The sequence below is a fragment of the Lawsonibacter sp. OA9 genome (assembly GCF_022440585.1).
Window position 1 is genome coordinate 170874 of sequence record NZ_JAKNTI010000022.1, and the last position, 57671, is coordinate 228544.

At 58.1% G+C, this 57671-nt stretch carries 48 protein-coding genes and 1 other annotated feature (2 of these 49 cut by a window edge); of the genes, 22 read left to right on the forward strand and 26 right to left on the reverse strand.

What is annotated here, in order from left to right; genetic code table 11:
* Positions 1 to 55: the end of an S-layer homology domain-containing protein gene (locus MCG44_RS01790; protein ID WP_240286490.1), read on the forward strand. Its footprint begins 2918 nt before the window's first position; only the last 55 of its 2973 coding nucleotides appear in the window; its start codon lies beyond the left edge, outside the window; the stop codon is at positions 53 to 55.
* A gap of 78 nt (positions 56 to 133) precedes the next feature.
* Here MCG44_RS01790 and MCG44_RS01795 read toward each other — a convergent pair whose 3' ends face one another.
* On the reverse strand, positions 134 to 565 hold the full coding sequence (locus tag MCG44_RS01795) for a hypothetical protein (RefSeq protein WP_240286492.1): 432 nt from the start codon (positions 563 to 565) through the stop codon (positions 134 to 136).
* Positions 566 to 750: 185 nt separating this feature from the next.
* On the reverse strand, positions 751 to 1761 hold the full coding sequence (gene gap, locus MCG44_RS01800) for a type I glyceraldehyde-3-phosphate dehydrogenase (protein ID WP_147573480.1): 1011 nt from the start codon (positions 1759 to 1761) through the stop codon (positions 751 to 753).
* Positions 1762 to 2129: 368 nt separating this feature from the next.
* Here gap and MCG44_RS01805 point away from each other — a divergent pair, with 368 nt between their 5' ends.
* The 3 genes from MCG44_RS01805 (at position 2130) to MCG44_RS01815 (ending at position 6352) form a co-directional block, all read left to right on the forward strand.
* The gene (locus MCG44_RS01805) at positions 2130 to 3179 is read left to right on the forward strand and encodes a sensor histidine kinase (RefSeq protein ID WP_240286495.1); all 1050 of its coding nucleotides are present in this window, start codon (positions 2130 to 2132) and stop codon (positions 3177 to 3179) included.
* A 136-nt stretch (positions 3180 to 3315) separates the two neighbouring features.
* On the forward strand, positions 3316 to 4803 hold the full coding sequence (locus MCG44_RS01810; RefSeq protein WP_186853384.1) for a DUF1846 domain-containing protein: 1488 nt from the start codon (positions 3316 to 3318) through the stop codon (positions 4801 to 4803).
* Between the two features lie 19 nt (positions 4804 to 4822).
* The gene (locus MCG44_RS01815) at positions 4823 to 6352 is read left to right on the forward strand and encodes a DUF6056 family protein (protein WP_186853385.1); all 1530 of its coding nucleotides are present in this window, start codon (positions 4823 to 4825) and stop codon (positions 6350 to 6352) included.
* A gap of 41 nt (positions 6353 to 6393) precedes the next feature.
* Here the strand turns inward: MCG44_RS01815 and MCG44_RS01820 are convergent, their stop codons facing one another.
* Complete coding sequence (locus tag MCG44_RS01820) at positions 6394 to 8658, reverse strand: glycogen/starch/alpha-glucan phosphorylase (RefSeq protein WP_240286496.1); 2265 nt, start codon at positions 8656 to 8658, stop codon at positions 6394 to 6396.
* Positions 8659 to 9061: 403 nt separating this feature from the next.
* On the opposite strand from MCG44_RS01820, the gene MCG44_RS01825 reads away from it, so the two are divergent.
* Together MCG44_RS01825 and MCG44_RS01830 are read left to right on the forward strand one after the other, a co-directional pair.
* Positions 9062 to 10630 (forward strand): right-handed parallel beta-helix repeat-containing protein, encoded by a 1569-nt coding sequence (locus tag MCG44_RS01825; RefSeq protein ID WP_240286498.1) that lies wholly within the window; start codon positions 9062 to 9064, stop codon positions 10628 to 10630.
* 9 nt (positions 10631 to 10639) lie between these two features.
* The gene (locus MCG44_RS01830) at positions 10640 to 12103 is read left to right on the forward strand and encodes an S-layer homology domain-containing protein (RefSeq protein WP_240286500.1); all 1464 of its coding nucleotides are present in this window, start codon (positions 10640 to 10642) and stop codon (positions 12101 to 12103) included.
* Between the two features lie 55 nt (positions 12104 to 12158).
* Here MCG44_RS01830 and MCG44_RS01835 read toward each other — a convergent pair whose 3' ends face one another.
* The gene (locus tag MCG44_RS01835; protein WP_240286502.1) at positions 12159 to 12914 is read right to left on the reverse strand and encodes a peptidoglycan DD-metalloendopeptidase family protein; all 756 of its coding nucleotides are present in this window, start codon (positions 12912 to 12914) and stop codon (positions 12159 to 12161) included.
* A 147-nt stretch (positions 12915 to 13061) separates the two neighbouring features.
* Between MCG44_RS01835 and MCG44_RS01840 the strand changes: the two genes are divergently transcribed.
* From MCG44_RS01840 to MCG44_RS01855, 4 genes are all read left to right on the forward strand, one after another.
* Positions 13062 to 14312, forward strand: a complete 1251-nt coding sequence (locus MCG44_RS01840) for a M16 family metallopeptidase (RefSeq protein ID WP_240286504.1) — start codon at positions 13062 to 13064, stop codon at positions 14310 to 14312.
* Positions 14313 to 14401: 89 nt separating this feature from the next.
* Positions 14402 to 14887, forward strand: a complete 486-nt coding sequence (lspA, locus tag MCG44_RS01845) for a signal peptidase II (protein ID WP_147572314.1) — start codon at positions 14402 to 14404, stop codon at positions 14885 to 14887.
* On the forward strand, positions 14874 to 15782 hold the full coding sequence (locus MCG44_RS01850) for an RluA family pseudouridine synthase (protein WP_240286507.1): 909 nt from the start codon (positions 14874 to 14876) through the stop codon (positions 15780 to 15782). Before lspA ends, MCG44_RS01850 begins: the two co-directional genes overlap by 14 nt.
* A gap of 184 nt (positions 15783 to 15966) precedes the next feature.
* Complete coding sequence (locus tag MCG44_RS01855; protein WP_240286509.1) at positions 15967 to 16431, forward strand: helix-turn-helix domain-containing protein; 465 nt, start codon at positions 15967 to 15969, stop codon at positions 16429 to 16431.
* A gap of 238 nt (positions 16432 to 16669) precedes the next feature.
* Here MCG44_RS01855 and pta read toward each other — a convergent pair whose 3' ends face one another.
* A complete protein-coding gene (gene pta, locus MCG44_RS01860) occupies positions 16670 to 17644 on the reverse strand; it encodes a phosphate acetyltransferase (RefSeq protein ID WP_147572317.1) in 975 nt (324 codons plus the stop codon).
* A gap of 239 nt (positions 17645 to 17883) precedes the next feature.
* On the opposite strand from pta, the gene MCG44_RS01865 reads away from it, so the two are divergent.
* Together MCG44_RS01865 and lepA are read left to right on the forward strand one after the other, a co-directional pair.
* Entirely contained in the window at positions 17884 to 18579 is a 696-nt protein-coding gene (locus tag MCG44_RS01865; RefSeq protein ID WP_147572318.1) for a helix-turn-helix domain-containing protein, read from the forward strand.
* A 183-nt stretch (positions 18580 to 18762) separates the two neighbouring features.
* The gene (gene lepA / locus MCG44_RS01870) at positions 18763 to 20571 is read left to right on the forward strand and encodes a translation elongation factor 4 (protein WP_147572319.1); all 1809 of its coding nucleotides are present in this window, start codon (positions 18763 to 18765) and stop codon (positions 20569 to 20571) included.
* Between the two features lie 207 nt (positions 20572 to 20778).
* On the opposite strand, the gene MCG44_RS01875 is transcribed toward lepA, so the two are convergent.
* Positions 20779 to 21417: a recombinase family protein gene (locus tag MCG44_RS01875; protein ID WP_240286511.1), complete on the reverse strand. Its 639-nt coding sequence runs from the start codon at positions 21415 to 21417 to the stop codon at positions 20779 to 20781.
* A gap of 209 nt (positions 21418 to 21626) precedes the next feature.
* Between MCG44_RS01875 and MCG44_RS01880 the strand changes: the two genes are divergently transcribed.
* From MCG44_RS01880 to MCG44_RS01895, 4 genes are all read left to right on the forward strand, one after another.
* Positions 21627 to 22571, forward strand: coding sequence for an L-lactate dehydrogenase (locus MCG44_RS01880; RefSeq protein WP_147572321.1), 945 nt, complete (start codon positions 21627 to 21629; stop codon positions 22569 to 22571).
* A 65-nt stretch (positions 22572 to 22636) separates the two neighbouring features.
* On the forward strand, positions 22637 to 23689 hold the full coding sequence (gene spoIID, locus MCG44_RS01885) for a stage II sporulation protein D (protein ID WP_240286513.1): 1053 nt from the start codon (positions 22637 to 22639) through the stop codon (positions 23687 to 23689).
* A gap of 317 nt (positions 23690 to 24006) precedes the next feature.
* Positions 24007 to 24237: a hypothetical protein gene (locus tag MCG44_RS01890; protein ID WP_240286515.1), complete on the forward strand. Its 231-nt coding sequence runs from the start codon at positions 24007 to 24009 to the stop codon at positions 24235 to 24237.
* A 449-nt stretch (positions 24238 to 24686) separates the two neighbouring features.
* Positions 24687 to 24926, forward strand: coding sequence for a hypothetical protein (locus tag MCG44_RS01895; RefSeq protein ID WP_240286517.1), 240 nt, complete (start codon positions 24687 to 24689; stop codon positions 24924 to 24926).
* 56 nt (positions 24927 to 24982) lie between these two features.
* Here the strand turns inward: MCG44_RS01895 and ilvC are convergent, their stop codons facing one another.
* The 5 genes from ilvC to ilvB (MCG44_RS01920) all read right to left on the reverse strand — a co-directional run bounded on the left by ilvC (position 24983) and on the right by ilvB (MCG44_RS01920) (position 30548).
* Positions 24983 to 26002, reverse strand: a complete 1020-nt coding sequence (ilvC, locus tag MCG44_RS01900; RefSeq protein WP_147572325.1) for a ketol-acid reductoisomerase — start codon at positions 26000 to 26002, stop codon at positions 24983 to 24985.
* Positions 25983 to 26549, reverse strand: a complete 567-nt coding sequence (gene ilvN, locus MCG44_RS01905; RefSeq protein ID WP_147572326.1) for an acetolactate synthase small subunit — start codon at positions 26547 to 26549, stop codon at positions 25983 to 25985. The genes ilvC and ilvN (MCG44_RS01905) overlap by 20 nt, the downstream gene beginning before the upstream one ends.
* 15 nt (positions 26550 to 26564) lie before the next feature.
* A complete protein-coding gene (ilvB, locus tag MCG44_RS01910; RefSeq protein WP_240286519.1) occupies positions 26565 to 28268 on the reverse strand; it encodes a biosynthetic-type acetolactate synthase large subunit in 1704 nt (567 codons plus the stop codon).
* A 151-nt stretch (positions 28269 to 28419) separates the two neighbouring features.
* Positions 28420 to 28905, reverse strand: a complete 486-nt coding sequence (gene ilvN / locus MCG44_RS01915) for an acetolactate synthase small subunit (protein WP_147572328.1) — start codon at positions 28903 to 28905, stop codon at positions 28420 to 28422.
* 14 nt (positions 28906 to 28919) lie between these two features.
* Positions 28920 to 30548, reverse strand: coding sequence for a biosynthetic-type acetolactate synthase large subunit (gene ilvB / locus MCG44_RS01920; RefSeq protein ID WP_186852852.1), 1629 nt, complete (start codon positions 30546 to 30548; stop codon positions 28920 to 28922).
* Between the two features lie 65 nt (positions 30549 to 30613).
* Positions 30614 to 30848, reverse strand: a binding site (T-box leader).
* A gap of 359 nt (positions 30849 to 31207) precedes the next feature.
* Here ilvB (MCG44_RS01920) and MCG44_RS01925 point away from each other — a divergent pair.
* Positions 31208 to 33610, forward strand: coding sequence for an S-layer homology domain-containing protein (locus tag MCG44_RS01925; protein ID WP_240286521.1), 2403 nt, complete (start codon positions 31208 to 31210; stop codon positions 33608 to 33610).
* Positions 33611 to 33664: 54 nt separating this feature from the next.
* On the opposite strand, the gene MCG44_RS01930 is transcribed toward MCG44_RS01925, so the two are convergent.
* The 9 genes from MCG44_RS01930 to MCG44_RS01970 form a co-directional block, all read right to left on the reverse strand.
* Positions 33665 to 34153: a hypothetical protein gene (locus tag MCG44_RS01930; RefSeq protein ID WP_186852854.1), complete on the reverse strand. Its 489-nt coding sequence runs from the start codon at positions 34151 to 34153 to the stop codon at positions 33665 to 33667.
* A gap of 271 nt (positions 34154 to 34424) precedes the next feature.
* Positions 34425 to 34859: a ribose 5-phosphate isomerase B gene (rpiB, locus tag MCG44_RS01935; protein WP_147572373.1), complete on the reverse strand. Its 435-nt coding sequence runs from the start codon at positions 34857 to 34859 to the stop codon at positions 34425 to 34427.
* A 19-nt stretch (positions 34860 to 34878) separates the two neighbouring features.
* Positions 34879 to 35682 (reverse strand): histidinol-phosphatase HisJ family protein, encoded by an 804-nt coding sequence (locus tag MCG44_RS01940; protein WP_240286523.1) that lies wholly within the window; start codon positions 35680 to 35682, stop codon positions 34879 to 34881.
* A 93-nt stretch (positions 35683 to 35775) separates the two neighbouring features.
* Positions 35776 to 38211: a glycogen/starch/alpha-glucan phosphorylase gene (locus MCG44_RS01945; RefSeq protein ID WP_240286524.1), complete on the reverse strand. Its 2436-nt coding sequence runs from the start codon at positions 38209 to 38211 to the stop codon at positions 35776 to 35778.
* 243 nt (positions 38212 to 38454) lie between these two features.
* Complete coding sequence (gene glgA, locus MCG44_RS01950) at positions 38455 to 39891, reverse strand: glycogen synthase GlgA (protein ID WP_147572370.1); 1437 nt, start codon at positions 39889 to 39891, stop codon at positions 38455 to 38457.
* 51 nt (positions 39892 to 39942) lie between these two features.
* On the reverse strand, positions 39943 to 41058 hold the full coding sequence (gene glgD / locus MCG44_RS01955; protein WP_147572369.1) for a glucose-1-phosphate adenylyltransferase subunit GlgD: 1116 nt from the start codon (positions 41056 to 41058) through the stop codon (positions 39943 to 39945).
* On the reverse strand, positions 41055 to 42263 hold the full coding sequence (locus tag MCG44_RS01960) for a glucose-1-phosphate adenylyltransferase (RefSeq protein ID WP_147572368.1): 1209 nt from the start codon (positions 42261 to 42263) through the stop codon (positions 41055 to 41057). The genes glgD and MCG44_RS01960 overlap by 4 nt, the downstream gene beginning before the upstream one ends.
* A 77-nt stretch (positions 42264 to 42340) precedes the next feature.
* Positions 42341 to 44404, reverse strand: a complete 2064-nt coding sequence (glgB, locus tag MCG44_RS01965) for a 1,4-alpha-glucan branching protein GlgB (RefSeq protein ID WP_240286526.1) — start codon at positions 44402 to 44404, stop codon at positions 42341 to 42343.
* Positions 44405 to 44599: 195 nt separating this feature from the next.
* A complete protein-coding gene (locus MCG44_RS01970) occupies positions 44600 to 45745 on the reverse strand; it encodes a D-alanyl-D-alanine carboxypeptidase family protein (protein WP_186852857.1) in 1146 nt (381 codons plus the stop codon).
* 293 nt (positions 45746 to 46038) lie between these two features.
* Here MCG44_RS01970 and hemW point away from each other — a divergent pair, with 293 nt between their 5' ends.
* The 4 genes from hemW (at position 46039) to MCG44_RS01990 (ending at position 50234) form a co-directional block, all read left to right on the forward strand.
* Positions 46039 to 47286, forward strand: a complete 1248-nt coding sequence (gene hemW / locus MCG44_RS01975) for a radical SAM family heme chaperone HemW (protein WP_240286528.1) — start codon at positions 46039 to 46041, stop codon at positions 47284 to 47286.
* 260 nt (positions 47287 to 47546) lie between these two features.
* Positions 47547 to 48842, forward strand: a complete 1296-nt coding sequence (locus MCG44_RS01980; protein WP_147572364.1) for a UDP-N-acetylglucosamine 1-carboxyvinyltransferase — start codon at positions 47547 to 47549, stop codon at positions 48840 to 48842.
* 103 nt (positions 48843 to 48945) lie between these two features.
* The gene (locus MCG44_RS01985) at positions 48946 to 49758 is read left to right on the forward strand and encodes an MBL fold metallo-hydrolase (RefSeq protein ID WP_240286530.1); all 813 of its coding nucleotides are present in this window, start codon (positions 48946 to 48948) and stop codon (positions 49756 to 49758) included.
* On the forward strand, positions 49752 to 50234 hold the full coding sequence (locus tag MCG44_RS01990) for a 23S rRNA (pseudouridine(1915)-N(3))-methyltransferase RlmH (RefSeq protein ID WP_240286532.1): 483 nt from the start codon (positions 49752 to 49754) through the stop codon (positions 50232 to 50234). The genes MCG44_RS01985 and MCG44_RS01990 overlap by 7 nt, the downstream gene beginning before the upstream one ends.
* Before the next feature lie 154 nt (positions 50235 to 50388).
* On the opposite strand, the gene MCG44_RS01995 is transcribed toward MCG44_RS01990, so the two are convergent.
* From MCG44_RS01995 to recG, 6 genes are all read right to left on the reverse strand, one after another.
* Positions 50389 to 52230, reverse strand: a complete 1842-nt coding sequence (locus tag MCG44_RS01995) for a 5'-nucleotidase C-terminal domain-containing protein (protein WP_240286533.1) — start codon at positions 52228 to 52230, stop codon at positions 50389 to 50391.
* Between the two features lie 19 nt (positions 52231 to 52249).
* The gene (locus MCG44_RS02000; protein WP_147572361.1) at positions 52250 to 53128 is read right to left on the reverse strand and encodes a 4Fe-4S cluster-binding domain-containing protein; all 879 of its coding nucleotides are present in this window, start codon (positions 53126 to 53128) and stop codon (positions 52250 to 52252) included.
* Between the two features lie 46 nt (positions 53129 to 53174).
* Complete coding sequence (gene mutY, locus MCG44_RS02005; RefSeq protein ID WP_186852861.1) at positions 53175 to 54221, reverse strand: A/G-specific adenine glycosylase; 1047 nt, start codon at positions 54219 to 54221, stop codon at positions 53175 to 53177.
* A gap of 297 nt (positions 54222 to 54518) precedes the next feature.
* On the reverse strand, positions 54519 to 54908 hold the full coding sequence (locus MCG44_RS02010) for a C-GCAxxG-C-C family protein (protein WP_240286535.1): 390 nt from the start codon (positions 54906 to 54908) through the stop codon (positions 54519 to 54521).
* A 19-nt stretch (positions 54909 to 54927) separates the two neighbouring features.
* Positions 54928 to 55380, reverse strand: coding sequence for a GNAT family N-acetyltransferase (locus MCG44_RS02015; protein ID WP_240286537.1), 453 nt, complete (start codon positions 55378 to 55380; stop codon positions 54928 to 54930).
* Between the two features lie 10 nt (positions 55381 to 55390).
* Entirely contained in the window at positions 55391 to 57487 is a 2097-nt protein-coding gene (recG, locus tag MCG44_RS02020; protein ID WP_240286539.1) for an ATP-dependent DNA helicase RecG, read from the reverse strand.
* A 168-nt stretch (positions 57488 to 57655) separates the two neighbouring features.
* Between recG and MCG44_RS02025 the strand changes: the two genes are divergently transcribed.
* Positions 57656 to 57671 carry the beginning of a D-2-hydroxyacid dehydrogenase gene (locus MCG44_RS02025; RefSeq protein ID WP_240286541.1) on the forward strand. The gene runs 923 nt beyond the window's last position, so only the first 16 of its 939 coding nucleotides appear in the window; its start codon is at positions 57656 to 57658; the stop codon falls past the right edge of the window.

Below are 57671 nucleotides of genomic sequence, written 5' to 3' on the forward strand. Positions count from 1 at the left end.
CATGGACAACAACACCTATACTCTGACCGGTTCCAGCGCCATGATCTTCTCCTAAGCTTTTATTGGTCAGCAATCTAAGACAACCATAACGTGTCGCCCCTGGGCCAGTTGGCCTGGGGGCGATTCTTTCATATCAGGCTAGTGCAAGGTAATGGTATACCGTCCCATTTCGGTTGGTGGCAATATTGGCAGCCTTGCTCTGGTCCGAGAAAATTTTGACGGCAAACCCGGTGTCCGTGATTTCCGCGCAAATGATGTTGCAGCGGTCATTTTTTAACCGCAGAGGGTATCCGTCTAAGATCAAGCCGCCCTGACAGGTAAAATAGTTTGGTGGACAGTAGTAAAAGCAGGTCGTTCCATCTTCTGGAAACAAAAGCACCGCCTTGGGACGAAACCCCAGCTGGATTGTCCGGTCTGCCGCCCCGTCGCCGGTATAGGTCCCGGTGACGATTCTTGGAATTACTTTGTCTAACTTTGCGTTGTCAGCATTGAAGTCCTCCCGGAGGACGGGGTCTTCCGCCGCCCATTGATTGAGCTGGAAATGTTCCGTGTAACTGCTTGCCATAGTCCATCGTCCTTTCTGTGTTTGAAATCTTTGATTGGGGCGTGAGGCCTTTCCCTCTGTCTAACACAAAAAACCGCCCCAGAGTGGGACGGTTTCATACATTTTTTGGAAATTATAATACTTCTATATTCAAAAAAAGAAAAAGGGCGCCGCGGCTGCGGCGCCCTGATCGAATCAGAAAAATCTTACTTGTGATCCACAGAGTACATGTGCTTGATGAGCTCCAGGACCTTGTTGGAGTAGCCAATCTCGTTGTCGTACCAGGACACGACCTTCACAAAGGTGTCGGTCAGGGCGATGCCGGCGTCGGCATCGAAGATGGAGGTACGGGGATCGCCCAGGAAGTCGCTGGACACCACAGCCTCGTCGGTGTAGCCCAGGATCCCCTTCAGTTCACCCTCGGAGGCGGCCTTCATAGCGGCACAGATCTCCTCATACTTTGCGGGCTTGGCCAGGTTAACGGTCAGGTCCACCACGGACACGTCCAGGGTGGGAACACGCATGGACATACCAGTCAGCTTGCCATTCAGCTCGGGGATGACCTTACCCACGGCCTTGGCGGCGCCAGTGGAGGAGGGGATAATGTTGCCGGAGGCGGCGCGGCCGCCGCGCCAGTCTTTCAGAGAGGGGCCGTCCACGGTCTTCTGGGTGGCGGTGGTGGAGTGGACAGTGGTCATCAGACCGTCGGTGATGCCCCAGTTATCGTTCAGAACCTTGGCGATGGGGGCCAGACAGTTGGTGGTGCAGGAGGCGTTAGACACGAACTTCATGTCGGGGGTGTACTTATCCAGGTTGACGCCGCAGACAAACATGGGAGTGTCGTCCTTGGAGGGGGCGGACATAACGACCTTCTTGGCGCCTGCGTCCAGGTGGCCCTGGGCCTTCTCTTTGGTCAGGAACAGGCCGGTAGACTCCACCACATACTCGGCGCCCAGTTTAGCCCAGGGCAGGTCAGCGGGGTTGCGCTCGGCGGAGACAGGGATCTCCTTGCCATTGACGATGATGGCGCTCTCAGTGTAGCCGATCTCGGCCTGGCAGTGGCCATGCATCGTATCATACTTCAGCATATAAGCCAGGTAGTCGGCGGGACACAGGTCGTTGATGCCAACGATCTCGATCTCGGGGTGGTTCAGGCTGGCGCGGAACACCATACGGCCGATGCGGCCAAACCCATTGATGCCAACTTTGATGCTCATGTTGAAAACTCCTTTTTTTCAAAGAATCAATATCTATTGCTTCCACTGGTATTATACCCCGTTTCAATGCCTTTTGATAGTGACTTTTTTCATATATTTCGGGAGGATTTTCCAATACTTTTCCGATAAAATTGGCAATTCGACAAGTTAAGCGAGGACTAGGTAGGATTTTCGGAGGTTCTTTGGCGTTAAGGCGGGGCTTATCCGCCGCTTTCCCCAAAGAGGCTGTTTTTCGACTTTTCTCTTGTTGCCAGTGGAAATTTTTGATATACTGGAAATGCGTCATGATAGCGGCGCAGGCAGCACATCCTAACCGTGCGGCTATCTTCGGTACGCGCCTTAAGAAACCCTGACCGAAAGGATGCGACATGATCGAATTAAACCTGTCTATTTTAGAAAATCTGCCAGAGGCGGCGGTCTATGTCGTGCTGGGACGGATCACGGCCATCAATCCCATGGCGGCCCACTATCTGCCCCAGTTGGAGATCGACGGACCGGTGCCCGGTTATCTGGACCTGCCCCGGTATGGCCCTAAGGGGGTTGGCACGTTTACCGCCGGACGGACCACCTATGCCTTCAGCCGTACAGACACAGGAGAGGGACAGTTGTTTTTGTTCCACCCCGCCCCACAGACGTCGCTGACAGACCTGCAGCTGGAGGGGACTATCCGGCAGATGCGGCAGCTGATGGCGGAATTTCTGACCCAGATCGGACCCATGACAGAGGGGGGAGAGGGGAAGCTCTCTACTGCGGCCCGGGAGAATTTCAGCAAGAGCTACCACCGGATGTTCCGACTGCTGAACAACCTAGATTTTGTCACTTCGGCTGCCGGGCCGGACGGCATCCCCTTCCGACCGTCCGTATTAGACCTGGCTGGGCTGTGCCGCCAGATCGCCCGGGACGCGGGCCAACTGCTTCAGCAGGACACCCACCTGGAGTACCGCTCTGACCTGCCCTCTCTGCTCATCCAGGGAGATATCCCCCTCCTTCAGCGTATGCTGCTGGGGCTGATCTCCAACTCGGTACAGACGATGAGGGGTGGCGTGGTGCTCCTCTCTCTGCGCCGTCAGGGTGACCGCGCTGTACTCTCCCTCACAGACAGCGGGGAGCGGCCCTCTGACCGGCAGTTGGCGGCCCTGTTGCAGCAGGACACTGATCAAGCTATCCCCCAGCCCGGCCAGGGGGCCGGACTGGGCCTGTCGGTAGTTCGGCACATCGCAGCCCTCCACAGGGGGACCATGCTGGTGGAGTGGGGTGAGAAGGCCCCGGTCATTCTCATCTCTCTGCCTGCTGGTGCCCAGGAGCGGCTTGCGGTGCGCACACCGGAGGTACAGCAGGATGGCGGCCTATCCCCACTGCTGGTAGAGTTGTCCGACGTGCTGCCCCCTCAGCTCTTTGGTCAGGAAGGGCTGGACTAAAATTCTTTTGCGGACGGCCCGGAATAAGAGTTCCGGGCCCCTTTTATGCCCGATAATTCTCGAAACCCCTTGACGGTCCCCGCCGCCCAGGGGTAAAATATCTTGTTTGTATTAGGAAAGAACGGGGGAGTCTTTTGTGAGCAAGACAGGCTTTGACAACCAGCGGTATCTGCAGCTCCAGTCCCAGCATATCCAGGACCGAATCGATCAATTCGGGGGCAAGCTGTATCTGGAATTCGGGGGCAAGCTCTTCGACGACTACCATGCGTCCCGCGTCCTGCCCGGCTTCGCACCGGACAGCAAGGTCCGGATGCTGGAGAAGCTGAAGGACAAGGCGGAGATTCTCATTGCCATCAAGGCCGGCGATATCGAAAAGAACAAGGTCCGTGGGGACCTGGGTATCACCTATGACAGCGAGGTACTGCGCCTCATCGATATTTTCCGGGGCAGGGGCCTGTTCGTGGGCAGCGTGGTGGTGACCCAGTATACCGGCCAGCCTGCCGCCGACGCCTTCCAGTCCCGGCTGGAGCAGTTAGGCGTCAAAGTGTACCGCCACTACCCCATCGCCGGCTATCCCCATAATATCACAAAGATCGTCAGCGACGAGGGCTTTGGAAAAAATGACTATGTGGAGACCAGCCATCCCCTGGTGGTGGTCACCGCCCCCGGCCCGGGGAGCGGGAAGATGGCCACATGCCTCTCCCAGCTCTACCATGAGCACAAGCGGGGCATTGTGGCCGGCTATGCCAAATTTGAGACCTTCCCCGTCTGGAACCTTCCGCTGAAGCATCCGGTAAACCTGGCCTACGAGGCGGCGACCGCGGACCTGGACGACGTGAATATGATCGATCCCTTCCATCTTCAGGCCTATGGGCAGACCACCGTCAACTACAACCGGGACGTGGAGGTATTCCCCGTTCTGGCGGCCATGTTTGAAAAGATTACCGGAAGCTGCCCCTATAAGTCCCCCACTGATATGGGGGTGAATATGGCAGGCAACTGCATCACTGACGATCCGGTGTGCCGGGAGGCCGCCTGTCAGGAGATCGTCCGCCGCTACTATGAGGCCCTGTGCGATCAGCGCCAGGGCCGTGGCTCGGAGGACACGGTATACAAGCTGGAGCTTCTGATGCAGCAGGCCGGCGTCACCCCCGATATCCGCCCTGTGGTGGCAGCGGCCGCCCACATGGCCGAGGAGACCGGCGAGCCCGCCATGGCCATCCAGCTGGCAGACGGCACTATGGTCACCGGAAAGACCTCAGAGCTGATGGGCTGCTCCGCCGCCGCCCTGCTTAACGCCTTGAAATATCTGTCCGGCGCGGGAGGCCACGGAATCCATCTCATTGCCCAGTCCGCCATTGAGCCCATCCAGACCGTGAAGGTCAAGCATCTGGGTTCAGCCAACCCCCGTCTCCACAGTGACGAGGTGCTTATCGCCTTGGCCTCCTCGGCCAACGCCGATCCCAAGGCCGCCAGGGCCCTGGATCATCTGGAAGAATTAGGGGGATGTCAGGCCCACTGCACCGTCATCCTCTCCCCCGCCGACGCAGTGACCTATAAAAAGTTGGGCCTTCAGCTCACCTGTGAGCCCCAGTACCAGACCAACAAACTCTATCACCGGTAACATGAAGGGTGGCGTTGGCTTGTCCAAACGAAGTTCAGCAGAGACAGCGCTCCTTCTGGGGGCGCTGGTCTTCTATCTGTATATTGCCTGGTCGGTGCCATACAGTACCACGGACGATCTGCAGTGGGGCATGGACCAGGGGCTGCGCTGGTGGCTCCAGGGATCGCTGAACAGCCGGTATGTGGGTAATTTCTTTGCCGTTGCCATGTGCCATTCTCCACTGGTCAAAACTCTGATCATGGGGCTGACCATGTTCGCTATCCCTCTCCTAATGGCCCGACTGGCGGCTCGTGGGGAAGAGCGGTCCCTCCTGCCCATTTATCTGGCCTCCAGCGCGGGGCTGCTGCTCATGCCGCCCGTCATGTGGCAGGAGACCTACGCATGGGTGTCCGGATTTGGCAACTATGTAGTGCCCACCCTCTTATTTCTGGTATGGCTGCTTCTGGTACGCCGCATCGTGGATAGGGGCGGACATCGTCTGCTCTGGGCTGTTCTTTTCCTTGCCCTTGAGGTGGTTATGGGGCTGTTCGTGGAAAATTTGACCTTGCTGTTTTTGGGGGCCGCTCTGCTGACCGCCCTCTGCTCCTTGGGAAACAAATCCGCGCGTTTGCCCCTGTGGGCGGGATTCTTAGGCTCCGCCCTGGCAGCGGCCATCATCTTTGGCGGCGGTTCTTTTTCCCAGCTACTTTTGGAAGGCTCCGCCCTCAACGGTCTGCGTGACCTGACCTTCGACTGGTCTGGGGGCCTCCCAGCGGCTTTGACTGGTATCCTGGAACAGTATTTCGTCCGCCTGCTGCCTATCAGTTTCCTGCGGGGGCCCCATATCGCCCTGCCCTCGGCGGTCATCCTTGCCCTCGGCTTCTGGAACAGCCGGCTCCGTCCCCTGGCGCTTCTGGGGCTTCTGCCGCTGGGTTACCACGGGCTGCTCCTCCAGACTGAGGAATACGACACTCCCGTTCGAGTTGCCGTCAGCGCCCTGATCTGGGCCCTGGTCCTTTTGGCCCCGTTGGTTCAGCGGACAGAACCTAGTGTAAAGCTCGGCCGGTTCCTCCTCTGCTTGGCCGCCCCACTGTCCTTACTCCCCCTGGCCGCTACCACTACCCTGGGCCAGCGGCTGTATTTTTTCCCCATGGCCATGCTGATTCTGACCGCCGCCGATATGGCCGCCCCGCTGCTCGCCCGTTGGCCCGTCCAGCTCCTGACCAGTGGGGCGCTGGCGGCTCTGATGATCTGCTGGGGGTGGATGCACTGGACAGTGCTGGGCTGTACAACATTGCGGGAGGAACTCACCTCCCAGGCGGTGGAACAGGGAAACGACACCCTGATCCTGCCTACCGACCGGTACGAGAGGGTGGTCTGGCACACCCGAAACCCCTGGAATGTGGAGTACGCCGACTACTACCGCCAGTTTTATCACATCCCCGACCAGGTAACGCTGGTCATCCTGCCCGCCGGCTCCTATGAGTGCTGGCCGGATGTTGACCCGGAACAGTGGGAACGGAGGCTGGAATTTTTCCCCTCCAAGGACTACACCCCCTCCTTGCCCTAAGAGGAAGACCGCTCCCCCAGCAATGCCGGGGGAGCGGTCTTTCATTTCAGGCGCCAGATGTCCTGATCATATTCCTGGATGGTCCGGTCAGAGGAGAAGTAGCCCGACCTGGCGATGTTGACCAGCATCTTTTTGGCCCAGCCCTGCCGGTCGCCGTAGTCACCCACGCACTGGTCCCTGGCGGCGATGTAGTCCTCTGTGTCCAGCAGCGCCATGAACCAGTCCTTGCACTTCATATCATTCCACAGGGCCGACAGGCAGGCAGGGTCCCCGATGGATAGCAGCTCCGGGGACACCAGGAAGTCCACCAGCTCCTCGATGCTCGGACGGTGGTAGAGGTCCAGCGGCCGATAGCTTCCTTCATCGTACATTTGGATGACCTGGCCGCTCTGTACGCCGAAGGTGTAGATATTCTCTGGCCCCACCAGCTGGGCGATCTCTACATTAGCTCCATCCATTGTTCCTAGTGTGACCGCCCCGTTAGCCATGAACTTCATGTTCCCGGTGCCGCTGGCTTCCTTGGAGGCCAGGGAGATCTGCTCCGAGATATCACAGGCGGGGATCAGCCGCTCCGCCCAGGTCACATTGTAGTTCTCCACCATGGCCACCCGGAGCCATGGGCGGACCTGGGGGTCCCGCTCGATGAGCTGCTGGAGGCAGAGGATCAGATGGATGATGTGCTTTGCCATGGTATAGGCCGGGGCGGCCTTGGCCCCAAAGAGGACGCTCACCGGCCGCTGGGGCAGCCGGCCCGCCTTGATATCCAGATACTTCCGAATGATATACAGGGCGTTCATCTGCTGCCGCTTGTACTCATGGAGCCGCTTGATCTGGATGTCAAAGATAGACTGTGGGTCCAGGGCGATGGACTGCTCGGCCCACAACAGGCGGCAGAGCTGATTCTTGTTGTCCTGCTTGATAGCCAGCAGCCGCTCCAGCACCGCCGGATCGTCCCCGAAGTTCAACAGGTCCTCTAGCTGCCGGGGGTCCTTCCGCCAGCCGCCGCCGATGCACTGGTCGATAAGGCCCGCCAGGCTGGGATTACAGGCCTCCAGCCACCGGCGGAAGGTAATGCCGTTGGTCTTGTTGTTGAACTTCTGGGGGTAGAGGTCGTAAAAGGGCTTCAGCTCAGACTCTTTGAGGATCTGGGTGTGGAGAGCGGCCACCCCGTTGACGGAAAAGCCGTAGTGGATGTCCATGTGTGCCATGTGGACCAGCCCTTGGCTGTCCAGAATGGCCACACGGGGATCTGGATGGTCCTCCCGGACCCGGCGGTCCAGCTCTTGGATAATAGGGACCAGTTGAGGCGCCACATCCTGGAGAAAGGAAAGGGGCCACTTTTCCAGTGCCTCCGCCAAAATTGTGTGGTTGGTATAGGCACAGGTGCGGGACACCTGATCAATGGCCTCATCCATAGACAGTCCCCGGTCCGTAAGCAGGCGGATCAGCTCCGGGATGACCATAGAGGGGTGGGTGTCGTTGATTTGGATGACCACATGATCAGAGAGCTGACGGGGAGAAAAGCCCCGTTCCTCCAGTTCCGTCAGTATGAGCTGGGCGCCGGCGGATACCATGAAGTACTGCTGGTAGACCCGAAGCCGCCGGCCCGCCTCGTCGCTGTCATCGGGATAGAGGAAGGAGGTCAGGCGGTGGGCAATGTCCTCCTTGTCGAAGCTGATGCCTACCCAGGGCTGAGGAGCGGGCCGCTCCACGTCGAAGAGGTGGAGGCGGTTGGCGCACCCGCTGCCCGCGCCAGGAACGACGATATCATAGAGGACCGCAGTCAAATCAAAACCACCGAATGGGACAGAGAAGGTCCGGCCGGTGGCGATGAGCCAGCTGTCCGGCTGGATCCAGGGGTCCGGCTCCTCCGCCTGCTTGTTATGGACGAACTTCTGCCGGAACAGGCCATAGTGGTAGTTGAGTCCAACCCCGTCCCCAGGCAGCCCCAAGGCGGCGATAGAGTCCAGAAAGCAGGCAGCCAACCGGCCCAGGCCGCCGTTGCCCAGAGAGGGCTCCGGCTCCATAGACTCAATGATCCCCAGGTCACGGCCCAGGTCGGACAGTATCTTCTTCACCGGGTCATAGAGGCCCAGCGCCAGCAGATTGTTGGACAACAGCTTGCCCATCAAAAACTCGGCGGAAAAATAGTACAGCTTCCGGCCGCTGTCCGGAGCGGGGAGGCTTTGAGCCATCTGTTGGGTAAGGAGTAGCAGCCCCTCATAGAGCTGGCCGTCGTCACACTGGTCCGGGGCGCGGCCAAACCGCTCTTGTGTCAGCTGCCAAAACCTCTCTTTCAATTCCATGATAGGATCTCCTCTCTGGCCCCAAGGGGGGCCGGAAATGGGAACAAGTTCCAATTCGGCCAACAGTATATCAGTAAGAACCATGGCACGTCAAATCTTTTGAAAAGATTTTTCCCAAATTTTACATAGATATTAGAACTTTCTACCTATTTTTGAAAATCAACACCTTCCAGATGAAATTTTTTATGAGAAATCCATGGCGCTGGTCTTGTGGATATTTTAAGGAGTAGAACGCAAAAAATAAAAAAGTGTACTTTTTGGAATCGAAGATTATGATAAAATTTGTAGCTAAATAGTTGCTTTTTCCTTGCGTGAATGCTATATTTTTTATTGTAAAGGTGTGCTTTCTCAAATTTGGGAAAGTACACATTTTCAAATTGGATTAAGGGGGATCTTGAAAACAATGAAGAAGCAAATCATGGCAAAAATATTGGCTGTAATAATTGTGATGACTTTTGTTCCTTCGAATGTTTTTGCGACCGAACCGCAAGGGGATGCCGAATTCAATTATGTTTATGAAGACGGCGTAGTTTACAAGCAAAACGGTGAAGAAACAAAAACTGAGCTGACCGGCGACGAACTGGCTGAGTTTAGCGGTGTCAGTCTGCACGGCATCGCGGATTTTAATGGGAAGGTATTTCCTACAATGGAAGCCGCCGTTAGCGCGGTCAGCGCAAAGCTGGCAGAAACAGGCGGCTTAGGGCAAGATGGATTAACAGAGGAAGAATTTAACGCGTTGTACACCGATAAAGTGCCAGAAGATAGCGAGCACCAAGGTGTCAGCCTGACGTGGACTATATTTGGAGAGGTCCAGCTTCCCAGCACTTTGAATCAATATTATTTGTCTGGAGGCCGACAAGCCGCATGGTACGGCAGTGTTGATAGGAGTATCCGCGCCATCAATATCGTAGGTTATGATGACAATGCCTCCATCGACATTGAAAAGCCCCTGAAAATGCCCTATCTGTGGTGGGGAGAAACCGCGGATGACTTTATGGCTCTCTCAATTAAAAATTTGACCTTAGACTGCGCAAAGGTCAATGCGGCAGGATCTTTTGCCATTGAGGCTAATTACAAATCGGGGTTTGACACCACCCTAGATAACTGTAATATTCAGGGCTCCATACACTACTACTTTCATGGAAAAGGCAATGTGACCGTCAATGATTGTAATTTTGATGGGAACGGCAGTACAGCATCCTATGCATTCTTTGCGCAGGGGCACGAAACGGAACCCTTGGCGGTTCAGTTTACGAACAACACGGTATCTGGATATCCCAGGGGGATCAACATTGATCAGGCAACAGCGGACGCCGTCATTTCCGGAAATACCATTACTCCGGGTGTGGGATATTCCGCTGTTCAGATCTCTGGTTGTCAGACCATTTTAATTGAGAATAACACTATTTATGATCAAGGAAACGCGATTACTCTGCATGTGAATCTGGCAAACAATCAAATAGACAACCGGGAGATCACCGTTAAAAACAACAAGATATACAGCGTAGATGGTGTGCAGGGTTATTTGATTTATGACGACATTAGCGCAACGAATAAAGACGGGGAATATTTCACGCTTGTCTGGGAGGGCAACGCTGTTGACAGTGGGATAATCTCCGATCAGGGCATCAAAGGATCAGAGGTATACGACCTCTCCAGTTATGTGAGCAGTGTCCTTTCTCCCGTAGCCAAGATTGGAAATGTGGGATACAACTCCTTGCAGGCCGCCTTGGACGATGCTCAGAACGGAGACACGGTCCAGATCCTGCCTGGCACCCATTCGGAAGCTATCACTATGCCCTTAACAAACATTACAGTGCAGGGCCCGGAGGACCATACAGCCATTTTGACCGGCGGTATTTCCTTCGCCGGAGGGTCGGCCAGTGGACTGAATATGACCATCGAGGACCTGGTATTCGACGGCAAAGGAATCAGCCTGACGGCCTGGACCCAAACCACCGATCTGGACTAGGTAGGGGCTTTGGTTTTCCGTGACAATGAGTTCCGGAATATAACCGGCGACAATATCTATGCCATCCATATCAATAATGGCGACTCTCCTATCAGCGGGCTGACCATCACCCAAAATCAATTCAGCGGCGCCCAGGATAGCACTAAAAACGGCGGCGTGTATGCCACAGTCTGCGGCACAGCTACAATTACGAATAACATTTTTGCGAATATGGGATTCAATGGAATCACCCTATCAGGTTCTGACGGAATCAAAACTGTTGTTATCTCTGACAACAAATTTGACCAGTGGGCCACTCATGGCACTGGCGAGAAGGACGGCCGCGCGATGAGACTGTCCAATCTGTCCGACGCCACTACCTTGGATATTACCAAAAACAGTTTTATCTGCGATACCATGCAGGAGGAGATCATCAAGGTCACCGAGCTGGGCGCGGAGCAGGACATCGACCTGAGCTATTGCTATTGGAATGGCTTAAATCCTGATGAGATCATTGGCGAAGGCCAGGGAAAGATCCTGCTAGTACGAGATGACACGACAGAAGAAGGGACAAATGAAAACACACAACTAGGTCCTTACTACACCGCGCCTACTATGCGCCCTGAAGATCTGAACACTTATGTCCCCTCCTCCAGTGGTGGAGGCGGCGGCTCCAGCAGCTACTCCGTCAGCGTGGACAAGAACATTGACAACGGCAGTGTGACCGTGTCCCCCAAGAGCGCCTCCAGCGGCCGGACGGTGACCATCACCGTCAAGGCCGACGAGGGCTATGAGCTGGACGAGCTGACCGTCACCGACAAGAACGGGAACGAGATCGAGCTGACCGACAAGGGCGATGGCAAGTATACCTTCAAGATGCCCCGGTCCAAGGTGACCATTGAGGCCTCCTTCGTGGAGATCGACCACCAGGATACCTGCCCCGCCGCCGGCTTCCGGGATGTGGACGAGGACGCCTGGTACCATGAGGCGGTGGATTACGCCCTGGACAACGGCCTGATGTCCGGTGTGTCCGACCGGGAGTTCGCCCCCGGCAGCACCCTGACCCGCGCCATGGTGGCCCAGATGCTGTACAGCCTGGAGGGCAAGCCCGCGGCCGGCAGCGCTGACTTCGCTGACGTGGCGGAGGACGCCTGGTACGCCGACGCCATTTCCTGGGCGGCTGGTGAGGGCATCGTGTCCGGCTATGGCGACACCTTCGGCCCCAACGATCCCATTACACGGGAGCAGCTGGCGGCCATCCTGTACCGCTACGCCCAGAACGAGGGGTACAAGACCAGCCAGAGCGGCAAGGGGACAGAGGGCTATCTGGACGCCTCCTCCATCTCCAGCTATGCCGTGAAGGCCATGGACTGGGCGGTGAACGCCGGTCTGCTGTCCGGCAAGGGGAACAACACCCTGGCGCCTACCGCCGGGGCCACCCGTGCCGAGGTAGCACAGATCTTTATGAACTTCTGTGAGAACATTGCCAAGTAAGCGGACATTAAAATAAGAGGAAAGGGCCTCTGCCGAATGGCAGAGGCCCTTTTGTTCATCGCTGGGGCAGGTATTCGGCGGGGTCTACCACCACACCGTCCACCGCAGTCTCCAGATGGAGGTGGGAGCCCATGTTGCTCTCCGCGATGGCTGTGGCACCGACGGTGGCAATCGCGGTACCTGTTTCCACCGTATCTCCCTCCGCAACCAGGACCTGGTCTAGGTTACAGTAGGTTGAGGTCAGGTCGTTCCCATGGTCAATGACCACGGACGTACCCATCAGGCCATCTTCAAAGACCTGGACCACAGTGCCGTCGCCCATGGCTAGCACCTGGGTGCCCGCCTGGACAGAGAGATCCAACCCTCCATGGGTACGCCAGTCCCCAAGTGTGGGGTCCAGCAGCAGCGTCTCCACACTGAACTCCCGTAAGATTTCTCCCTTTACAGGCCAGGTGAAAACGGTGGTGGTAGGCTTGTCCTCTTGGGGCGTGGTTTCGGCGGGCTGCTTGACCGGCTCTGGGTCATCCGGCTGGGTCACCGGTTCCGGATTGCCGGTGGGCTGGTCATCCGGCTTTGATGAGACCGGCGGGGTAATGGTGCCCGCGGGATCGGGCCCGTTGGCCTCGGAGTCAGGCAGGACCACGGTGGGGTTTCCGGTCACCGGCGAGGTCCCACCCATATCACCGGCGATGGAGTTGAGGAGATAATAGCCCGAGATTCCTATGGTGGCGACGCACAGGAACAGGACTATGTAAAAGCCCTTTCCCAGCATGAAGTCGCCCAGACGTTGTATCAGGTTTCGATTCTTCACAAAATGCACCTCCGAAGCCTATTGTGGACAGCGGAAGGAGTGGTTATACATGGCAGGCAAAAATTTTCTGGCCGGGCCGGCCATGGACGAATCCTTCTTTTTATGGTATACTGCTTAAAAATCAATTACAGTTCTCGGGAGGTCCAGATGTATCAAGAACTAACACTGTCTAATGGAGCCCGGATTCTACTAGAGCGGGTGGCCGGCGTGCGGTCGGCGGCCTTGGGCTTTTTTGTCGGCGCTGGCTCCCGACACGAATCGGCTGTGGAGAATGGGGCCGCCCACTTCATTGAGCATATGCTGTTCAAAGGGACAGCCCGCCGGTCCGCTGCCCAGCTGGCCCGAGACATGGACGCCATTGGCGGTCAGGTCAACGCCTATACCACCAAGGAGCACACCTGCTTCTACGCCCGGAGCCTTGACCGTCACCTGGACCAGGCCCTGGATATTTTGAGCGACATGCTCTTTCACTCCAGATTCGCCCAGAAGGATGTGGAGATGGAGCGGAGCGTCATCCTAGAGGAGATCGGAATGTATGAGGACGCCCCGGACGACCTGGTATCCGAGCGGCTGGCCGCCGCCGTGTACAAGGGATCCCCCCTGGCCCGTCCCATCCTAGGCACCCAATCCACCCTGGCCCCCATGACCGGAGCGTGGCTAGACCAGTGGCGGCGGGAGCACTACCGACCAGGAGTCCTGGTTGCCGCCCTGGCAGGCAGCTTTACGGACAGCCAAGTGGACAAGCTGAAGGACTGCCTGTCCGCTCTGGAGCCGGGGGTCGCTCCTGTCCAGAAGCCAGCCGCCTACCGCCCGGCGGTCACCGCCCGGAAGAAGGCCATTGAGCAAAACCACCTGATCCTGGCCTTTCCCTCCCCGACCTATCTGGACCCCAGGCGGCGGCAGCTCCAGCTGCTCAACGCCCTGCTGGGGGGAGGGTGCTCCTCGCGCCTGTTTCAAGAGGTCCGGGAGAAGCGCGGCCTGTGCTATACCGTCTACTCCTATGTGGCCGACCACCAGGATACAGGGCTTCTTGGCATCTATACCGCCGTTGGAAAAGAGCAGGAGCGCCAGGCCCTGGACACGGTCCGGGACGTAGTGGAGCGGCTGCTCCAGGAGGGGCCGTCCCAGGAGGAGCTTGACCGGGCCCGTGAGCAGGCCAAGGCCAATCTCCTGATGGGCGCTGAGTCTATTCAGGCCCGGATGAGCCACCTGGGGGCCTCCGCCCTCCTGTACGGCAGGGTGCAGGAGACCGAGGAGATCATCTCCCTCTATGACAGCGCCACCCGGGCGCAGTTGAGGGATCTGGCCCGTGAGATCTTCCACTGGGACCTGGCCTCCCTGTCCGCTTTAGGACGGGTGGAGGCCGGGGACCAGTACCGCCGCTGGCTGGAGGGGTGATTTTTCTCCCGCTTTTTGGAAAAGGGGCTTTTTCTCGCCCGGTCCATGTGTTATGATAGAAAAAAAGAACGTGCCTGGAGGAGAAGTCCATGCCCTATGCCATCCTTGCGGCTGTCCTGGTGGCCCTGGATCAGCTGGTGAAATATCTGGTCCTGCAAAACATTGAGCTGGGGGCCCATGTGCCCTTTATTCCCCATCTGCTGGAACTGACCTATGTAAAAAATACTGGGGCGGCCTTTTCTATTTTTTCCGAGCACACCTGGCTGCTCGCCCTGGTGTCCCTGGTCATGTCCGTGCTGCTGGCCCTGGCTATCTGGAAGAATTTTTTTCATCATCCACTGGGAAAGGTCATCCTGACCCTGCTGCTGGCCGGGGCGGTGGGCAACCTTATCGACCGGGTCTTCAGGGGCTTCGTGGTGGATATGTTCAACGTGCTGTTCATGAATTTTGCCGTCTTTAATGTGGCGGACATCTGTGTGGTGGTGGGGGGCATTGCCGCCGCCCTCTACTATCTCTTTCTGGCGGATAAATTGGAGCCCCATCCGGGCAGGGAGACTGACGATGATCCCGCTTGATCTGACGGCCGACCGGGAGGGGGAGCGGTTGGACGCCTTTTTGGCCCGCTCTGTCCCCGACCTGACCCGCTCCGCCGCCCAGCGGCTGCTGGAGCGGGGGGCGGTCACCCTCCGGGGCCGGGCCGCCAAAAAAAATGACAAGACCAGGCTTGGGGACAGCCTAACAGTCTGTCTGCCCGAACCACAGCCCGTAGACCTGGTCCCCCAGGACATCCCTTTGGATGTAATCTATGAGGATGACGATGTGATTGTGGTCAACAAGCCGGTGGGGCTGGTGGTCCATCCGGCACCCGGACACCCAGACGGGACCCTGGTCAACGCCCTGCTGTACCACTGTGGGACCTCTCTCTCCGGAATCAACGGGGAGCTTCGCCCCGGCATCGTCCACCGCATTGACCGGGACACCTCTGGCCTGATCGTCGCCGCTAAAAACGACCGTGCCCATCTGGCCCTGGCCGCCCAGCTCCAGGATCACTCCCTGGCCCGGGTGTACGAGGCGGTGGCGGTGGGAGGCTTTCGGGAAGACTGTGGCACTGTGGACGCTCCCATCGGCCGCCATCCGGTGGACCGGAAAAAGATGGCCGTTGACCGCAAAAACGGCCGGGAGGCGGTGACCCACTGGTCCGTTCTGGCCCGCTATCCTGGCTATACCCATGTGGAGTGCCGGCTGGAAACAGGCCGTACCCACCAGATTCGGGTCCATCTGGCCTCCATCGGCCATCCGCTGCTGGGGGATACGGTGTACGGCAGCAAAAAGCCATGGCCCGGACTGGTCGGCCAATGCCTGCACGCCCGCAGGCTCCGGTTCGTCCACCCTTCCACCGGGGAGCCGCTGGAACTGGAGTGTCCGCTGCCTGATTGGTTCCGGGATGTCTTGGAAAAGCTGGAACATTAAAAGCTCCTGTGCTGGCCTATGGCCGATACAGGAGCTTTTTCATGGGTATCTGGATTTCCATACCAGAATCACAGGAGCGGCGGGCTTTTTCCCTTGCTGAAAGCGGCGGGCAAATATGATTTGCTTGTCAGGGCAAACCGGTTCAGATATACTGAACCCAGAACACAAGAACAGGAGGGGACTTATGAAACAGATCTCTCAAAATATCCGCCGGCTTAGGAAAGAAAAAGGGATGTCCCAGGAACAGCTTGCCCAGGCCCTTCATGTGACGCGGCAGACGGTATCCGCCTGGGAGCGGGGAATAGCCCAACCAGGTCTGGACGTTCTGGGGCAGATTGCCCAATTACTGGGGGTGGAGCCGGAGCGGCTGCTTTACGGCGAGGACAGCGGCCGGGGGCGGTTCTACCGCGGCGTGTCTTTCTGGCCGGTATTGGGCGTGATCCCCATGTTTTATGTTATGGTATTCTGGGTTCTGCCCATCCCTATAAGCCTGGTAGCAGGCACTTTTACTGATACAGCTATTGTGCTGTGCGGTCAGCTCTTTTTAGCCATCGTCATGATGTTCTGCTACTGTGGGTTGAAGGATGAGATCCGAAACCGGGACTACTATGACCACACAGAGGACCGGGAAAACGACGACCTGGAGTAGTGTGGGGAAGGAAATTGCATCAATACAAACGCGGGGAGCGCCTATCTGGGCGCTCCCCTTTCAACGGCAGTGTTGTAATGTCTTGGTCTCTTCGATGCTGGGCCGCTTTCGCTACGACTTGTAGCGCGGATAGCTCCGCTTTGCGGCTCACAGCGCGCCCCGCCTGTGGGGTGGCAGGCCACTCCATAGCAGACAATAAAGGAACGCTCCGAAGAGCGTTCCTTCCGCTTTGATTAAATCAGGCCAGGGCCGCGGTAATAATTGCCATGGAGTAGACCTCCTGGGCGTTACAGCCGCGGGACAGGTCGTTGATGGGGGCGTTCAGGCCCAGCAGAATGGGGCCGTATGCCTCAAAGGAGCCCAGGCGCTGGGCGATCTTATAGCCGATGTTGCCGGCATTGATGTCGGGGAAAATAAAGGTGTTGGCATAGCCGGCCACTTTGGAGCCCTTGCATTTGGTCTGGGCCACACGGGGGGACACGGCAGCATCAAACTGCAGCTCGCCCTCGATAGGCACGTTGGGCATAGCCAGCTTGGCCTTCTCGGCGGCGTTGCGCATCTTGTCTACATCCTCGCCCTTGCCGGAGCCAAAGGTGGAGTAGGACAGGAAGGCCACCTTGGGGTCGATGCCAAAAATTTTGGCGCAGTCCACAGTTTCAGAGGCAATCTCCACCAGCTCGTCCTCAGTGGGCTTGATGTTGATGGCGCAATCAGCCATGGCAAGCACATCGTTTTCGCCGGTGGCGGAAGGACGGACCAGGATGAAGCAGGAGGACACGATGGAATTGCCGGGCTTGGTCTTGACCAGCTGCAGGGCGGGACGGACGGTGTCGGCAGTGGAGTAGGTAGCGCCACCCAGCAGGGCGTCGGCCTCCCCCATAGCCACCAGCATAGTGCCAAAGTAGTTGCCCTTCTTCAACATGGCGCGGCACTCATCGGCTGTCATCTTGCCCTTGCGCAGCTCCACCATGCGGGCCACCATGGCCTCCATGTTCTCATAGTTCTCAGGGTCTACGATGATGGCACCCCGGATATTGAAGCCGGCGTCCTCGGCGGCAGCCAGAATCTCAGCCTCGTTGCCGATGAGAATGGGGGTCAGGAAGGTCCCGGAGAGCAGACGGGCAGATGCCTCCAGGATACGGGGATCGGTCCCCTCAGTGAATACAATCTTGCGAGGATGGGCCTTCAGGATCTCAATGAGCTTTCTAAACATAACGACTTCCTCCAAATCAAAAATCAGGCGCGGAAAAGCGCCAATTCCTGGTCCCTATGGTAGCATTTTCGGACCCGAAATGCAAGGGGCTTTCGCCTGTTTTTCCCGTGTATCCTGTGAAAAATCTTTGTTCGGCGGGAACAAAATTTTTCAGTTTTGCTCTTTACGACAAGTATAGGTTTCAGGTATACTATACCAAGTGTATTGTCGCTCCCCTGGAGCGCGTTGAGGTGAGAGATATGAATGAAGAATTTTCCCGCACCCTCTCCCTGCTGCGGCAGGAGAAAAGGGTGAGCCAGCGCACCGCCGCCACAGCCCTAGGCATCTCCCAGGCCCTGCTCAGTCACTATGAAAACGGTATTCGGGAGCCTGGCCTACCCTTTGTGGTCCGGGCCTGTGACTATTACGGTGTGTCCGCTGATTTTCTCTTGGGGCGCACCCTTAGCCGGGACGGCACCACCATTGCCCCCGAGGAGCTGTACGACCTGAGCGACGAGAAGGACAACTCTCTGCGCGGGGGCGTCCTGGCCCTCCTGTCTAAAAAGCTGCTGGTCAACTCCATCGGCGTACTGTTCGACCTGTTGGCCAAGACGGGCAGCCGGGAGGCCATCCGCACCTGCGCCAACTATCTGTCCGGGGCGGTCTATAAAATGTACCGCCGGCTGTATCAGGCCAATCCAGCCAACAACCCGGACTTTTTTTCCGTACCCCCCCACCTGTTTGAAGGCGGGCTGGCCGACGCGGACATGAGCTGCTCCGAGTCGGAGTTTTCTGCTGCCCTGGCGGCCCAGGTCAAAGAGAAGGCCCCCCTGCCTGAGCTGTCCAATGATATTTTGGCCCGTGATTACCCGGTGCTGTATCAATCCCTGCTCCAAATCGTCCATAACACCGGAGAGCGGGTCAATGGGCTGTTGGAAGGCCGGAAGAGCAAGTGAGGCGGGCGCGTTTTTCCCACTTGCTCATTTTCCCCTCCACCTCTCAAGCTTCAACCGCTCGCCCTCTCCATATCAGATCCATCTGCTCACAAGGGGGCTCCACTCCGCAAGCGATAAATCGCTGACAGATGTGCAGTCGTTTGGCTTTGATTTGGTTTGATTTCCTACCGGAGGTTTATGCTTATGACCGATCAATCTAAAATCCGCAACTTTTCTATCATAGCCCACATTGACCACGGCAAATCGACGCTGTCTGACCGTCTCATCGAGCTGTGCGGAGCGGTAGAGCAGCGGCAGATGGAGTCCCAGCTGCTGGACAACATGGACTTGGAAAAGGAGCGTGGCATCACCATCAAGGCCCGGGCTGTCCGGCTGGACTACCGGGCGGAGGACGGGAACACTTACGCCCTCAACCTGATTGACACCCCTGGGCATGTGGACTTCAACTATGAGGTGTCCCGCTCTCTGGCCGCCTGCGAGGGGGCGGTGCTTATTGTAGACGCTTCCCAGGGCATCGAGGCCCAGACCCTGGCCAATACTTATCTGGCTATGGAGCATGATCTGGAGATCCTGCCTGTAATCAACAAGATCGATTTGCCCGCCGCCGACCCTAAGCGGGTAAAGGAGGAGATCGAGAACATCCTGGCTCTCCCCGCCGAGGACGCTCCAGAGATCTCCGCCAAGCAGGGAATCAATATTTCCGCCGTGTTGGAGGACATTGTTCAAAATATTCCCGCTCCCCAAGGAAATCCCTCAGCCCCGCTAAAGGCCCTGATCTTCGACAGCCAATATGACCCCTATGTGGGAGTGGTGGTCTATTTCCGGGTAATGGAGGGAACACTGAAAAAGGGGATGCAGGTCAGGATGATGGCCTCCGGAGCCTCCTATCAGGTGCTGGACTGCGGCTATCTGCGCCCCCTAGGCATGGATTCCTGCCAAGAGCTGACCGCCGGCGAGGTGGGCTGGTTCACCGCCTCCATTAAAAATGTGAAGGATACCCGCGTCGGCGATACCATCACAGGGGCGGAGGTCCCGGCGGCGGCCCCTCTGCCCGGCTACCGGCCCGCCCAGCCTATGGTCTACTGCGGCATATATACCGAGGACGGCTCCAAATACCCCGACCTGCGGGACGCCCTGGAAAAGCTCCAGCTCAACGACGCCTCCCTGTCCTTTGAACCGGAGTCCTCTATTGCCCTGGGCTTCGGCTTCCGCTGTGGATTTTTGGGAATGCTCCACATGGAGATTATACAGGAGCGGCTGGAGCGGGAGTTCGACCTGGACCTGGTAACCACCCTGCCCTCCGTTATCTATGAGGTAACAAAGACCGACGGCACAGTGGTCCGTGTGGACAACCCCCACAACTACCCCGACCCCGGCTCCATCAGTGAGGCGCGGGAGCCCTACGCCAAGGTATCCATCATCTCGCCCCCGGACTATGTGGGTAATATTATGCCTATGTGCCAGGACCGTAGAGGTGTTTTTAAGGACATGCAGTATCTGGACACCAATCTGGTGGAACTGCACTACTCCATGCCTATCGGGGAGATCATCTATGATTTCTTCGATGCGCTAAAGGCACGCACCAAGGGGTACGCCTCCCTGGACTATGAGCTAGAGGGCTATGAGAAGAGCGATTTGGTGAAGGTGGATCTGCTCCTCAATGGGGACCAGGTGGATGCCCTGTCCTTTATTGTCCACCGGGAGAAGGCCTATGGCCGGGCCAGGCGCATCTGCGAGAAGCTAAAGGAGAATATCCCACGCCAGCTCTTTGAGGTGCCCGTTCAGGCGGCCATCGGCGGCAAGATCATCGCCAGGGAGACGGTGAAGGCCATGCGGAAGGACGTGCTGGCCAAGTGCTACGGCGGTGACATCACCCGAAAGAAAAAGCTGCTGGAGAAGCAGAAGGAAGGCAAAAAGAAAATGCGTACTCTGGGCACCGTCCAACTGCCCACTGAGGCATTTATGGCAGTCCTCAAGCTGGACGAGGAGTAAACGGGCATTTTCGTCTGCCTTCCTGGGCCCCCATCTTTGATGGGGCGGCGCTGTGCGCCGTAAATTCGCAGCGAAGCGGAAAATTGCGTTTATTCCCACCCAAGCATTGAAATCACCCTCAGGGCCCCCGGCAAACCGGGCCGATTCCGCCAAAACAGTGGTGAGGCCGGGCGGTACATGATTTTTTCATGTACCGCCCGGTTTTTTCTATCCTCGTTCTGATGACAACCTCTTGGAACTTCGGATCATGGAGGACAGCTCCTCCAGCTTCCTGGCCTTGGCATAAAAGGTACCGATGGGCATTTCACAGGCACGGGCTGCTTGGGGGAGGGTTATGCTCTTTTCCCGCCATGCCTTATGGATCAGGTAGAAATTATCCGGCAAAGCCTGGGACGGCCGGCCAAACTGCACTCCTCTGGCCTTGGCGGCGGCAATGCCCTCGGCCTGTCTCTTGCGGATATTTTCCCGCTCGTTCTGCGCGACAAAGGACAGGATTTGAAGAACCAGGTCGGCGATAAAGGTACCCATCAGGTCTTTGCCCCGTCGGGTGTCCAGAAGAGGCATATCCAGCACCACAATGTCCACTCCCTTTTCTTTGGTCAGCACCCGCCACTGCTCCAGCACTTCGGAGTAATTGCGGCCCAGGCGGTCGATGCTTAGGATATACAGCAGGTCCCCTGCCCGTAACCGTCTGAGCATCCGCTTATAAGCTGGCCGCTCAAAGTTTTTGCCGGACAGCTTATCCATATATTGACTGTCTGATGGTACCCCGGCAGCCAGCAGGGCCAACCGCTGCCGGTCCTCGTTCTGGTCCGTGCTGGACACACGAATATAGCCATAGATCAATTTGCTTCCCTCCTTCGTTTTCTACCATCATAAGACAACGTGAGGAGAAAGCGCAGCCCAGATCAAGAGACAGTCAAAAAAATCAGGAACTCATAACCCTTCCCATCCTCTAATTGAAAGTGAACACCGAATCTTCAGGAATAGCAGCTCGAAAAATCAGGCACAACTAAAAGCCAGAGGGCTTTTAGGCCTGAGGAAGGAGAACAATCATGACTACAGATCCCAGAAAGGCGGCCATCATTGGCTGCGGTGCGGTGGGTGCCTCCATCGCCTTCCGATTTTTGCAGCAGGGCCTGTTTTCCAAGCTGGTGCTGGTAGATGTAAACCGGGCCAAGGCGGAGGGTGAGGCCATGGACCTGAGTGACGGCCTGCCTTACGGTTCCGCCATGGAAATATCGGCCGGGGGCTATGACGATCTGGCTGACTGTTTTCTTGTCGTTATCACCGCCGGGGCAAACCAGAAGCCCGGTGAGACCCGGCTGGACCTGATCGGCAAAAATACCGCCATCCTCAAAAGTATTCTCACTGAAATTAACGCCCGCGGCTTTCAGGGTATCCTGCTGATCGTTTCCAATCCGGTAGATGTACTGACCTATGCGGCCTGGAAGCTGTCCGGCTGTCCCAGAGGCCGGGTCATCGGCTCGGGTACCGTGCTGGACACCGCACGGCTGAAGCAGCTGCTGGGCGAGGAGCTGGCGGTGGACAGCCGAAATATTCACGCCTTTATCATTGGGGAACACGGGGACAGCGAGCTGGCGGTTTGGAGCGGGGCCAATGTGTCGGGCATCGATCTGGACCAGTTTTGTCAGCTTCGGGGCGGAGTGGACAACTGCCACCTGGACCAGTTGTACCGACGGGTGCGGGACAGCGCCTATGAGATCATCCGACGAAAAGGGGCTACCTACTACGGCATCGCCATGGCAGTAGGCCGCATCGCCCAGTGCCTGGTGCGGGACGAACACTCTGTTCTCCCGGTGTCCGTGGTGCTGGAGGGACAGTACGGCTTGGAGGGCCTGGCCCTCAGCATCCCTTCTGTCGTGGGGCGGAACGGCCTGGAGGAAGTGCTGGAAATCCCGCTGAACGGGGAGGAGCGTCAGGCGCTGGAGGACTCCGCCCGCCAGATGAAGGAGGCCATCGAGTCTTTGGACCTGTAACGGTAACAGGCATAAAAAAGCCCGCCGTCCCATAAGTTGTCCCAAAGGACAAGGAGGGGCGCGGGATGAGGATACAGCGGGCACGGGCAAAAATATGGCTGGGGCGGTCTCTGCGGCAGGTGGTGGCGGCCGCTCTCTTGAGCGTGGGCGTACTGTTCTGTCTGCCCGGAATTCTAATCCGGGGAGATCCCTTATATCAAGGATCCGAGGTGGTTGAATCACTTCCTCCGTCCGGGGACGCAGCCTCCGGTGGAGTACAGGCCGCCTCCCGGGACCGCGGGAGAGCTGTACGGCTGCAGATGGACGACGGAACAATCCGGGAGCTGTCTATGTCTGACTACCTGTGGGGGGTAGTGGCGGCTGAAATGCCGGCCTCCTTTGAACTAGAGGCCCTGAAAGCCCAAGCCTGCGCCGCGCGAACCTATACGGTAGTCAGGCAGAACTCCGGCTCTGACAAGCACCCGGGAGCGGATATCTGTGAAGACAGCACCTGCTGTCAGGCCTATATCGAGCGGGAGGCGGCCCTGGCCCGCTGGGGACTAAACGCCCAGGAGTATGAGGAAAAGATTTCCCAGGCGGTGGAGGGGACCGACGGGCTGGGTATCCTCTATGAGGGGCAGCCCATTCAGGCACTGTTCTTCTCCTCCGCCGCCGGCCGGACCGTGGACGCTGTGGCGGTGTGGGGCAACAGTGTGGACTATCTGAAAAGCGTGGACAGCCCAGAGGGGGATGAGGTCCCCAACTACCACAGCCAGGTCGTTCTCTCCTCTCAGCAGGTCCAAGAGGCGGCTTTGGCCGCCTACCCCGGAGCGGATCTGTCCGGGGAGCCCTCCAGTTGGTTTGGTCAGGCCGTCCGGGACGAGGGCGGCACCGTCACCTCCATCCCCTTTGGCGGCCTTACCCTCACCGGCGGCCAGGTCCGGTCCATGCTGTCCCTCCGGTCCGCCGCCTTTACTGTAGTCTGGGACGGGGAAAATTTCACCTTTGACGTTACCGGCTACGGCCACGGGGTAGGCATGAGCCAGTATGGAGCCAACGCCATGGCCAAGGAGGGGAAAAATTTTACAGACATCCTGACCTGGTACTATACCGGCACCCAGGTAGACGCTCTCTGGTGAGAAAGGCACAGCCCTCCCGGCAGGCCGGGAGGGCTGTGCCATCTCTCATGTAACGTCAAAACGCACGCCAAAATTTTAGCTGTTTTTATATTCTAGAGCTTATTTACATACCGAACAAATTTCAGTAATATAAAGCCAGTAATACATCTACAATGCCGGGTTAAATCCCAATATATTCCGGGCACTTATTTCACATTTGCTACCCAGAACAGCGAACTAGCTGGGGAAGCCTGCCACGCTACCTATTCGCCAAAGAAACCGGGGGACCCACTTCAAGACTGATACGACCGCTGCCGGCAGTGAGGGAGGGATCGGGGATGGATTCTATGAAATATGAGATTGCTGGCTTGTCGGTCATGACAGCAGCCGCATTTCTTTACGGTCCGGAGGTGGGAAGCTTTGTGTTCTCCCTCTCAATCTTGATAGAAGGCATCGTCTGTTTGATCAAATTTCGGCGGAATCGCTGGCTCGCCCTGATGCTGCTCGTCATGGTGGTTTTGGGCAGCGTGTTCACCGTCCGGGAATTTGTTGGACTCTTATCCGAGTAATTGAAAAACTAGAACCTCCGGTGTTGCCAGGGGAGCAGTTCAAGATGGATACGGCCGCTGATGTCACAGGTGCTTGGGCATAGGCCGCACCAAAATACCAGCGCACCATTGGAGGACTGGTAAAAATGGGATCTGATCGGAACATAGATAAATATATTTTGATACTAGCCTTGTGTTCCTCCCTGATCGCCCTCTTATTTGCAGGTATTACGTATGCTATCTGTATTTATTGTTTTGGCATCTTTCTTTATGGGAGCATTGGGTGTATCTGTACAATAAAAAAGAAGCATTATGTTCGGGCCCTGGTTTATCTCCCCCTTATCATTTTATCCTTCGTCGCTCTGCTTCGGGAGTTATCACCAGCCCTAAAAAAATAGAGGGAACCCCCAGCTTACGCCATGGAACCCATTTAAGGCGGATACGACTGCTGATGTCAGGAGGGCTCGGATATGGACCGTAAAAAGTACCGTTACCGCTACCGCGTCACTGTTCTCGTAATCATGATAGCAGCCGGGATTTTTTTCAGTATGAAGGCAGTAAGCCTCATATTCTACACATCACTTTTGATTGAATGTTTCGGCGCTTTGATCGTAGATCGGCCGAAAGGCTGGATTGTGCCGGTACTGCTCGCAGCGGGGATCTTGGACGGTATTTTGGTGGTCAAAAAGCTCCTTGAGCTCATGTCTTAACTAAGCAGGCCCCCCGGCTTATGCCGGGGGGCCTGAATTTTGATGCGGAGCAGTATTTAGTTGGAAGCAGTATCCAAATCGGTGTCCCCGCCCCAGATCATATTCTTCCGCAGCTCGGCGCCCACGGTTTCCATCTGGTGCTTGGCCAGATTGGCCCGCATGGAGTTGAAGAAGGTGCGGCCGTTCTTGTTCTCGGCGATCCACTTACCGGCAAAGGTGCCGTCCTGGATGTCCTTCAGAACTGCCTTCATGTTCTTCTTGGTCTCCTCATAGGGCAGGACACGGGGACCGGACACATACTCGCCATACTCTGCGGTGTCGGAGATAGAGTAGTTCATGGCCGCCACGCCGCCCTTGTTGATCAGGTCGATGATAAGCTTCATCTCGTGGATGCACTCAAAATAGGCGTTCTCGGGCTCGTAGCCGGCCTCGACAAGAGTTTCAAAGCCCAGCTTCATCAGCTCCACCACGCCGCCGCACAGAATGGCCTGCTCACCGAACAGGTCGGTCTCAGTCTCATCGTGGAAGGTGGTTTCCATCACGCCGCCCCGGGCGCCGCCGATGCCGGCGGCATAGGCCAGTCCCAGCTTATAGGCGTCGCCGGTGGCGTTCTGCTCTACGGCGATCAGGCAGGGCACGCCCTTGCCGTTGACATAGGTGGAGCGGACGGTGTGACCGGGGCCCTTGGGGGCGATCATAACCACGTCTACGTCGGCGGGGGGAACGATCTGCTGATAGCGGATATTGAAGCCGTGGGCAAACATCAGCATATTGCCGGAGGACAGGTTGGGGGCGATGGACTTTTTATAGACCTCGGCCTGGACCTCGTCATTGATCAGGATCATGACGATATCGCCCCACTGGGCGGCCTCCTCCACTGTCTTGACCTGCAGGCCGGCCTTCTCAGCGTTGGCCCAGTTCTTGGAGCCCTGGCGCAGGCCGACGCAGACATCACAGCCGGAGTCCTTCAGATTCATGGCGTGGGCGTGGCCCTGGGAACCGTATCCGATAATGGCAATCTTTTTCCCGTCCAGATAGCTCAGATCACAGTCCTTCTCATAGTACATTTTTGCCATAGTTGTATTCCTCCTTCAGTTTGTTGTCATCATATATAGTGCTACGCCCTCTTTCGATGGCGAGAGTACCCGTCTTTGCGATCTCCAGAATGCCGAAGTCGGCCAGCAGGTCTGTGAGTGCCCTGGTCTTGGACCGGTCACCGAAGATAGCTACTGTCAGGGTGTCCCGGCCCACATCGATGATGTTGGCCCGGAAGATGTTGGCCATTTGAATGACCTCATCCCTGGAATTGCGGTCCGTGGCCCGGACTTTGATGAGAGAAAATTCCCTCTGGATAGAGGTGGCCTCGTCCAAGATCTTTACCGCCAGCACAGGGATAAGCTTACGGCACTGGTCGGCAATCTGGTTTATCATCAGCTCGTCCGCCAGAATGCTGATCGCCAGGCGGGCGGTGTTGGGCCGGTCGGTTCCGCCGGTGACAATGGACTCGATGTTATACCCCTTACGGGCAAACAACCGGGCCACCTGGCTCAATACGCCGGGGATGTCCTGGACCAGGATGGCCAGGGTATACAGCTTTTTTTCTGGATCAAATTCCCGTTTCATATCCCCCTAGCCCCCTTATTTGAGTAAGAAGTCAGTGATATGGGCGCCGCCGGCTACCATGGGCCGGACCATCTCATCCATATCCAGGCGGCAGTCGATGACACAGCCGCGGCCAGCGGTCAGCGCTTCCTGGAAGGCCGCCTCCATCTCCGCCATACTGGTTACCCGGAAGCCCTTCAGTCCATAGGCCTCGGCCAACTTGACAAAGTCCGGGCCTCGGTCCAAGGTGGTCTCCGAGTACCGCTGATGGTAGATCAGATTCTGCCACTGGCGAACCATACCCAGGGTGCCGTTATTGAACACTACTGTAATGATAGGCAGGTGGTAATGTTCTACCGTAGCCAGCTCATGGCAGTTCATGCGGAAGCAGCCGTCTCCGGTGGTATGGACCACCACCTTGTCCGGGTTGCCCAGCTTGGCCCCGATGGCCGCTCCCAGGCCGAACCCCATGGTCCCGAAACCGCCGCTGGTCAGCAGCTGCCCAGGATAGTCAAAATGGAAGTGCTGAATGGACCACATCTGATGCTGGCCCACATCGGTGGCCACGATGGTATCCTGGGGCGCCAGACGCCGGATGGTCTCCAGCACCTGCTTGGGGGTAAGCTTATCTCCCGTTTCCACCACCGAGGGGACCCGCAGAGGCAGGACCTGCTCCTTCCATTCCGGATGGCTGTACTGGGGCAGCTTGGCGTTGAGCATCTCCAACACCCGCCGGGCTGAACCGATGATGTGGTGGTCCGTGAGGACATTTTTGTCAATCTCAGACCGGTCAATGTCAATCTGGACGACCTTGGCCTGGCTGGCAAAGGTCTCCGGCTGGAGCGCCACCCGGTCTGAGAAGCGGCAGCCCACGGCGATGAGCAGGTCACACTCATTGCACGCCACATTGGATGCCTGAGAGCCGTGCATCCCAATCATCCCTGTCGTCAGCGGATGTCCGCCCGGGAAGCCGCCGCCCCCCATAACAGTGATGGCCACCGGAGCGTCCAGCTTCTCGGCAAACTCCTGGAACTGCCGGTGGGCACGGCCCCGGACCACACCGCCGCCGCAGATGAGCAGCGGCCGCCTGGACTGGGCAATCATCTCCACCAGGGTATCAATGTCCCCTTTGTTGGGCTCTGGAGCCTTCAGCTCGTGGCTGGTGGCCAGGGACTGAATGGAGCTGCAGGAGCGGTTCCTGCTCCAAGGGACAAACTCATAGTCGATCTCCACACTGGGAAACGTAACATTCTTCAGGAAATCGATGAGCACCGGGCCGGGCCGGCCGGTGGCCGCCACGGCAAATGCCTGACGCATCACGTCCGGGATGGTCTGGGCGTCCCGGACCAGATAGGTGGCTTTGGTAATAGGCATAGCGATGCCGGTAATGTCCACCTCCTGAAAGGCGTCCTTCCCCAGCGTCTGCTCCGTCACATTGCAGGTGATGAACACAATGGGAGAAGAGTCCATATAGGCGGTGGCAATCCCGGTGACCAGATTTGTGGCGCCAGGGCCGCTGGTAGCGAAACAGACCCCCACTTTCCCGGTGGAACGGGCATAGCCGTCGGCGGCGTGAGCAGCCCCCTGCTCATGGGCGGTCAAGATATGGTGGATCCTATCCTGATAGTTATACAGCTCATCATAGAGATTCAGGATCGTTCCACCTGGATATCCGAAAACAGTGTCCACCTCCTGCTCCAGCAGACACTCCATGATGGCCTGAGTGGCGCGTACTTTCAAAACGGCTGACCCCCTTTGGGTGAGATAGAAGTGTGATGTTACGCTGCGCTTTGCGCATGCGGTCTGGGCGCTCTCGCTGCGGCTCTGGACACAAACGGCCGGACTTCGCCTGCCCTGGTTTGTATTCGCCGCTCCGCTCCAAGCTCCGCGCTCAAATTTTCCCTCCGCCCTTCTGCACGGCGATGACGCCGGTACGGGCAACCTCCAAAATGGAGAAGGGCCGCATCATGGCCTGGAAGGTATCCAGACGATCCGGCGTGTCGGACAGTTCCAGAGTCATAGAGGTAGGAGAGATATCATCCACCTTAGCCCCGTAGATGGAACAGATGGTCATAATATCCTGCCGGGTTTTATTGTTGGCGTTTACCTTTAAGATCATCAGCTCCCGGCCAATCAAGTTGGTCTCCTCCAAAGTGCGGACCTTGATGACCTCGATGAGTTTGTTGAGCTGCTTTTCCACCTGCTCCACCACGCTGTTGCCGCTATCCACGATGATTGTGATACGGGAGATGGTAGGGTCGTCGGTGACACCCACGGCCAGGGATTCGATGTTGAAGGCTCGGCGGGCAAACAACCCAGTAATACGGTTTAGAGCGCCCGCCTGGTTCTCCACCAGCACGGAGATTGTCTGTTTCATCTGGTCCCCCTCCTTTAATCGTTGGTGCCCACGTCGGGGTGGACTTCACAGAGCATCAGGCAGGCGCCTTTGGTGGACAGAAAGCGCTCGATGGCCTCGTCCAGTTCTTCCTCCTCGCGGACCATAATGCTGGGGATCCCGTAAGCGGCGGCAATGGCGGCAAAGTCCGGGGAACCGTCCAAATCCACCCCAAAGGGGCCATGATAAGGAACTGATTTCTGGATCTGGTGGACCAAACCCAGGGTATGGTTCTGAAACACAAGGATCTTGATATCCAAATCAGCGCACCGTATGGCGGCCAGTTCGTTCATGGCCATCTGGAAAGAGCCGTCTCCACAGACAACGACGGTCTGCCTGCCCGGCTTCGCCACCTTGACGCCAATCGCGGCGGGGAGGGCGTAGCCCATGGTCCCCAGGCCGCCACTGGTCAGCAGTCGGCCGTGCTTTTGGGGAAAATACTTACAGGTAAAGATCTGATTCTGGCCTACATCCACGCACACCACGGCGTCCTCATCCAGCTTGGCCCCCAGCCTACGGATGGCAGTACCAGGGAACACAGAACCGGGACGCTTGGGAAAGACCCGGCTCAACTCGGCCTTCCGGTAGTCCCGAAGCATGGCCAGCCAGTCGGCAGAATCGGTGCTGGAAACACCCATATCCAGGATCTGGCGAAGGATGACCTTCACGTTGCCTACCAGGGGGACGGCGGCCTGCATATTTTTCCCGATCTCCGCCGGATCCACGTCGATATGAATGGTGGCCATCCTGCGCTGTATCTCGTCGGGGGAGATGATGGCCCGGTCGGCAGCCCGAGTGCCCACCATGATGAGCAGGTCGGACTTTGCCAGGGCTTTGTTGGCGCAGTGGTTGCCGTGGGCTCCGATCATGCCCAGGTTGAGTGGGTGGTCCGTGGGCATCAGGCCAATGCCCATCATGGTCTTGACAACCGGGATATTGGCGGTCTCCGCCAGCTCCAGCAGCTCCTCCTGTGCGTCGGCCAGCCACACACCGCCGCCAGCGCAAATCAGAGGCTGGCGGGCCTTGGCGATGGTTTCCACTACACGCTTAATTTGGAGGTCATTTCCTTTGACGCTGGGCTTGTACCCCCGGATATTGACCTCCTCGGGCCAGTCAAACTTCTTTAACGTCTGCTCCTGGACATCGATAGGAATATCAATGAGGACCGGGCCCGGACGACCAGTGGAGGCGATATGGAAGGCCTCTCGGACCACCCGGGGAATGTCGTTGGCGTTTTTCACCAGATAGCTGTGCTTGGAGAAGGGCGCCACGGCACCGGTGATATCCACCTCCTGGAAGATATCTCGGCCCAGAAGATGGCTGGGCACCTGTCCGGTGATAGCCACCATGGGGATAGAATCCATGTAGGCTGTAGCGATACCAGTAATCAGGTTGGTGGCCCCGGGACCGGAGGTGACCATGCATACTCCTACCTTGCCGCTGACCCTGGCATAGCCGGAGGCCATATGGCCGGCGTTCTGCTCCGTCCGCACCAGGGTATAGCCGATCTCCGGATGTTCCTTTAGGGCGTCTACCACCGGGCAGATGGTGGCTCCGGCGTAGCCAAAAATATGGTCTACCTGCTCACGCAGCAGGCTTTCAATCAACGCGTGCGCTCCATTCATGGAACTTCACCTCCATTGGTGTGCTTTGGATCAAAAAAACAAAAACGGCTTCGTCCTATCCATACAGATAGGACGAAGCCGGATGCTCCGTGGTACCACCTAAATTCATAACCTTTGACTGGTTATGCGCTCATTTCCCCAATAACGGTGGGAGAACCGTTCCAACCTACTATGGCACGCCGCCAGTTCAGAAGGACTGCTCACGGGCGAGCTTCGGGGGAGGTCCTTCACGAGCGCTTACACCGACCGCGCCCTCTCTTCGCATCCAGACAAGCCTACTATCCCGTTCATCGCGTTTATGATGATTGTTCACAATCATACTCTATTCTGTCGGATTTGTCAATTCCCTTTCCCCGGAAATTTCTCCGTTTTTTATTGCTTGACCATGTCTACCAAATGTCTACCAAAAAAAGCGGGAAAGTGCTGGGAAACAGGGCTTTCCCGCTTTTCCATTTTCTGGGTGTCTACCAGATGTCTACCAAGGGCACTTTTTCTTTGAAAAAGCCCCCTTTTTTATTTGCTCTTAGCGGGTTTTCCTCACCTTTTTTGCTTTGCAAGGGGCGTTATACAGGGCTGATGCCATAAAAAGTCCTCAAAGCCTCGAAAAAATGGGGATTTTGTCAGAAAAGTCCCCGAAAAAATTTAAGGAGGAATCCCGAATGAGAAACCTGAAACGGGCTCTTAGCCTGGCTCTGGCTTCCGTCATGGTCATGGGCCTGATGGTAGTCGGTTCCGGAGCGAGCTACGTCGATGTGTCTTCCAAGAACAATCAGGAAGCCATCGAAGTTCTCCAGGCCGTCGGTGTTATGACCGGCGACGAGAACGGCAAGTTCAACCCCGACGCCAACGTCACCCGCAACGAGATGGCCGTCATCATGTCCAACATGCTGGACTACAAGGTGTCCAACTACGCTGGCACCGCCCCCTTTACCGATGTGCCCGCCTGGGCTGAGCCCTATGTGGCCGCCTGCTGGACCCACGGCATTATCTCCGGCTATGACGCCAAGACCTTTGGCGGCAGCGACTCCGTCACTGCTGCTCAGGCCGCTCTGATGATGCTGAAGGCTCTGGGCTACTTCCAGTATCAGTCCGACTTCGGCGATGACTGGCAGCTGTCCACCATCCGTCAGGCTAACCAGATCGACCTGTACAACGACGTGGATGTGGCCGCTATTGAGGCCATGACCCGGAACGACGTGGCCCAGCTGGCTCTGAACACCCTGGAGGCCACTCAGGTCATCGTGGGCCGTGAGCCCGGCAAGGTGGTCACCCCTGATGGCACCACTGTGTACCTGGGCTCCGCTGAGTACAGCGACCTGTACAAGTCCGGCAACCGTTATAACGCCATCAATGGCAAGAAAGATGACGACAGCAAGAAGTACTCCGCCGAGCTGGGCGAGGACCTGTTCGCCGGCGAGCTGAAGAAGAAAGCCGACGACCACGACGACTTCGGCCGTCCCGCTGTCATCTGGTCCTACGAGGGCGACGAGATCGGCAAGTACGCTGGTGAGGAGCCCGTCATGACCTATGTCAAGGACTTTGACAAGGACGAGGTAAAGGACTTGGAGAAGGACGGCTACGACTTCGACGGTGCCACCATCTATGTCAACGGCTCTGATGAGACCGGGCTGGACAGCGTCGCAGACTTGGCCGCCCGCAAGTACAAGGGCACCGTCATTGAGCTGTACGCTGCTGAAGATGACGACAAGAAGATCGACCGGATTGTCCTGCTCCAGGGCTACCTGGCTCAGGTGACCGACATGGACGACGAGGATGTCACCATGGACGTCTACAACCCCTGGCTGAATAATGACGACGAGGCCGTTTCTTTCACGGTTGAGGACAACAGCAAGGATGACGACGACTGGTTCGACCGCCTGTCCAAGCGTTATGACGTGGACGACTACTTCGTCATCTTCATTGAGGCCGCCGACGTGAACGACGATAACGATGTGCTGGCCGTGTCTGACGTAGAGACCGTCAGCGGCACCGTCAAGACCGTCAAGATCACTGACGATATGGAGAATGGCTACAACGGCAGCTTCACTCTGGACGGCACCAAGTACACCCTGGCCTCCGGCTACAACAATGTCGAGATCAACGCCGGCGACGAGTATGACTTCTTCCTGGACGAGAACGGCTTTGTGATTGGCGCCAAGGCTGCCAACGACGAGGTCAATGTTGACGACTATATCTTCGTGAAGGAAGTTGGCGAGAGCGGCTTCGACAACATCGCCAAGGCCCTGTTTATGGACGGCACCTCCAAGACTATCACCGTGTCCGAGTTGGACAACGACGATGACTTCACCTGGGATAAGTCTGAGGATGCCAAGAAGTTCTACACCTTCAAGGAGAAGAAGAACGGCGAGTATGAGCTGAAGCTGGTGGACGATCAGAATAAGGCCGAGAGTGCCACCGTGGATAACGTCGCCAAGCCCATCTCCGGCGTTACCAAGACTGGTAACTCTTCCACTCTGTTCATCGCTAAGGATAAGGTTTACACCGGCGTGAAGAACGCCCCCGAGGTTGAGGCCGGCAACGTATACTACATCTTCGACGGCGGCCGTCTGGTCGTTGTGTACTCCGAGAACGAGGGCTCCGCCAGCACCAGCGCTGACGAGCTGGTCTATGTCCTGTCCGACAACTACGCTGTGGGTCTGGACGAGGACGACGAGGAGTACTATGAGTACGATGTCTTCATGGACGGCGAGAAGACCACCCTGCTGACCCGTAAGGATGATCTGGAGGTTGGCCTGTACCAGATCAAGAGCTACGAGGACGACCTCTATGCCGAGTTTGAGAAGAACGTTGACGGCGATCTGGTGAAGACCGAAGAGTCTGTGTCCACTGTCGACTACGAGGACGGCACCCTGACTCTGGACGACGAGAGTTACCTGCTGGCTGATGACGTGAAGGTCTACACCATCGACGGCACCACCGTCAAGTCCATTGGCGCCGGCTCCATCGAGAACCGCGTAACCAAGGACGGTTTTGACAACGTCACTCTAATCCAGCTGGACGAGGATGACAACGAGTTCGTTATCGTCTATCTGACCAAGTAATTTCTTTTCCGCAACCCCAAAGGACCCCGGAGCCAGAGCTCCGGGGTCCTTCTTTCATTCCATTTCCAGAAGGGCTAGATAGTGATAGGTCTTGCCCGCGTCGTTTAGCTGGGGCGATGCCTTGCCCTCATCATTATACCAGGATATGGCCCGCTCCTCCCATGTTACCGTGTTTGTCCGGTCATTGTTGACCGTAGATTGGGCCGCCGCAGAGGTTTCCCCGCGGCCGCAGAGCAACCGCCAGCTGCCATAGACGTAAAGAAGCATCGGTCTTCGCTGGAAGGTCAGGCGGTTTGGGGCACTGGCTCCGGCGCCTCCGGTCCCTACATAGCTCCCCGCCACTACCTGACAGTTTCCTTTTCCGGCCATATCCGCTGCGAGAACAGCGGCCTTCTGTGTCAGCTGGTCCATGGCTTCCCGGCTGGCTTTCCCAAAAAGAGCTGTATCGATTTTTTGGTTGTCCTCATTGAACTCCATACGGAGCACCTTATCCTCCGCCTCCCATTGGTTGAGCTGGTAATGCTGCGTCTTGTTGGTTGACATGATGGTTCCTCCTTTAATGATTAAGATCAGGGATGTGGCTTTTGCGGGGTACACCTTTTTCTCCCGCTTTGGGTTGTCACGCCCTGCATGACCGGTTAGTCGGGCCGGAGCCGCAGCGTGACCCCTTCTATCTAACACAAAAACCGCCCCGAAGTGGGACGGTTTCATACATTTTTTGGAAATTATAATACAATTCTGTTCAAAGAGAGTCTGCCATCGGGTCTCTTCCCATAAAAGGGACCTGGAGGCCACGCCCCCAGGTCCTTGCCCTTTATTTCTCCATATCCATGATTTGGGACACGCGGCGGGCGTGGCGCCCTCCCTCAAAGTCCGTGGTCAAAAACACGTCTACGATGCGCTCGGCCAAGTTGGGCCCAATCATCCCCGCGCCCATCGCCAGCATATTGGCGTTGTTGTGGCGGCGGGTCAACTCGGCGGACAGGGGATCGGCGCACAGGGCGCAGCGAATTCCCTTCACCTTGTTGGCGGTGATGGAGATGCCGATGCCGGTGGTGCAGATGACAATCCCCTTCTCACAGGCGCCGGAAGCCACAGCTTCGGCAGCGGCCTTGCCAAATACAGGGTAGTCACAGCTGGCGGTACTGTCTGTACCGAAGTCCTGGCAGGAGATGCCCTTGGCTACCAGATAGGCCTTGATATGCTCCTTCAAATTATAGCCGCCATGGTCAGATGCGATTGCGATCATAATAAATATCCTCCAATTCTTATAGTTTGATCCATTCAGGCCGCCGCTTCCGATAGACGGCAAAGCGATGGAATCCTGTTTCACGAAGGAGGGCCACAGCCTGGGAGATGCCGCGTCCCACATTTCCGGGGGAGTGGGCGTCAGAGCCGGTAGTGACCAACTCGCCCCCCAACTGATGGTAATGTCTAAGGATGGGGCGCCAATCCTCCACCTCCCGGCCGCCGTGGGTGTTGACCTCGATTGCCTTCCCGTTTTGGATGACGGCACGGAGCAGCTGGTCCAGCTGGTCCCCATACCGGTCCAAGGTGATGTGCCAGCCTGCTCTGCCGTTCATATAGCGGAGGGGATAGATAATATGGCCCAGGGCGTCGTAGCAGTCCAGCCGGGTCAGAGCCAGCATACTGGCGAAATAGTCATCCAGCGTGGTGTAGCACGACTCCTCGGAGCGGTAGTCCAAATAGAAAAAATCTCGACCTCCCGCCTCTGGGCTCAGATTGTGGATGGAGCCGATGACAAAATCCAGGGGGGCGGCGGCCACAAGAGCCTCAGCCCGGCCGGGGTCCGTATAGGCCCCGCCCAGCTCGAGGCCCAGCAGCACCTTCACCTCGCTGCCGCCTTTGTCACGGGCCCGCCAGTATTGGTCCAAGATGGGCGTCCAGTCCCAGCCGCCCAGAGGAGCTCCGTTTTCGTCCTGCAGGTCACAGTGGTCGGTGGTGCACAGCTCCCGGAGGCCGGCCCTGCGTGCCGCCCGGACCATGTCCTCCAGCCGGGCGGTGCTGTCCGGTGAACAGCAGGAGTGCGTGTGGTAGTCTGTAAGATACATGGCCCACCTCCTTCTCCCCTATTGTAGTGCCTTTCCCCTGTTTTTGCAAGGGGGAAGGATGGAAAAGCGGGCCCTCCGGGCCCGCTTTTCCCATTATTTTCGGACAGGAACATGCCAGATCTCTCTGGCGTAGTCGCTGATTGACCTGTCGGCAGCAAAGAGGCCGGAACGGGCGATGTTGATGAGGGACATCTGATTCCATCGCTGGCGGTCGGCATAGGCCTCCAGCGCCCGCTTGTGAGCCTGGCAGTAGCTAGAGAAATCGGCCAGCAGCATATATTCGTCCGCCATAGAGCCCCCAACGCCAAAGAGGAGGCGGTCGGTGATGCTGCTATACGACACATGGTCGTCAAAGCCGGCGGCAATCTGGTCAATGACCCGCTTCAGCCCATGGTCCCGCTGGTAGAGGTCCAGGGAGCGGTAGCCCTCCCGCTTGCGCTGGTTCACCTGCTCGGCGGTCAGGCCGAAGAGGAAAATATTTTCGTCCCCCAACTGCTGATGCATCTCCACATTGGCGCCATCCAGAGTACCGATGGTCAGTGCGCCGTTCATCATGAATTTCATGTTGCCGGTGCCGCTGGCCTCCTTACCGGCGGTGGAGATCTGCTCGGACAGCTCACTGGCGGGCATCAGCTTCTCCGCCAGGGACACCCGGTAGTTCTCCAGGAAAACCACCTGAAGCTTATCCTTGCAGACCGGGTCCCTGCTGATTTGGGCTGCCAGGGAGTTGATGAGCTGGATGATCTCTTTGGCCACATGGTAGCCGGGAGCCGCCTTGGCGCCAAAGAGGAAGGTCTGGGGGGTGAAATCCATGTTGGGATTATCCCGCAACTGCTGATACAGATAGACGATGTGGAGGACATTGAGCAGTTGTCGCTTATACTCGTGGAGGCGCTTGACCTGGACATCGAAGATGGCGTCGGTGTTCAGGATAATGCCGGATTCCCGTGCCACATAGGCGGCAAAGCGGCGTTTGTTCTCCCCTTTGATGGCCTCCAGCTGCTTCAGCACGGACTTGTCGTCCTTGCAGTTCTCCAACTTCCGAATGGCCTCCGGGTGGATGAGGTACTCGTCTCCTCCGGAGCAGTCCCGGATCAGGGCGTCCAACTTGGGGTTAATTTGAGACAGCCAGCGGCGGTGGTCAATGCCGTTGGTCACATTCTTGAACTTACCCGGGGCGGCCAGATAGGCGTCATGGAATACCTCCCGTTTCAGGATATCGGAGTGGAGGGCGGAAACGCCGTTGATATACTGGCAGGCACAGACGCACAGGTTGGCCATGCGCACCTCGCCCCCCCAGATGATGGCCATGTGGGCGATCTTGCCCTGGTCGCTGCCGTAGCGCCGCTCCAGTTCCCCCTGGTAGCGGTGGGCGATCTCCTTCAGGATCTGCCACACACGGGGGAGCAGGCTCTCAATCAAGGCCTGGGGCCACCGCTCCAGAGCTTCGGCCAAGACGGTATGGTTGGTGTAGCACACGGTATGGGTGACAATATGCCATGCCTCGTCCCAGGAATAGCCCTCCTGGTCCAACAGGATGCGCATTAGCTCCGGGATGACCAGGGTGGGATGGGTGTCGTTGATCTGGATGACATGCTTTTCATGGAAATTGTGGAGGGTGCCATACTGGGCCCGGTGCTTGCGGACAATGGACTGGACCGTGGCGGATACAAAGAAATACTGCTGCTTCAGGCGCAGGGATTTCCCCTCGTAGTGGTTGTCGTCGGGGTAGAGGACCTTAGCGATGACCTCCGCCATGGCCTGCTGCTCCACAGCCTTGAGATACTCGCCCCGGGAGTAGAGGGACATATCCACCGGGACCGGACTCTTGGCGTCCCACAGGCGCAGGGTGTTGGTATGCCGGGTCTGGTAGCCGGCGATCTCCATGTCCCGGGGAATGGCCAGCACGGCGGTATAGCCCACATGTTCAGGGTGGTTGACGCCGTTTTCATCCCATCGGTCCTCAATCTTTCCGCCGAAGCGGACCTCCTCCGTCTCATCCAGCTTGGGGATGAGCCAGGCGTCCCCCAGACCTAGCCAGTTGTCCGCCAGCTCTACCTGCTTGCCGTCGATGATCTTCTGCTTGAAGATGCCCAGCTCGTAGCAGATGGAGTAGCCGGTGGCGGGGATCTCCAGGGTGGTCATGGAGTCCAGGTAGCAGGCGGCCAGACGGCCCAGGCCGCCGTTGCCCAGGCCGGCATCGGGTTCCTGCTCAAATAGATCGGCGGCGGAGAAGCCCAGTCCCTCCAGCGTCTCCTTGAGTGTATTCAGCAGCCCCAAGTTATAGGCGTTCTTCTCCAGAGAGCGGCCCATGAGGAACTCCAGGGACAGGTAGTGGACCTGACGCCGCTGCCCCTCCCACACCTGGTTGCCCGTTTCGATTTGATGGCGGGACATGATGTCCCGGAGGACTAGGGCACAGGCCTTGAACATATGGTTGGGGGTGGCCTCTTCCACAGTGCGGCCGAAGTTGCGCTGGAGCTTACCGATAATCATCTCGGTGAGCTGGGCCTTGGTATATTCTGCCATAGAGAGCCTCCTGTAATATCAAAATCGGTGCTTCCGCACGCAGGAAAAATTGCAAAAAGCGGTCTTTGCCCAGCCATTGTATCAGGTTTGGGCAGGAGCGTCAATGGGCAGAAACGCCCAAGATATGGGCGTTTCCGGGGATTTCTCAACATTTTTCATAAGAAAAGATGCCTTGTAAAAATCGATGGGCCCCGGACGCTATACACATCGTCCGGGGCCCTCTGATTATGTCAGACAGAGCTGTCAGCCGAGGATGCGCTGATAGATGTCCAGATACTGCCTGGCCGAGTTGTCCCAGGAGAAGTCGGCAGTCATTCCCTCTCTTTGCAGAGCCCGCCAGGCCTTTTTGTTGCTGTGGTAGAGGTCTACGGCCTCCCGCAGCACCCAGACCATGTCCCCCGCGTTGATGTTGGCAAAAGTGAAGCCACGGCCGGTCCCATCAAACTTGTTGTAGGGGACAACGGTGTCCTTCAGGCCGCCAGTCTCCCGAACCACAGGGATGGTGCCGAAGCGCATGGCGATCATCTGAGACAGGCCGCAGGGTTCGGAGACCGAGGGCATCAGGAACAGGTCGGCTCCGGCATAGATCATGGTGGACAGAGGGGCGGAATAGGTCAGTTGGGCGGCGAAGCGGCCGGGGTACTGACTCTGAGCGTGGCGGAACGCCTCCTCATACTGCCAGTCGCCGGTGCCAAGCACCACCATCTGCACGTCCAGGCCCATGATCTCCTGAAGGGAGTCTGTCACCAGGGAGAAGCCCTTGTGGCCAACCAGACGGGACACGCAGGCGATGATGGGCACATCAGGATTCTCCTGAAGGCCAACGGCCTGCTGCAGGGCCTGCTTACACTGGTTCTTGCCCTTGACCAAGGCGCGGGGGGTAAAGTTGGCGGCAAGGCCAGGGTTGGTGGCTGGATCGTAGAGGTCCACATCGATGCCGTTTAGAATGCCCTCCAGCTTGCCGCTCTGCTGATTGATGACCCCGTCCAGCCCATGGGCGTAGAAGGGAGTGCGCAGCTCCTGGGCATAGGTGGGGGATACCGTAGTGACGAAGTTGGAGGCCATAATAGCGCCCTTCATCAGGTTCACGTCCCGATGGTAGGCCAGCATCCCCTCGTTGAGATAGCTCTTGTCCAGACCGATGACATCCTGAAGGACCTGGTCGCCGTAGCGGCCTTGGTACTCGATGTTGTGAATGGTAAAGACGCTCTTGGTCCCTCCCAGTTGAGGGATGCGGTATTTCTCCTCCAGCAGATAGACGGGGACGAGGGCGGTCTGCCAGTCGTTGCAGTGGATGATATCTGGGGCCCAGTCCAGCTGTCCCGGAGTTTCGATGATAGCCCTGGAGAAGAAGGCGAACCGCTCGCAGTCGTCGAAATGTCCATAGAGCTGCCAACGCTTGAAGTAGTATTCGTTGTCTACAAACCAGTAGGCGACCCCCTCCCGCTCCAGCTGGAAGATGCCACAGTAGACCTGCCGCCAGGACAGGGTGACATTGAAGTATTTGAGAAAGGTCATCTGTTCCCGCCACTCCTGGCCGATGCCCTCGTACAGAGGAAGGATGACCTTGACCTCGTGGCCCTCCCGGGCCAGAGCCTGGGGCAGGGAGCCGGCCACATCGGCCAGTCCGCCGGTCTTAATAAAGGGAGCAACCTCGGAGGAGGCAAATAGGATCTTCATAGACGATTCCTCTTTTCAAAAGATTCAAACTGGAGTGGATGAAAGAGACGGTCATACCACCGAATTTTTGGCGATGGCCAGGGGATATGTAGCGTGGCCCATGAGCATCCGGTCCTCATTGATCACCACGTTTTTGTCCGCGATGACATAGGCCAGAGAAGCTCCGGCTTTGACCACCGTACCCTGCATCAATACGCTGTTGGACACCTTGGCGCCCTTTTCTACAATGACGCCGCGGGAGAGGATGGAGTTTTCCACCACGCCCTCAATATAGCAGCCGTCGGCTACCAGGGACTGGACCGCCACCGCGTCGGGCCCGTAGTAGGTGGAGGGGTTGGACTGATCCTTGGTGCGGATGGGGCGGCTGATGTTGAACAAGTCAGCGCGGACCTTGGGATCCAGAAGATCCATGGAGTGCTGGAAGTAGTCGCTTACAGACTGGAAGCGGGCCACATAGCCCTGGTGGATGTAAGGCATCATCTTCAAGCTCTTGAGCCGGGGGCGCAGGACACCTCGGCTGAAGCTGTGGATATCGTGCGCGGAACAGTACTCTACCATATCCAGCAGCAGCTGCTTGGACAGGATGTACACCTCCAGGGACTCCAGGGCCTGGTCCGCAGTAGTGGGATGGATGGACAGATCCGTGATCCGGCCCTCCCCGCTGACCTCCACATACTCCGAAAACTGAGGAGCCCCTTTCAGGGTGGGGGTACACACCATAGTCACGTCGGCCCCGGAGGCGATGTGCTGCTCCAGTACCTGGGCCACGGGCAGGTTAACAGCGATATCGCCCCAGCCCATGATAACATAGTCCTGGCGGATATTCTGAAGATATCCGGCTACGCCGGCCAGAGCCTCCATGTTGCCCCGATACTCGCCGCCTCCCTTGCCCTGATATCCGAAGGGGGGCAGGATGCGCAGGCCGCCGTGTTTGCGGGACAGGTCCCAGTCCTTCCCGGTTCCCAGGTGATCCAGCAAAGACTGATAGCTCTCATGGACCACCAGCCCCACGTCGGTGATACCCGCGTTGACATAGCTGGACAACATGAAATCGATCAGGCGGTACCGCCCGCCAAAGGGCAGGGAGCAGGTGTTGCGGGGCCTGGTCAGCTCTCCCAGATTGGCGTTAGAGCGATAGGCGAAGAGAATGCCGTGGAGATCATTCATGCCCGATCACCTCCCTTCACCGCTTCCCGAACCATGGCGCCGGGGGACACCACAGCCTGTTCCCCCACGGTGACGCCGCTGGCCACCACGGCGATGCCCCATTTGGGATCATCGTTGGGAGCGGAGCCCACTACGGCGCCCGCCTCAATGACGGCAGCCTCTGCCACAATGGCGTAAGACACCTGGGCTCCGGCTCGGACCACCGCCCCTGGCATGAGGATGGAGTACTGAACGCTGGCTCCTTCCTCTACAGTGACAGAGTGAAACAGTACAGAGTTCTCCACCGTCCCGTCCACCCGGCTGCCGCCGGTCACCAGAGAGTGGGAGATGTGGGCGTTGGGGCCTGTGACATGGGGAGGTTTCACGGGAGTTCTGGCGTAAATGGGCCAGTCTGGGTCATACAGGTCGATGCTGTTCCGGGGGGCCAGCATATCCATGTTAGCGTCCCACAGAGAATTGATGGTGCCAACATCCTTCCAGTAGCCGTGGAAGCGGTAGGCCATCATCACCTCGTTGGCGGCGAGCATGTTGGGGATGATGTTCTTCCCGAAGTCGTTGGTAGAGGCCGGGTCAGCTTCGTCGTCAATGAGGTACTGCCGGAGCTTGGACCAGGTGAACACATAAATGCCCATGGAGGCCAGATTGCTCTTGGGTTGGGCCGGCTTCTCCTCAAACTCGTAGATCCGGTCGTTTTCGTCCACATTCATGATGCCGAAGCGGGTGGCCTCCTCCATCGTGACCTCCAGGACGGAAATGGTGCAGGCCGCCCCGGACTTCTTATGCAGGTCCACCATGTCGGCGTAGTTCATTTTATAGATGTGGTCACCGGACAGGATGACCACATACTCCGGGTCATACAGGTCCAGAAAGCCAATGTTCTGGTAAATGGCGTTTGCCGTACCCTTGTACCAGGTGCCCTGGTCGCCCTCCCTCATATAGGGGGGGAGGATGTGTACGCCGCCGTCAGACCGGTCCAGGTCCCAGGGCTGCCCGTTGCCGATGTAGCTGTTCAGCTCCAGGGGACGGTACTGGGTCAGGACACCGACGGTATCAATGCCGGAGTTGACACAGTTGGACAGGGGAAAATCAATGATGCGGTACTTGCCCCCAAAGGGGACGGCAGGTTTGGCTACATGGCTGGTCAGAGCGTAGAGGCGGCTGCCCTGGCCGCCGGCCAGCAACATGGCCACAACTTCTTTCTTCATGCTGTTCACCTCTTGTCTGTTTCGAGCGCGGGGGAAGGAAAACGTGAAATCAGGGTGCGGAGCTCTGGAATTTCCAATCAGTGCTTAGGGCTTTTCCCGGCAGGGGTCTTTTTCCCCCTGGTGGGAGCCTTTTTTTCTTTGGCTGGCGCTTTTTTGCCTTTGACAGGGGCCGCCTTCTCGGCCTTTGCCCCCTCCTCTTTGTCTGCCTTGGACCTGCGTGCCGGATTTTTCCGCACACAGCGGTAGATGACCGCCGACATGGGAGGCAGGTCGATAACCAGGGACTGCTGCTGGTCATGGCAGGGGACCTTCTCAGTTTTAAGCGGTTCCTTGTCCCCCAGTCCCTGGCCGCCGAACTGCTGGTCGTCGGTGTTGAGGACCACGGCCCACCGCCCGCCGAAGGGGGCGCCTACCCGATAGCCGTCCCGGTGCTCCGGGGAGAAGTTGCACACCACAATCAAAGGGTTGCCCTTTTTGTCCCACCGGAGGAAGGAAATGGTGTCGGCTTGATTATCATCGGCACATAGCCACTGGAAGCCCTGCCAGGAGTCGTCCTGCTCCCACAGGGGGGGCTGGGAGAGGTAGAAGTTGTTGGCCGTTTTGAAAAATGCCTGGGTCTGGCGGTGGGGCTCGTACTGGAGCAGGTGCCAGTCCAGGGAGTACTCGTAGTGCCACTCGTTCCACTGAGCCAGCTCTGCCCCCATGAAGGTAAGCTTTTTCCCCGGATGGGTCAGCATATAGGTATAGAAGGCCCGGACTCCGGCGAATTTCATGGGGTTGTCCCCCGGCATCTTGCCAAAGAAGGAGCCCTTCATATGGACCACCTCGTCGTGGGACAGGGGGAGGATGTAATTCTCAGAAAAGGCGTACATCAGGGAGAAGGTGATATCCCGGTGATTGTACTGCCGGAAATAGGGGTCCAGCTTGATGTAATGGCAGATGTCGTTCATCCAGCCCATGTTCCACTTGAAGTTGAACCCCAGACCCCCGTCATGGACGGGCTTGGTCACCTTGGGCCAGGCGGTGGATTCCTCGGCGATCATCAGCACATCGGGATGGGCGGCAAAGACGGCGGTGTTCAGCTGCTGGAAAAACTCGATGGCCTCCAGGTTCTCCTTGCCGCCGTGGATGTTGGGCATCCAGACCCCGTCCTGTCGGCCGTAGTCCAGATAGAGCATGGAGGACACCGCGTCTACCCGCAGGCCGTCCATGTGATACTCCTCCAGCCAGAACATGGCCGAGGAGAACAGGAAGGAGCGGACCTCGTTTCGCCCATAATCAAAGACCTGGGTGCCCCAGTCCGGGTGCTCCCCCTTCCTGGGGTCGGCATACTCATAGGTGGGGGTGCCGTCAAAGTGATATAGCCCAAAGGCATCCCGTGGGAAGTGGGCCGGGACCCAGTCCATGATGACCCCGATACCCGCCTGGTGGAGTTGGTCAATGAGATACTTGAGATCGTCAGGGGTGCCGAAGCGGCTGGTAGCGGCAAAGTATCCGGTGCATTGATAGCCCCAGGAGGCATCCAGGGGGTGCTCGGTGACCGGCAGGAGCTCCACATGGGTGAACCCCATCTCCTTTACATAGGGTACCAGATAGGAGGCGATATCCCGATAGCTGAGGAACTCCCCCTCGCCGGTGCGCCGCCAGGAGCCCAGGTGACATTCATAAATATTCATCGGGCCGGTATAGGGGACATATTTGGACCGATACTCCAGCCAGGACTGGTCGCCCCACTGGTAGGCGTTCTCCCACAGATCATAGATCTTGGTAGACACATCGGGCCGGGTAGCGGCGTGGAAGCCGTAAGGATCGGCTTTGCCCACGAAGGAGCCGTCCTCTTTATGTATGGCATACTGATAGGCGTCATAGCGGCGCAGCCCTGGGACAAACGCCTCCCAGATGCCGCCCTCCAGCTTAGTCATGGGGGTGGCTTCCAGGTCCCAGCCGTTGAAGTCGCCGATGATGGTGACCTTAGGGGCGTTGGGGGCCCACACCCGGAACAGATAGCCCTCTCTGCCGGCCTCATCCTCCGCCGGGTGGGCGCCGAAACACCGCCACGCATGGGTGGAACGTCCCTCTGAAAATGCCTCCAATTCCAAAAACAAGTCAAAAGAAGACAAACTTCCCTGATATTTCAACATTTTTTCACCTCAAAAATAAGTGCTTCTGCCGCCTATCGGCCAAAGTAACAATATTAAACGGATAGTTTGATAGTATATTTATATAAATTATACAACAGCGGTAGTGCCACGTCAAGTAAAATAGAGGTAAAGCCTCCCATTTTCTTTCAATATTCTCGCCGCTATGTAGGGTCGGGCAAATAAGCCCGGCCTGGTTCAGCGCGCCATGAGCAACTGCCGTAGCAGCTGGCCAAAGATGCCAGGGACAGTAAGCCTGTCCACCTGTTGCGCGGAGACGATGGGAATGGTGTCCCGCAGCTCCCCGCCCACATAGACCTCCATCTGCCCCAGAGTCTGACCCTGGTCCACAGGGGCTTCCACGTCCTGAGCCACGGTCAGCTGGGTGGTCACCTGGCTCTCCTCCCCCTTGCGGACCAGCAGGCGGCAGTCACGATTGAGCTGCGGCTGGACCTGCTTCACTGTACCCAGGAGCACATCTACCGGAGCCAGGGGGGCGTCCGGGTACACATCCACCAGGGCATAGTTGGCAAAGCCATAGTCCAGCAGGGCCTTGGCATCGTCAAAGCGCTGGGCGGTGGTGGGGGCCTTCATGACCACGGCGATGAGCTCCATGCCATCCCGCTCCGCGGTAGCGGACATACAGTACAACGCTGAGTCGGTGGAGCCGGTCTTCAGGCCGGTGGCTCCCTGGTAAAAGCGGATGAGGCGGTTGGTGTTGGTCAGGCCGAAGGCGCCGTTTCGGATGGAGTCCATCCAGATGGTGGTGTACTCCCGGATGGAGGGATGGTTCAGAATGAGCTCCCGAGACATGAGAGCGATATCATGGGCGGAGGTCTGATGTCCCTGGGCGGGCAGCCCGGTGCAGTTGAGGAAGGTAGTGTCCGCCATCCCCAGCTCCTGGGCCCGCTGGTTCATCAGGGAAACAAAGGCCCCCTCACTGCCGGCCAGATGCTCGGCCAGAGCCACAGCACAGTCGTTGCCGGACACAACGGTGACACATTTGATCATCTCGGCCACCGACATCTGCTCCCCTTCCTTTAGATAGACTTGGGAGCCGCCCATTCCAGCGGCATAGGCGGAAACGGTGACGGTGTCGTCCAGGGCAATCCTGCCGCTGTCTACCGCCTCCATCACCAGCAGAAGGGTCATGATCTTGGTGACACTGGCGGGCTCCAGCTTCTGGTGGGCATCTTGCTCATAGAGGATGGTCCCGGTCTCCTTCTCCATCAGGATGGCCGAGGGGCAGGACAGGGATAGTCCCGCATCCTCCCCCACAGCAGCCGCGGGAAACAGGCCGGCGAGCAGCAGGACAGCCAGAAAAATCGTGGACAAGCGTTTCATAAAAGGTTCCTCCTGATCCTTCATTTGTCGGTAAGGTCAGGATATGGAGAGAGAAACTTTTCTATACAGAGAGAAACTGCGGTATTTTTTTCTGGCTGTTCACTTATTACCATAGCGCATAGAGACGGCAAGATGTGTCGAAGGCGGGCGAAAGGAGCCTGGAATGGTAAATTTTGGATTTTATTGCCTCTGCCGCTTGTCCACACGCTTCTGCGGATCAAAATTTTTCTCCCCCATTTGCATTTTCGCTCACATTCGATATAATACTGATGAGAAAGAGGGAGGGACGCCCCGTGTTTGGAAAAAAGAAAGAAACCCAACCCAAGGCCCCCACAGGGGACAGTCTTGGCATTTACATCCACATCCCTTTTTGCCGCAGCAGATGTGACTACTGCGACTTCTACTCTGTGGCCGGTCGAGAGGACCGGATGGACAGCTATCAGAAGGCACTGCTGGCCCACATCAAAGAGACAGCTCCCCTGGCCCAGGGGATCCCGGTGGACACGGTCTATTTCGGCGGCGGTACCCCCAGCTTCTTTGGGGATAAGCGGCTGCGGGAACTGCTGGGAGCCATTCAAAAGCAGTTCCAGCTTACCCAGGACGCGGAAATCACTCTGGAGGCCAATCCGGACAGCGTGGATGTCCGGGCCCTGCGTCGCCTCCGCAAGGCAGGCTTCAACCGACTTTCCTTAGGGATGCAGTCCGCCTGCCCAGCGGAGCTGGAATCGGTCCACCGCCCCCATACCGTCCAGCAGGTAGACCAGGCGGTGGCTGCGGCTAGGAAAGCTAAATTTAAAAACCTGTCCTTGGACCTGATCTACGGATTGCCGGGCCAGACCATGGACAGCTGGAAGGCCACAGTGGAACACGCCCTGTCCCTCATTCCCCAGCACCTGTCCTGCTATGGGCTGAAGGTGGAGGAGGGCACGCGGCTGGCCGCCCGGGTGGCGGCGGGGGAGCAGCTGCCCGACGACGACGCCCAGGCGGACCTGTACCTGTGGACCGTGGGCCGCTTGGAGCGGGCCGGTCTGCCCCAATATGAGATCTCCAATTTTGCCAAGCCCGGTATGGAGTCCCGGCACAACCTGCGCTACTGGCTCACCCGGCCCTATATCGGATTTGGGCCCGGGGCCCACTCCGACTTCGGCGGACGGCGCTACTCCTTTGTCCGGGACCTGGACGGATATATTGATGGTGTGCTCCGCGGGGGCAGCCTCATCGACAGCGAGGAGCTGATTCCCTGCCGGGAGCGGAGCGGGGAGTATCTGATGCTCCGCCTGCGTACCGCCCAGGGCATCGAGGAGTGGGAATACCGGGGAACCTATTTTATGGATTTCGCCCCCCTGGAGGCCCGGTTGGAGCAGTTTTGTGATAAGGGCTGGGCGGAGCGGACGGCGGAGGGCCGCTGGCGGTTGACGCCCCAGGGCTTTCTGCTGTCTAACCAGCTCATCGGTGATTTGTTGGAGCGGCAGGAGCAGTCCGAACTGTCTGACCTGCTGCCTCGGGCCCGACAGCAGTTTACCAAGCGAAAGGGGGAGTAAGGACCCAAGTTCGTCAAAAACAGACCGTTTTTTTTGCGCCATCAGACAGCCCAAAGGCCATTTTATGAGACCGCTCTGTATTTTTTTACAATTCGAGGCCGGCTATGTAAAATCTGTTGCTACTCGGATATAATAGTGCTATAATATATTTGTTTTATAGCGCCCTGGTGAAGATACAGGGCTTTTTTTGACTTACATATGGCCGTTTTGGCCGTATAATCCATAAATTCCACCATTTGGAGCAAAAGAGGGTGCAATATTTGACCAAGTATCAGATCCGTGGCGGAAGGCCCCTGCACGGTACTATCGAAATCAGCGGCGCCAAAAATGCCGCTGTGGCTATCATCCCCGCCGCTCTGCTGGTAGATGGGGTGTGCCGCATTGAGAATATCCCTCAAATCAGCGATGTGACCCTGATCCTCCAGATCCTGCGGGAGCTGGGGGCGGATATAAAGACTGTCAACCGCACGACTGTGGATGTGGACTGCTCCCACATCCGCAACCGTCAGGTCCCCTATGAGCTGGCGCGGAAGATCCGGGCCAGCTATTATCTGGTCGGGGCTCTCCTGGGCCGCTTTGGCTGGGCGGAGGTACCTCTGCCCGGCGGCTGCGATCTGGGCGGCCGTCCCATTGATCAGCACATCAAAGGCTTTGTCTCCATGGGGGCCGAGGTGGACGTGCGCAACGGCCTGATCTACGCCCAGGTGCCCGGCGGCGGCCGTCTGGCTGGGGGACAGGTGTACCTGGATATGGTGTCCGTGGGCGCGACCATGAATATTATGCTGGCTGCGGTCCTTTCCGCCGGCATGACTGTGATTGAGAACGCCGCAAAGGAGCCCCATATTGTAGACCTGGCCAACTTTCTCAACTCCATGGGCGCCGACATCATGGGCGCCGGTACTGATGTCATCAAGATCCGGGGTGTGGAGCGGCTGCGGGGTGGCTCCTATTCCATCATTCCCGACCAAATTGAGGCGGGCACCTATATGGCCGCAGTAGCTGCCGCTGGGGGCGAGGTTTTGATCAAAAACGTCATCCCCAAGCACCTGGACTGCATCACCGCCAAGCTGGTGGAGATGGGGGTAGAGGTGGAGGAGCAGGACGACGCGCTGCTCATCCGCCGGAATGGCCCCATCAGCCGGGTCAATGTGAAGACCATGCCCTATCCTGGCTTTCCCACTGACATGCAGCCTCAAATCGCCGCAGTCCTGTGCCTGGCACGGGGGACCAGCGTTTTGACAGAAGGAGTATGGGAAAACCGCTACCGCTATGTGGATGAGTTCCGCCGCATGGGCGCCCAGATCCAGGTGGATGGAAAAGTAGCCGTTATTGAAGGGGTGGAGGCACTGACTGGGGCGCCGGTCCATGCCTGCGACCTGCGGGCGGGGGCCGCCATGGTCATTGCCGGACTGGCCGCACAGGGGGTCACGGAGATCGACAGCATCCATCATATCGAGCGGGGCTATGAAACTCTTGTGGAGAAGCTGGCCGCTGTGGGCGCCGAGATCCAGACCGTCACCGTGCCTGACGAGGAGAGCCAGCCACAGGTAGGATAAGCAGCACCGCATCAGGAATTAGGAGTTAGAAATCAGGAGCCGGTCTATGGTCCCATTCCTGATTCCTCATTTCTAATTCCTGATTTTTTGAGAGGGATCTGATTTGCTTACATTTACAACACTGGCCAGCGGCTCCAGCGGCAACGCCGCCCTGGTATCCTGTGGAAATACCCATGTACTGCTGGACGCCGGGATATCGGCCAAGCGCATCACCGCCGGGCTAAAGTCATTGGGCATAGCGCCCGAAGCTCTGGCCGCCGTCCTGATCACCCATGAGCACCACGACCACATCAGCGGGCTCCAGGTGCTGACCAAGCGGTTCCGGCTCCCCGTTGTCACCTCCGGCCCCACCGGACGGCAGCTTTGCTACCGTGTCCCATTCATGGACGACCTGATCCGACAGCAGGAGCCTGGAACCGGCATCCAGCTAGGGGATCTGTGGATAGAGTCCTTCCCCATGCCCCATGACGCGGCGGGCAGCGTAGGATACTCTATCACCGGCGGCGGCCATCGGGTGGTACTCTGCACCGACCTTGGCTATGTCACCGACCAGGTGAAACAGGCCGTCCGGGGCTGCGATCTGTTAGTGTGCGAGGCCAATCACGACGAGGACTGGGTCCGCTCAGGCCCGTATCCTTACCACTTGAAGGCCCGCATCCTGGGGGACCGGGGCCATCTGTCCAACGAGGCGGGGGCGGAACTGGCCGCTCTGGCCGTGGAGTCTGGCACCCGGCAGGTGGCGTTGGCCCACTTGTCCGCCGAGAATAACACTCCCTCCCGAGCCCGACAGACGGTCTGCCGCCGCCTGTCCGCCATGGGCTGTGACCCGGAGCGGGACATCGCCCTGTGGGTGGCCCCCCGGAGCGAAATGGGGCCGGTGTGCCAGCTGAACCGGGAGGAGGCTGTCCTGTGCTGAGTATATATCTAGTCTGTATAGGCAGGCTGAAGGAGAGGTTCTACCAGGATGCCTGCGCTGAGTACTTAAAGCGGCTGTCCCCATACTGCAAGCTGACTTTATTGGAGCTGCCGGAGGAGCGACTGCCACAGTCCCCATCCCAGGGGCAGATCGATGCCGCCTTGGAGAAGGAGGGACAGGCCATCCGTTCCAAGCTCCCCCCCAACACCAGCCTCGTCTGCCTGTGTGTGGAGGGCAGGCTTCGGTCCAGCGAGGAACTGGCCTCCCTGGTCCAAACCTGGGAGCACAACAGCGCCAAGCATCTGGCCTTTGTCATCGGAGGGTCCTTTGGGTTGGCGGAGAGCCTGAAGGCGGAGGCTTGGGTGCGCCTGTCCATGTCCCCCATGACCTTTCCCCACCATTTGGCACGGGTTATGGTGCTGGAGCAGCTCTACCGGGCCTTTAAAATCAATGAGGGTTCCAACTATCATAAATAAAAGAGAGGGAGGCGCTGCCGTTGGGCAGCGCCTCCCTCTTTCTTAATATTTGAATCGAATCTCTGAAGCCACTGTGCCGCTTCCCCCAGTGTCAGGCCGGAGGCCTTGTCCGCGGCCGTGGGACCGCCAATCAAATACCGGCGCTTCATGGCGGCTATGGCAGCCTGAGCTGCTGACCCACATAGATACGGTGGGGATTGGAGAGGATGTCCCGATTCCGGTCATAGATCTCCTGCCAGCGGCGGCCGTCCCCCAACTGCCGCGCGGCGATGCTCCACAGGCAGTCCCCTTTCTGGACCGTATAAGTCCGGTCCTGGGGCTGTGTTCCTGTCACTGGCTCTGGTTCTGACACATCGGACAAGATGGTAATGCGGTCCTGTCCGGCGGGGTCCTGATAGGCCGCGCCTACCAGCCCGTCCAGCTCCTCTGCCACATAGCCGATAAGGGCCTGGTTGTCCAGCATGGTACAGTCCTTCAGCAGTCGGTCGTCCTGGAACATGGAAAAGCCGTCTCCTCCAGACTTGATCATATAGTTGTGAGAGGCCACAGTATATACCTGGTCCAGCACCAGGGGCTGGCCGCCCACCTTTACGTCGGATACCCGGTAGGATCCCTCCACCCGCTGAAACATGCCCTTGTCTGACAGAACCACCGAGGAGGGAGTGGAGGGATCCAGGGTATAGGTCAGGCCGGACACCTGAAGGAAGCCGCCGCTGCTTTCCGGATAGCGGCTGGCCCCCAGCTCCAGGGCATCCAGAATGTCCTGCCCGGTGGTCTCGACCAGGCACAGCTCGTTCCCATAGGGCTGGACGGAGATCAGCGACCCATAGGTGATATCGCCAGCCGCGACATTGGCCCGGATGCCGCCCCCGTTAGCAAAGCCTATATCGGCGCCCATCATCGTCCGGTAGGCGTCGGCCACCAGGTCCCCCAGATTGGTTTCCCGGACACGGACAGCCCAGTTCCACTGGTCAGCCTCGGTGGCCATCAGATCCGCGGCCGCAGTGCCGACCACCCGATTCAGCTGGACCTGGAACTGGCTGCTCAACTGGTCCAGATAGATCTGTGTCTCCTGGTCTGCCGGGACGCCCTCCCCCTCCAAGGGCAGAAGCTGGGTGGAGATCTCCCCAGTATCCGGGTCCAGGATCAGACAGCCCAGGCTGGCCAGCTTTGTTCCGGTCTGAGTCAGAGGGATAAGCTGGCCGTCCCTGTTGGCCGCATGCTGCTGGTATACCTCGTGGGAGTGCCCGTCGATGACCGCGTCGATACCAGTGGTGCTGGCGATCAGGGCGGCGGAGGTCCACTCCTCAGTAATACCCTCTATGCCCAAGTGGGCCAGCAGGATCACATAGTCCGCTCCGCCGGCGGTCCGCAGGGAATCCACGGTCTGCTGGATATCCTCATAGAGCGCCAGGCCGCCGTCCCCTTCTGAAAATGTGTAGACATAGTTTCCCTCTCCGTCCTGAAAGTGGGTGGGATCGGATTTGGTCAGGGTCTCCGGTGTGGTGACTCCAACGAAGGCGATGCTTGTATCCCCACATCTGGCCATATAAGCTCCGGGCAGCACAGTGGTCCATCCGGCGTACGCATCTCTTCCCTTCCAATTTTCCGACAGGTAGAGGTACTCCGCCTGATTTTGCGCCAGGTCCAGAAACACGTCCATGCCATAGTCAAACTCATGGTTGCCTGGGATGGCCAGATCATAACCCACGAAGTTCATCATGTCCACTACACTAGCCCCCTGGGTCAGTGTGGCGATGGGGCCGCCCTGAATGGCATCGCCAGCATCCACCAGAAACACCCGGTCGGCGCCGTACTCCGCCTCAAGCCGCTTCTTATAGCCGGCCACCGCGGGGTAGTGGTCCAGGCTGGCATGGACATCGTTGGTATGGAGGATTACAATGGGTCCCTCCTTGTCAGGCCCCGCCGCCAGGGAAGGGACGACCAGCCCCAGCAGCAGAACGGCAAGCAGGCAAAACCGGCACAGCTTCTTCATAGGATGCTCCTTTCTCTTATCATATCCCCGTCAGGTCAAAGGGTGGGGTGTATTCTTCCTTAGCCGAGGTTCGCTCCTGGGTAAAGCCCGCCAGACCTAGATTTTCCATATATTCCAGAGCTGCCCGCATCTCGCTGGTCCGTAGCCGGCGGCTGATCTCTGGATAGCGTTCCAGATCCCCCCAGGGAGTATACTGGCTCATCAACGAGAAAAGCACCGTCCCCGGCGCAAATTCCGCAGATATCCAGTCCATAACCGCCTTGGCTTCGCCCACCTGACCGGGCAGGATGAGGTGGCGGATAATCGTCCCACTTTTCAGCAGGCCATCCCCGTCAAATTGACAGGGACCCGTCTGCCTTACCATCTCCCGGAGGGCAGCGACAGCTGCTTCGGGATAGTCCGGCGCCCCGGAATACCGGGCGGCCACTCCGCTGTCCAAATATTTCAGATCGGGCAGGTAGATGTCTACCAACCCCTCTAGGGAACGGAGTGTATCCACCCGATCATACCCTCCGGAGTTCCAAACCACGGGAATGGGCGGCCGCCAGTTTTCCAGCAGCTCTCGCAGCGTATGGGCGTAGTGGGTGGGGTTGACAAAGTTCAAATTGTGTGCCCCCTGGTCCGCCAACTCCTGACAGATGTCCCGCAGGCGGGCCATCGTCACCGGCTTTCCGAAATCCTGATGGCTGATTTTCTCATTTTGGCAGAACACACAGCCCAGGGAGCAGCCGGAGAAAAAGATGGTCCCCGATCCTCTGGTGCCGGAGATTGGGGGCTCCTCCCAGTGGTGGAGAGCCGCCCGAGCCAAAACCGGCAGAGCAGGCATCCGACACAGTCCGTCTCCCCGTGTGTCTGTACGGAGCGCCCCGCAGCTCCGGGGGCATTGGGTGCAGAGCATAGAACACCTTCTTTCTCAAAATCAAGGGTTGAGCTTCCGCCCAAATTCAAAACCGGCCCAACTGGTCAGCCACGACCTGGGCAAAGCTTTGAAACGCATTGGGTATGGCGTAGATATCCCGCAGTTCCCGCCGGTCGGCCCAAACCCAGCCTTCCGGCAGATCGGCGCTGCCCAGCTCCCCACCCATGGCGGTCATATGCCACTCGATGTGGGTAAAGATGTGCTTTCCAGCGCCCAGCCGCTCCAACGGCACCGTATCCAGGCCCCAGGAGGCTGGCCAGTCCGTGCCGTCCGCCAGCTCGTTGGGATATTCCCACAATCCGGCCAACAGTCCTCTTGGCCCTCGGCGGCGAAGGGCCACCCGGCCCTGGCAGAACAGGAGATAGACAGTCCGTACCTCCACCTTCCGTGCCTTCTTTGCGGCTTTGACGGGCAGCTCCCCTGTCCTCCCCTCCTGAAAAGCACGACAGAAGGGGGCGGCGGGGCACCGCTCGCACAGTGGCGCGCCGTTGGGCAGACAGACCGTGGCCCCCAGCTCCATCATGGCCTGGTTAAAATCTCCCGGTGCCTCCAGAGGAATGATTTGGGCCAGCGCCTGTGTCACCTTCCTCTTCATGGCGGGCGTGGTAATGTCGCTGCTATCTCCACAAACGCGGGCTGCCACCCGCAGTACGTTGCCGTCCACCGCGGGTACAGGCAGGTGAAAGGCAATGGATGAGATGGCTCCTGCCGTATAATCCCCAACTCCGGACAGGGCCCGGATTTCCTCATAAGTATTTGGGAATACCCCGCCATGAGTCTCCATGATCTGGCGGGCGGCCTTTTGTAAATTTCTGGCCCGGCTATAATAGCCCAGTCCCTGCCACAGCTTCATCAGCTGATCCTCCGGCATGGCGGCCAGGTCGGCCACAGCAGGGGCGGCCTCCAAAAAACGGCGATAGTAGTCCAATACCGCGGCCACCCTGGTCTGCTGGAGCATAATCTCTGAGATCCAGACCCCGTAGGGTGTGGGATCACTTCGCCAGGGCAGGACCCTGGCGTTTTCCCGGTACCACACCAGCAGCGGGATAACAAGCTGTTCCAATTCCTTCAAAGCAGACCTCCTGGCGCAAGATTTCTCCCCCTGATTATACTCCGGTTTTTGGATGCGGGCAACGGGAGAAATTATAACCTTTTCGTAATGTTGAGTATAACGGATTTGGGGATGGCAATTTCCAGGGCCCAGTGGTAAATTAATTGCAGGACAAGGGTTAAAAATTTAACGATATTCGGTGGCCGCTCTTCCGAATGTCGGGAAAGTCCTTTCGTCCTAACATTCCTTTTTCATCCATCCTTCCAGATCAAACCACAGAGGGACGCCTGTATGGGCGTCCCTCTGTGGTTTGATTGTTCATTTCTGGGCAGTCAATTGGTCCAGAGCGGCAGCGGTCTCCAGGACCAGGTCGTTGCAGAAGTCCTTGCGGTCCTGGCTGTCTGGATCAGAAAATCCGCTGATCAGCACACCGCAGGCGGTGTCCCCGCGGCGCTTCTGAAATTGTTGGATAAACGCTGCGGCCTCCTCCTCGCTAAATCCCATGGCACCCAGCACCAGCAGGGCGCCGGATAGGGCCCCGCAGGTGCCGCCGTGGCGCATTCCCTTCCCAAGGTGGGCCCCCAGGGCATAGGCCTGCTCCTCAGTCATGCCCAGCTCCTTACAGAAGGGAACCAGGATAGACTGACCGCAGTTGTAGTGGGGCTCCACAATGGCCCGCACCTCTTTCACTCGCTCTATGTGGCTCATTTCTATCTCCCTTTCTCTTTTATTTGATCTTATCCAGTACCATCTGGTCATACCGCAGATACTGGTATCCGCTCTTCTCATATAACCGGATAGCCCCCTGGTTGATCTGGGTCACCTCCAGGCGGAAACGCCGGGCAGCGGGGTATTCCCGCTCCAGCCAGGCCATAATCTCCCTGCCTAACCCCTGTCCCCGGAAGGGGGCGGCTAAAAATATCTCCTCGATAAAAACGCACCTGCCCCCCACCTCGGCGGAGTAGCACTGGGTCACATAAATATATCCTGCCGGCTCCTGGCCCTGGTACACCAGGATTCCCCGGAGCAGGGGTTCGCCGGGGTCCACAGCGGCCTGGAAGGACCGCTCCAGGATCTCCCGTTCCACGGGGTGATCCACCGCGTCCGATTGATAGAAGGTCTCCACCATGGGCAGGACCAGGTCCCGGTCCTGTATGGTCATGTTACGAAAAGTCAGCATAGTATCTCTCCTAGTTGAAAATATCAGGGGTAGCGGCAAAGAGTTGCCGCACCCGCTCCAGCACAGGCCGGTCCTCCGGAGCAGACAGCTCCGGGTCCTCCTCCAGCAGCTGCTTCGCCGCCTCCTGGGCCAGATTCAGCAGCCTCATATCCCCAGCCAGGTCAGCAATCTTCATCTGGGGCAGGCCATGCTGCCGGTTGCCGAAGAAGTCGCCCGGCCCCCTGGCCTTCAGGTCTTCCTCCGCGATCTTAAACCCATCTGTGGTGGAGGCCAGCGTCCGCAGCCGGGCCATGGACTCCGGATTACGGGTAGCGGTGATGAGGACGCAGTAGGACTGGTGCCTGCCGCGGCCCACCCGGCCCCGCAGCTGGTGGAGCTGACTGAGGCCGAAGCGGTCAGCATTCTCCACAATGATGAGAGAGGCGTTGGGCACGTCCACCCCCACCTCGACTACGGTGGTGGATACCAGCACCTGGGTATCTCCTCGGTGGAAGGCGGCCATCACGGCCTCCTTTTCCCGGGACTTCATCCTGCCGTGAAGGAAGTCCACCTTCAGATTGGGGAACACCTGCTCCTGGAGCTGGACAGCGTAGGTCTTTACCGCCTTCAGGTCCATGGGCGGCGAGGCTCCCTCACGGGCGGCGAGGGCCAGTTCCTCTTCAGATCGCTCCTCTACCGCCGGACAGATGATATAGACCTGCCGGCCTTCCTGGACTTGCTTGCGGACAAATCCATACATCCGCTGGCGCTTATCCTCACGAACCACAAAGGTCTCCACTGGAGTCCGTCCTGGCGGCAACTGGTCAATAACAGATATGTCCAGATCCCCATATACGATCAGAGCGAGGGTACGGGGAATGGGTGTGGCGGACATGACCAGCACATGGGGGGGCCTGTCCCCTTTGGCTGCCAGCGCAGCTCTCTGAGCGACGCCGAACCGATGCTGCTCGTCAGCCACCATCAGCGCCAGGTCCCGAAACTCCACCCCGTCCGAGATCAGGGCGTGGGTACCCACCACAAAGTCGATGTCACCAGAAGCCAGTGCTGTCCGGACCCGTTTTTTCTCCGCCGTCCCCATGGAGCCGGTGAGCAGAGCCACTTGGACTCCGGCCGGGGAGAGCAGGCTGGACAGGGATCTGGCGTGCTGCTCGGCCAGTACCTCTGTGGGGGCCATCAGGGCGGCCTGGTGACCATTTTTCACTGTCAGCCAGGCCGCATAGGCGGCCACCACTGTCTTCCCGGAGCCCACATCCCCCTGGACCAGCCGGTTCATAGGGCGGCCCTCGGCCATGTCGGCGGCCATTTCTTCCATCACCCGGCGCTGGGCCTGGGTGAGTTTAAAGGGGAGCAGGGCCCGAAACTCCTCCAAAGGGCAGGGCAGGATGGAGCAGCCGGAACACTCCCCCTCCCGTCGCCCCTTCAGGAAAGACAGCCCCACGGAGAAATAAAACAGTTCCTCAAAGGTGAGCCGTTTCCGGGCCAGCTCCAGGGCCTCCTCGTCAGCGGGGAAATGGATATTCTGGACAGCAAATTGGGTGGAGGCCAGCCCCTGCTCCTGGCGGATGCGCTGGGGCAGGGTATCCGCCAGGCTGTCGGCGCACGGGAGGACCTGCCGTATCAGGGAGGCCATCAGGTGATTGGAGATCCCCGCAGTCAGCCGGTAGATGGGCATGATGCGGCCGGTAAAGGACTGGCTGTCCGCCCGCTCGAAGATGGGATTGACCATGGCGCGGCGGCGGCCCTGCTCCTCGACAGTGCCGAAGAAGATATATTCTTCCCCGGCCCGGAGGGCTTTCTCTACATATCCCTGGTTAAAGAAGGTGAGGTGAAGGGCTCCGGTGTGGTCCACCACCTTCAGCTGGACCAGCTCCAGCCCCTGGCGGATGCGGGCCTTCCGCGGGTGCTCCGCCGCCATGGCGGCCACACATACCCGCTGTCCCACAGGGGCCTCCCGCAGAGTATATATCTTCCTCCGATCCTCATAGTCCCTGGGATAGTAGGTCAACAGGTCGGCGGCCTGGGCCAGCCCCAGCTTGGCCAGCTTTTTCGCCCGCGCCTCTCCCACGCCGGCTAACTGGGTAATGGGTGTATCCGGACCGACGGCCATCTCTGTCCCCCCTTTTCCGGAATATTCTAACAAATTATTTTATCATAGAACACGATGGGAGTAAAGGCGAAGAATGTCTTTTGCCCCGTCTTGCGGCGGGGGACAGAGTGTGGTATGATGAATGTAATTCTTCTAAAATCGTTTTCTTCCCTCTAAGGAGAGAATACTATGTCTGAATATATCC

Excerpts from the sequence above, each read along its gene's own strand:
- MCG44_RS01945 (WP_240286524.1), bottom strand. The coding sequence starts at position 38,211 with ATGGCAGAATATACCAAGGCCCAGCTCACCGAGATGATTATCGGTAAG.
- MCG44_RS01840 (WP_240286504.1), top strand. The coding sequence starts at position 13,062 with ATGTATCAAGAACTAACACTGTCTAATGGAGCCCGGATTCTACTAGAG.
- MCG44_RS01825 (WP_240286498.1), top strand. The coding sequence starts at position 9,062 with ATGAAGAAGCAAATCATGGCAAAAATATTGGCTGTAATAATTGTGATG.
- MCG44_RS02000 (WP_147572361.1), bottom strand. The coding sequence starts at position 53,128 with ATGCTCTGCACCCAATGCCCCCGGAGCTGCGGGGCGCTCCGTACAGAC.
- MCG44_RS01890 (WP_240286515.1), top strand. The coding sequence starts at position 24,007 with ATGGATTCTATGAAATATGAGATTGCTGGCTTGTCGGTCATGACAGCA.
- MCG44_RS02010 (WP_240286535.1), bottom strand. The coding sequence starts at position 54,908 with ATGAGCCACATAGAGCGAGTGAAAGAGGTGCGGGCCATTGTGGAGCCC.
- MCG44_RS01805 (WP_240286495.1), top strand. The coding sequence starts at position 2,130 with ATGATCGAATTAAACCTGTCTATTTTAGAAAATCTGCCAGAGGCGGCG.
- recG (WP_240286539.1), bottom strand. The coding sequence starts at position 57,487 with ATGGCCGTCGGTCCGGATACACCCATTACCCAGTTAGCCGGCGTGGGA.
- lspA (WP_147572314.1), top strand. The coding sequence starts at position 14,402 with ATGCCCTATGCCATCCTTGCGGCTGTCCTGGTGGCCCTGGATCAGCTG.
- MCG44_RS01895 (WP_240286517.1), top strand. The coding sequence starts at position 24,687 with ATGGACCGTAAAAAGTACCGTTACCGCTACCGCGTCACTGTTCTCGTA.
- MCG44_RS01865 (WP_147572318.1), top strand. The coding sequence starts at position 17,884 with ATGAATGAAGAATTTTCCCGCACCCTCTCCCTGCTGCGGCAGGAGAAA.
- glgD (WP_147572369.1), bottom strand. The coding sequence starts at position 41,058 with ATGAATGATCTCCACGGCATTCTCTTCGCCTATCGCTCTAACGCCAAT.
- ilvC (WP_147572325.1), bottom strand. The coding sequence starts at position 26,002 with ATGGCAAAAATGTACTATGAGAAGGACTGTGATCTGAGCTATCTGGAC.
- MCG44_RS01880 (WP_147572321.1), top strand. The coding sequence starts at position 21,627 with ATGACTACAGATCCCAGAAAGGCGGCCATCATTGGCTGCGGTGCGGTG.
- glgB (WP_240286526.1), bottom strand. The coding sequence starts at position 44,404 with ATGTTGAAATATCAGGGAAGTTTGTCTTCTTTTGACTTGTTTTTGGAA.
- MCG44_RS02015 (WP_240286537.1), bottom strand. The coding sequence starts at position 55,380 with ATGCTGACTTTTCGTAACATGACCATACAGGACCGGGACCTGGTCCTG.
- MCG44_RS01970 (WP_186852857.1), bottom strand. The coding sequence starts at position 45,745 with ATGAAACGCTTGTCCACGATTTTTCTGGCTGTCCTGCTGCTCGCCGGC.
- ilvB (WP_186852852.1), bottom strand. The coding sequence starts at position 30,548 with ATGAATGGAGCGCACGCGTTGATTGAAAGCCTGCTGCGTGAGCAGGTA.
- gap (WP_147573480.1), bottom strand. The coding sequence starts at position 1,761 with ATGAGCATCAAAGTTGGCATCAATGGGTTTGGCCGCATCGGCCGTATG.
- ilvN (WP_147572326.1), bottom strand. The coding sequence starts at position 26,549 with ATGAAACGGGAATTTGATCCAGAAAAAAAGCTGTATACCCTGGCCATC.
- MCG44_RS01995 (WP_240286533.1), bottom strand. The coding sequence starts at position 52,230 with ATGAAGAAGCTGTGCCGGTTTTGCCTGCTTGCCGTTCTGCTGCTGGGG.
- glgA (WP_147572370.1), bottom strand. The coding sequence starts at position 39,891 with ATGAAGATCCTATTTGCCTCCTCCGAGGTTGCTCCCTTTATTAAGACC.
- spoIID (WP_240286513.1), top strand. The coding sequence starts at position 22,637 with ATGAGGATACAGCGGGCACGGGCAAAAATATGGCTGGGGCGGTCTCTG.
- MCG44_RS01930 (WP_186852854.1), bottom strand. The coding sequence starts at position 34,153 with ATGTCAACCAACAAGACGCAGCATTACCAGCTCAACCAATGGGAGGCG.
- MCG44_RS01960 (WP_147572368.1), bottom strand. The coding sequence starts at position 42,263 with ATGAAGAAAGAAGTTGTGGCCATGTTGCTGGCCGGCGGCCAGGGCAGC.
- MCG44_RS01795 (WP_240286492.1), bottom strand. The coding sequence starts at position 565 with ATGGCAAGCAGTTACACGGAACATTTCCAGCTCAATCAATGGGCGGCG.
- ilvN (WP_147572328.1), bottom strand. The coding sequence starts at position 28,905 with ATGAAACAGACAATCTCCGTGCTGGTGGAGAACCAGGCGGGCGCTCTA.
- MCG44_RS01925 (WP_240286521.1), top strand. The coding sequence starts at position 31,208 with ATGAGAAACCTGAAACGGGCTCTTAGCCTGGCTCTGGCTTCCGTCATG.
- MCG44_RS01855 (WP_240286509.1), top strand. The coding sequence starts at position 15,967 with ATGAAACAGATCTCTCAAAATATCCGCCGGCTTAGGAAAGAAAAAGGG.
- MCG44_RS01940 (WP_240286523.1), bottom strand. The coding sequence starts at position 35,682 with ATGTATCTTACAGACTACCACACGCACTCCTGCTGTTCACCGGACAGC.
- MCG44_RS01850 (WP_240286507.1), top strand. The coding sequence starts at position 14,874 with ATGATCCCGCTTGATCTGACGGCCGACCGGGAGGGGGAGCGGTTGGAC.
- MCG44_RS01820 (WP_240286496.1), bottom strand. The coding sequence starts at position 8,658 with ATGGAATTGAAAGAGAGGTTTTGGCAGCTGACACAAGAGCGGTTTGGC.
- lepA (WP_147572319.1), top strand. The coding sequence starts at position 18,763 with ATGACCGATCAATCTAAAATCCGCAACTTTTCTATCATAGCCCACATT.
- rpiB (WP_147572373.1), bottom strand. The coding sequence starts at position 34,859 with ATGATCGCAATCGCATCTGACCATGGCGGCTATAATTTGAAGGAGCAT.
- pta (WP_147572317.1), bottom strand. The coding sequence starts at position 17,644 with ATGTTTAGAAAGCTCATTGAGATCCTGAAGGCCCATCCTCGCAAGATT.